Genomic DNA, 52,518 nt, shown 5'->3' on the forward strand with positions numbered 1-52,518 from the left:
GGTCGTGTTCCTCAACAAGGTTGACCAGGTCGACGACGCGGAACTGCTCGAACTCGTCGAGATGGAAGTTCGCGAACTTCTGTCGTCCTACGACTTCCCGGGCGACGACGTTCCTGTCGTCAAGGGTTCGGCTCTGGCTGCTCTCAACGATTCGGACAAGAAGATCGGCGAAGACGCCGTTCGCGAACTGATGGCCGCTGTCGACGCCTACATCCCGACGCCTGAGCGTCCGATCGACCAGCCGTTCCTGATGCCGATCGAAGACGTGTTCTCGATCTCGGGTCGTGGTACGGTTGTGACCGGTCGCGTCGAGCGCGGCATCGTCAAGGTTGGTGAAGAAGTCGAAATCGTCGGCATCCGCGCCACCTCGAAGACGACGGTTACCGGCGTTGAAATGTTCCGCAAGCTGCTCGATCAGGGCCAGGCTGGCGACAACATCGGCGCTCTGGTTCGCGGTGTTAACCGTGACGGCGTTGAGCGTGGTCAGATCCTGTGCAAGCCGGGCTCTGTCAAGCCGCACAAGAAGTTCATGGCCGAAGCCTACATCCTGACGAAGGAAGAAGGCGGCCGTCATACGCCGTTCTTCACGAACTATCGTCCGCAGTTCTACTTCCGCACGACCGACGTTACCGGCATCGTTTCTCTGCCGGAAGGCACGGAAATGGTTATGCCTGGCGACAACGTCACCGTTGCCGTTGAGCTGATCGTTCCGATCGCGATGGAAGAAAAGCTGCGCTTCGCTATCCGCGAAGGCGGCCGTACCGTCGGCGCTGGCATCGTTGCCTCGATCATCGAGTAATCATTGAGATCGGCGGTCTCGCAAGAGACGGCCGCTTCGATGACATTATTATGAAGCAAGTGGCTTTAGCCGCTTGCTTATTACAAAGAAATACGGCACATGGCGCGCAAGCGCTGTTTGCGCGCTGCTTCGTTGTTTCGAGGCGGCAGACTGAAGCTAACATAAAGGTGGCCGAAAGGCCTGAAGACTGGATAGGGATGCCGGTTTCCGACGTCCCTCTCGATCTTTGAAACCGGTGGTCCGCCTTTAGGGAAGAAAACAACCCGTGCCTTGAACAAGGGCGCGTAAGTAACAAACACAAGGATAACGTCGAATGAACGGCCAAAATATCCGCATTCGCCTGAAGGCGTTCGATCACCGCATTCTCGACGCTTCGACGCGCGAGATCGTGTCGACGGCGAAGCGCACCGGCGCAAGCGTCCGGGGCCCCGTTCCGCTTCCGACTCGCATCGAGAAGTTTACGGTAAACCGGTCCCCACACATCGACAAGAAGAGCCGCGAGCAGTTCGAGATGCGCACGCATAAGCGCCTCCTCGACATCGTTGACCCGACACCGCAGACGGTAGACGCGCTGATGAAGCTCGATCTCGCCGCTGGTGTCGATGTTGAGATCAAGCTCTGAGCCTAGCTCGAGCTGAGTTGGAAGGATTGAACCGATGCGTTCAGGTGTGATTGCACAGAAGGTCGGCATGACCCGCGTCTATAACGACGCCGGCGAACATGTTCCGGTAACAGTACTGCGTATGGAAGGCTGCCAGGTCGTAGCCCAGCGCACAGTAGAAAAGAACGGCTACGCCGCAGTTCAGCTTGGTGCTGGCACGGCGAAGGTCAAGAACACGTCCAAGGCGATGCGCGGCAATTTCGCTATTGCCAACGTCGAGCCGAAGGCCAAGCTCGCTGAATTCCGTGTTTCGGAAGACAACCTGCTTGACGTCGGCACCGAGCTCAAGGCTGGCCACTTCGCCACCGGTCAGCTCGTCGATGTAACCGGCACGACGATTGGTAAGGGCTTTGCCGGCGCCATGAAGCGTCACGGCTTCGGCGGTCTGCGCGCCACGCACGGTGTGTCGGTTTCGCACCGCTCGCACGGTTCGACCGGCTCGCGCCAGGACCCGGGCAAGGTTTTCAAGAACAAGAAGATGGCTGGTCACATGGGCCAGACGCGCGTAACGACTCAGAACCTTGAAGTGGTTTCGACCGACGAAGATCGTGGTCTGATCCTGATCAAGGGTGCAGTACCCGGTTCCAAGGGTGCCTGGATCATCGTGCGCGACGCCGTCAAGTCGGCCGCGAAGTAAGGGAGCCAGACCAATGGAATTCAACGTCAAGACCCTCGAGGGAAAAGACGCAGGGAAGGTTTCTCTTTCTGACGCGATTTTCGGTCTCGAGCCCCGCGAAGACATTCTCGCCCGCGTAATCCGCTGGCAGCTTGCCAAGAAGCAGCAGGGCACTCACCAGGCAAAGGGCCGCGCCGACGTATGGCGCACCGGCGCCAAGATGTACAAGCAGAAGGGTACGGGCCGCGCTCGTCACCATTCGGCTCGTGCTCCGCAGTTCCGCGGCGGTGGTAAGGCTCACGGCCCGGTTGCTCGCAGCCACGAACACGACCTTCCGAAGAAGGTTCGCGCTCTCGGCCTGCGTCTGGCTCTGTCGGCAAAGCTGAAGTCCGATGATGTCATCATCATCGACAACCTGGTTGCTGCTGAAGCAAAGACCAAGGCTCTGGCTTCGACCTTCGCAACGCTCGGCCTGACCAACGCTCTCTTCATCGGCGGCGCTGAACTTGATGGCAACTTCAAGCTCGCAGCCAAGAACATCCCGAACATCGATGTTCTGCCGATCCAGGGCATCAACGTTTATGACATCGTGCGCCGTGGCAAGCTCGTGCTTTCCAAGGCTGCCGTTGAAGCTCTAGAGGAGCGTTTCAAGTGACCGATCTTCGCCACTATGATGTGATCGTCTCGCCGTCGATCACCGAAAAGTCCACTCTGGTATCGGAAAACAACCAGGTTGTTTTCAACGTCGCTAAGACGGCGTCGAAGCCGGAAATCAAGGCTGCAGTCGAGGCGCTCTTCGGCGTCAAGGTCACGGCCGTCAACACTCTGCTCCGCAAGGGCAAGACCCGTCGTTTCCGCGGTTTTGTCGGCAAGCAGAAGGACGTGAAGAAGGCAATCGTGACTTTGGCTGAAGGCCAGACGATCGACGTCTCCACCGGTCTCTGAGGAATAAAAACATGGCATTGAAAACATTCAATCCTACGACCCCGAGCCAGCGTCAGCTGGTCATCGTCGACCGCTCTTCGCTCTACAAGGGCAAGCCGGTCAAGGCGCTGACGCAGGGTCTGACCAAGAGCGGCGGTCGTAACAACCTCGGTCGCATCACGGCTCGCTTCATCGGCGGCGGTCACAAGCGTACGTATCGTCTGATCGACTTCAAGCGTCGCAAGTTCGAAGTTGAAGGCACGGTCGAGCGTATCGAATACGACCCGAACCGTACCGCGTTCATCGCGCTCATCTCCTACGCCGACGGCGAACAGGCCTACATCATCGCTCCGCAGCGCCTTGCTGCCGGCGACAAGGTCATCGCCTCTGAAAAGGCTGTGGACGTAAAGCCGGGCAACACCATGCCCCTGCAGTACATCCCGGTTGGCTCCATCATCCACAACGTGGAAATGAAGCCGGGCAAGGGCGGTCAGATCGCTCGCTCCGCTGGTTCCTACGCACAGCTCGTAGGCCGCGATGCGGGTCTCGCGATCCTTCGTCTGAACTCTGGCGAACAGCGCCTCGTGCCGGGCTCCTGCCTTGCTTCGATCGGTGCGGTTTCGAACCCTGACCACGCCAACATCAACGACGGCAAGGCCGGTCGTACCGTATGGCGCGGCAAGCGTCCGCATAACCGCGGTGTTGTCATGAACCCTGTCGACCACCCGCACGGTGGTGGTGAAGGCCGCACTTCCGGTGGTCGTCACCCGGTTACCCCTTGGGGTAAGCCGACCAAGGGCAAGCGCACCCGGTCGAACAAGTCGACCGACAAGATGATCATGCGCTCGCGTCATCAGCGTAAGAAGTAAGAGAGGAAGTCTCCAATGGCTCGTTCAGTATGGAAAGGTCCGTTCGTTGACGGCTATCTTCTCAAGAAGGCTGAGAAGGTTCGTGAAGGCGGACGTGCAGAAGTAATCAAGATCTGGAGCCGTCGCTCCACGATCCTGCCCCAGTTCGTCGGTCTCACCTTCGGCGTCTACAACGGCAGCAAGCATATTCCGGTCAACGTCAATGAAGACATGGTCGGTCACAAATTCGGTGAATTCTCTCCGACCCGGACCTACTACGGTCACGGTGCGGACAAGAAGGCAAAGAGGAAGTAACGATGGGCAAGGCAAAAGCCGAACGCCGGCTGAAGGACAACGAGGCGCAAGCAGTCGCCCGCACGCTCCGCGTCAGCCCACAGAAGCTCAACCTGGTTGCCGCGGCTATCCGCGGCAAGAAGGTCGAGCGCGCACTCGCTGAGCTGGAATTCTCCCGCAAGCGCATCGCAGGCGCGGTCAAGAAGACGCTCGAATCTGCGATCGCAAACGCCGAGAACAACCATGATCTCGACGTTGACTCGCTGGTCGTAGCGGAAGCTTACGTCGGCAAGTCGATCGTCATGAAGCGTTTCCACGCTCGTGGCCGTGGTCGTGCATCGCGCATCGAAAAGCCCTTTGCGCACCTGACGATCGTTGTTCGCGAAGTTGAAGCCGCCACCGAGGAGGCCGCATAATGGGTCAGAAAATCAATCCAATTGGTTTCCGTCTTGGCATCAACCGTACCTGGGATAGCCGCTGGTTCGCGGACAATGCCGAATACGGTCAGCTGCTGCACGAAGACCTGAAAATGCGCAAGTTCGTCATGAACGAACTGAAGCAGGCTGGTATCTCCAAGGTGGTTATCGAGCGTCCGCACAAGAAGTGCCGCGTCACGATCCACTCGGCTCGTCCGGGCCTGATCATCGGCAAGAAGGGCGCAGACATCGACAAGCTCCGCAAGAAGCTGTCGGACATGACGAACTCCGAAACGCACCTCAACATCGTTGAAGTTCGCAAGCCGGAAGTCGACGCTGTTCTGGTCGCTCAGTCGATCGCTCAGCAGCTCGAGCGTCGTGTTGCTTTCCGTCGCGCCATGAAGCGCGCCGTTCAGTCCGCAATGCGTCTTGGCGCCGAAGGCATCAAGATCACCTGCGCGGGCCGTCTCGGCGGTGCTGAAATCGCTCGTACGGAATGGTACCGCGAAGGTCGCGTGCCGCTGCATACGCTGCGCGCTGACATCGACTACGGCACAGCCGAAGCGGAAACCGCTTTCGGTATCTGCGGCATCAAGGTTTGGATCTTCAAGGGCGAAATCCTTGAGCACGATCCGATGGCCTCCGAGCGCCGCGCACTCGAGGGTGATGCTCAGGGTCCGGCTAGCCGTGACCGCGATCGTCGCCGCGACAACGCTTAATAGCGTTGGTGGCAGATAAGTTCGGAGAATAAGAAAATGTTGCAGCCAAAGCGTACCAAGTACCGCAAGCAATTTAAGGGCCGCATCAAGGGCGTCGCCAAGGGTGGTTCCGACCTCGCCTTCGGTGAATTCGGCCTTAAGGCTCAGGAGCCAAACCGCGTAAATGCACGCGAGATCGAAGCGGCCCGCCGCGCGATCACGCGCTACATGAAGCGTGCTGGCCGTGTATGGATCCGCGTGTTCCCGGATGTTCCGGTAACCGCAAAGCCGACCGAAGTCCGTATGGGTAAGGGTAAGGGCTCTGTTGAATATTGGGCATGCAAGGTCAAGCCAGGCCGCATGATGTTCGAGATCGACGGCGTCAGCGAAGAAATCGCTCGCGAAGCGCTTCGCCTCGGCTCTGCCAAGCTCTCGGTCAAGACGCGCTTCGTACAGCGCATTGCAGAGTAAGGAGCAAGGCACATGAAAGCCGAAGAAGTTCGCGGCCTGACGGCCGATCAGCTCAAGGACAAGCTCGCCGACCTGAAGAAGGAGCAGTTCAACCTGCGCTTCCAGAAGGCCACCGGTCAGCTCGAAAAGTCCTCCCGCGTCAACGAAGTTCGCAAGGACATCGCCCGCGTGAAAACCATTGCCCGCCAGAAGGCGGCAGAAGCAAAGGCCTAAGAATATGCCGAAGCGCATCCTGCAGGGCGTCGTCGTTGGCGACAAGAACGAGAAGACTGTAGTTGTCCGCGTTGAGCGTCGTTTCGCTCATCCGCTGATGCAGAAGACCGTTCGTCGTTCCAAGAAGTACAAGGCCCACGACGAAAACAATCAGTACAAGATTGGCGATACCGTATCCATCGAGGAATGCGCGCCGATCTCCAAGGACAAGTGCTGGACGGTCATTTCCGGCCAGGCAAAGTAAGAATTTCTCGCGAGGCCTTGCGTCTCGCGGAAATTTCTGTATGAAGCAGCGTCAGAACGCTCGTTCGTCGAGCGTTCTTTTGCTTTGAGCGCACGGAAGGTCCCGTTTGGGAAACCACCCTGGCACGATCGATCCCGCGCTAGTCAAGCTAATGCCGTGTTTTCGCCTGCTCTCGTGGCAAGCGGCCGGCTGACAATTTTCATATGCCGGGGTAGGGGGCGACAGCCCAACCATTCCGGTAAACACAAGAAGGCGACCTGATATGATTCAGATGCAAACAAACCTCGACGTGGCGGATAATTCCGGCGCACGTCGTGTCATGTGCATCAAGGTGCTGGGCGGTTCTAAGCGCAAGTATGCCTCGATCGGCGACGTTATCGTCGTTTCGATCAAGGAAGCTATTCCGCGCGGCCGCGTGAAGAAGGGTGACGTGATGAAGGCGGTTGTCGTTCGCACCGCCAAGGAAATCCGTCGCGTAGATGGTTCCATCATCCGCTTCGACACCAATGCAGCAGTCCTCATCGACAACAAGAAAGAGCCGATCGGCACCCGTATCTTCGGACCGGTTCCGCGCGAACTTCGCGCCAAGAACCACATGAAGATCATCTCGCTCGCTCCAGAAGTTCTGTAAGGAGCACGAACGATGCAAAAGATTCGTAAGGGCGACACGGTCGTCATGCTCGCAGGCAAGGACAAGGGCCGCACTGGCGAAGTCCTTCAGGTTCTGCCCAAGGAAGATCGCGCCGTAGTCCGTGGCGTCAACGTCGTGAAGCGCCACCAGCGCCAGACGCAGACCCAGGAAGCCGGCATCATCAGCAAGGAAGCCTCGGTTCACTTGTCCAACGTCTCGATCATCGACAAGGACGGCAAGCCGACCCGCGTTGGTTTCAAGGTTGTTGACGGCAAGAAGGTCCGTGTGGCCAAGCGTTCCGGTGAGGTGATCTGATGGCTCAGGCAAAGTACGAGCCGCGGCTCAAGAAGGAATATGTCGAGCGCATCCGTGCGGCGATGCAGGAGAAGTTCTCCTACGCCAACGAGATGATGATTCCGAAGCTCGACAAGATCGTAATCAACATGGGTGTTGGTGAAGCAACGGCTGATTCGAAGAAGCCGACTGTTGCCGCAGCTGACCTGGCCGCTATCGCTGGTCAGAAGCCGGTGATCACCCGTGCACGCAACTCCATCGCTGGCTTCAAGGTCCGCGAAGATATGCCGATCGGCGCAAAGGTTACCCTGCGCGGCGCTCGCATGTACGAGTTCCTGGACCGTCTCGTGAACATCGCGCTTCCGCGCGTTCGCGACTTCCGCGGCCTGAACCCGAAGAGCTTTGACGGCCGTGGCAACTTCGCCATGGGCATCAAGGAGCACATTGTGTTCCCTGAGATCAACTACGATAAGGTTGATCAGATGTGGGGCATGGACATCATCGTTTGCACGACGGCCACCAAGGACGACGAAGCACGGGCTCTGCTCACAGAGTTCAACTTCCCGTTCCGTCAGTAACCGTAACGACGAGCGTAGAAAAGGAACCACACATGGCGAAGACCAGCGCAGTTGAAAAGAACAAGCGCCGCCGTATTACGGTCGCCAACCAGGCCGCTAAGCGCGCCGAGTTGAAGGCGATCATCATGAACCAGGCTCTTCCGATCGAAGACCGGTTCAAGGCCTCGATCAAGCTGGCATCCCTGCCGCGCGATGGATCGAAGACCCGTATTCGCAACCGTTGTGAAGTATCGGGCCGTCCGCGCGCATACTACCGCAAACTGCGCATGTCGCGTATCGCGCTGCGTGAACTCGGCAATCTCGGCAAGGTGCCGGGCATCGTCAAGTCCAGCTGGTAAGGAGCAGGTTAGATGACAATGACTGATCCGTTGGGCGATATGCTCACCCGCATCCGTAACGGCGCTTCCCGCCGCAAGTCGTCGGTCTCGACGCCTGCTTCGAAGCTCCGTGCACGTGTTCTCGATGTTCTCCAGGCTGAAGGCTACATCCGTGGCTACGCTCTTGTCGATTTCGGCAATGGCAAGTCTGAAATCAACATTGAGCTGAAATACTACGAAGGCGCATCGGTGATCCGTGAGATCGGCCGTGTGTCCAAGCCGGGCCGCCGGGTTTATGTCTCGGTCAAGTCCATTCCGCAGGTCGCGAACGGTCTCGGCATCACCATCCTTTCGACTCCGAAGGGTGTGATGGCTGATCACCAGGCTCGCGAACAGAACGTTGGTGGCGAGGTTCTTTGCTCGGTATTCTAATACCGAGCATCGATCTCCATAGCGAACAGACAGGATATAAAAATGTCTCGTATCGGTAAGAAGCCCGTTCAGATTCCTGCTGGGATTACGGCTACGGTCGAAGGCCAGAAGGTTACTGCAAAGGGCCCGAAGGGCGAGCTGTTCTTCGTCGCAAACGACGAAGTCGGCGTTAAGCTCGAAAACAATGCGGTTGTCGTGACGCCGCTCACGCAGTCGAAGGATGCTCGTTCGAAGTGGGGCATGTCCCGCACGATGATCGAAAACATCTTCACGGGTGTTAAGGACGGCTACGAGCGCAAGCTCGAAATCAACGGCGTTGGTTACCGCGCGTCGCTTCAGGGCAAGAACCTGCAGCTCGCTCTCGGTTTCAGCCACGACGTGGTTTATGAGCCGCCGGTCGGCATCACGATCGCTGTGCCGAAGCCTACTGAAATTGTTGTCACTGGCATCAATAAGCAGCAGGTCGGCCAGGTCGCCGCTGAAATCCGCGAATACCGCGGTCCTGAGCCTTACAAGGGCAAGGGCGTCAAGTATGCCGGCGAACGTATCGTTCGCAAAGAAGGCAAGAAGAAGTAAGGATCACGCGAAATGGCTAGCAGGAAAGAAGCACTTGCACGTCGTGCCAACCGCGTGCGCCGTCATCTCAAGTCGGTGGCCAATGGCCGTCCGCGCCTGTCGGTTCATCGCTCCTCGAAGAACATCTACGTTCAGGTTATCGACGATGTTGCCGGCAAGACCCTCGCGGCTGCCTCGACGCTCGATAAGGACCTGCGCGGTTCTCTGAAGACCGGTGCTGACACCGCGGCAGCTGCCGCCGTTGGCAAGCTCGTCGCCGAGCGCGCCTCCAAGGCTGGCGTCAAGGAAGTCGTATTCGACCGTGGCGCCTTCATCTATCACGGCCGTATCAAGGCTCTGGCAGATGCAGCCCGCGAAGGCGGTCTGACCTTCTAATGAATTTCCGGCCGGAGCCCTAAGCTCCGGCCGGATTTTAACCGGACCGCAAACGCTCCTCAATAGGGGAGGCTGATGCGGTCCTCGTGTTGTCTGCCGTTCCACCCGCAAAAGAAAAAGGAAAAGGACAATGGCACAGGAAAGAAAAGGTTCGCGCGACGATCGCCAGAACCGCGAAGAGCGCGATAGCGAATTCGTCGACAAGCTGGTCGCGATCAACCGCGTCGCCAAGGTCGTCAAGGGCGGCCGTCGTTTCGGTTTCGCAGCCCTCGTCGTCGTCGGTGACCAGAAGGGCCGCGTTGGCTTCGGTCACGGCAAGGCACGTGAAGTGCCGGAAGCAATCCGCAAGGCAACTGAAGCTGCCAAGCGCGAACTGATCTTCGTACCGCTGCGTGACGGCCGTACGCTGCATCACGACGTTCACGGCCGCCACGGCGCCGGCAAGGTTCTGCTTCGTTCGGCCAAGGTCGGTACCGGTATCATCGCTGGTGGTCCGATGCGCGCTGTTTTCGAAACGCTCGGCGTTCACGACGTCGTCGCCAAGTCGACCGGTTCCTCGAACCCATACAACATGGTTCGCGCTACCTTCGACGCTCTGAAGCACCAGGTTCACCCGAAGGACATCGCAGCACAGCGCGGCATCAAGTATGCAACGCTTCAGGCTCGCCGTGCCGCTTCTGGTAACGCTTCTGAAGAATAAGAGGAGCTGATCCATGGCCAAGGCTACAAAGAAGACCGAAGCAAAGACGGTTACCGTCGAGCAGATCGGTAGCCCGATTCGCCGTCCGGATGTCCAGCAGCGCACGCTGATCGGTCTCGGGCTGAACAAGATGCACCGTCGTCGCACGCTGGAAGATACCCCTTCCGTTCGTGGCATGATCCGTGCTGTCCAGCATCTCGTTCGCATCGTCGACGAGAAGTAAGCAGGGAGTATTCGCTATGAAACTCAATGAAATCAAAGACAACGAAGGTTCGACCCATAGCCGCAAGCGCCTCGGCCGCGGTATCGGTTCGGGCTCCGGCAAGACCGGTGGTCGCGGTGTCAAGGGTCAGAAGTCCCGTTCGGGCGTAGCCATCAACGGCTTCGAAGGCGGTCAGATGCCAATCTACCGTCGCCTGCCGAAGCGCGGCTTCAACAACATCTTCAAGGCCGACTTCGTTGTCGTGTCCCTGGAGCGTGTTCAGGCTGCTATCGACGCTGGCAAGCTCGACGCCAAGTCCACGGTTGATGCAGCAGCTCTCAAGGCTGCCGGCGTTATCCGTCGCGTCAAGGACGGCGTTCGCGTTCTCGCCGACGGCGAGCTGAAGGCAAAGGTCAAGTTCGAAGTTGCTGGCGCTTCCAAGCCGGCTGTCGAAAAGATCGAAAAGGCTGGCGGTTCCGTCACGCTTCTTTCTGCCGCAGCTGCAGAGTAATTTAATCTATGATAAACCGCCCGGGGTGCTTCACACCGGGCGGTTTTGCTCCCATATGTGAGCCTCACAAAAACCGGTCGGATGCACGTGCGTCAGGACAGGTTAGACGAACAACAGGGTGAGGCATAGGTTGCGCCCGCAATCCGTCCGAAGCCCGCTTTTGAATAATTCAGAAATGCCGATCCGGCGTTCTGCCTTTCGCTTGGTCAGAGCCCGAAACCGGTAGCGCGGAGATACGCATGGCGTCTGCAGCGGAACAGTTGGCTTCCAACCTCAATTTCTCGACCTTCGCCAAAGCCGAGGATCTCAAGAAGCGCCTGTGGTTTACACTGGCAGCTCTCCTCGTCTATCGGTTGGGAACGCACATTCCGCTTCCCGGCCTCAACCCGCAGGCCTACGCACAGGCCTTCCAGGGTCAGGCAGGCGGCATTCTCGGCCTCTTCAACATGTTTTCGGGCGGCGCTGTTCAGCGCATGGCGATCTTCGCGCTCGGCATCATGCCCTACATTTCCGCTTCGATTATCGTGCAGCTGATGACCTCGGTCGTGCCTGCGCTCGAGAACCTGAAGAAGGAAGGCGAGCAGGGTCGAAAGATCATCAACCAGTACACCCGCTACGGCACCGTGCTTCTCGGCACGCTGCAGGCTTATGGCATTGCCATTGGTCTGGAGAGCGGGCAGGGGCTCGTTGTCGATCCGGGCATCTTCTTCCGCGTCTCCACGGTCATCACGCTGCTCGGCGGCACGATGTTCCTGATGTGGCTCGGCGAGCAGATTACCTCGCGCGGTATCGGTAACGGCATCTCGCTCATCATCTTCGCCGGCATCGCCGCTGGCCTGCCTTCGGCTCTTGCCGGTACGCTCGAACTCGGCCGCACAGGCGCGCTGTCGACGAGCCTTATCCTGCTGGTCATCGTCGTTGCGATCGCCGTCATCGCGATTATCGTCTTCGTCGAGCGCGCCCAGCGCCGCCTTCTGATCCAGTATCCGAAGCGCCAGGTGGGTAACCGCATGTTCCAGGGCGATACCTCGCACCTGCCGCTGAAGCTCAATACCTCGGGTGTCATCCCGGCGATCTTCTCGTCCTCGTTGCTGCTCCTGCCGGCAACGATCGCGGGCTTCGCCAGCACGACGAACATGCCGACCTGGGTAACCTCGATTGTCGCGGCTCTGGGCCATGGCCAGCCGCTCTACATGCTCCTCTACGGTCTGCTGATCGCCTTCTTCGCCTTCTTCTACACGGCCATCGTCTTCAATCCGAAGGACACGGCCGACAATCTGAAGAAGCATGGCGGTTTCATCCCGGGCATCCGTCCCGGTGAGCGCACCGCCGAGTACATCGATTATGTGCTGACCCGCATTACGGTCATCGGCGCGATCTATCTGGTCTTCGTCTGCATTCTTCCGGAAATCCTCGTGTCGCAAACCGGGATCCCATTATCCCTTGGTGGCACTTCGCTTTTGATCGTCGTTAGCGTAACTCTTGATACGGTGGCACAGATCCAGGGTCATCTGATCGCGCAGCAGTACGAAGGCCTGATCAAGAAATCGAAGTTGCGTGGAGGAAAGAGGGGTCGATGAGACTTATACTTTTGGGGCCGCCGGGCGCGGGTAAGGGGACTCAAGCTCAGCGGATCGTGGAAAAGTACGGCATTCCGCAACTTTCCACGGGTGACATGCTTCGCGCCGCCGTTCAGGCCGGTACCGAAGTCGGCAAGCGCGCCAAGGCCGTCATGGATGCTGGCAAGCTGGTCTCAGACGACATCGTCATCGCAATCGTGTCGGAGCGTATCGACCAGCCCGATTGCGAGAATGGCTTCATCCTCGACGGTTTCCCGCGCACGCTGGTTCAGGCCGATGCGACGGAAGCCATGCTCAAGGGCAAGGGCATCGAACTGTCGAAGGTCGTCGAAATCCAGGTCGACGACGCTATCCTGGCGGACCGCGTTTCGGGCCGCTACACCTGTGCGAACTGTGGTGCCGGTTATCACGACACCAACGTCAAGCCGAAGGTGGAGGGCGTCTGTGACCGCTGTGGTTCGACTCACTTCAAGCGTCGTCCCGATGACAACCGCGAAACCGTGGTGACGCGTCTCGGCGCTTACTACAAGGAAACATCGCCGCTGATCGGCTACTACTATGCCAAGGGCAAGTTGCAGTCGGTGGATGGCATGGCAGACATCGATCACGTCACCGGCGAGATCGAGGGCATACTTTCGAAGCTGTAAGGCTTTGGAAATAAAACTTGGCGGGAGCGGTTGCTTTTCAGCACTGATTCCGTTAAACACCGCGCCAACTCGCGATATCTGATGCGATCGGCGCGGACTTCCGATAGGAATTCCGGGTTCGATCGTTTTGACTTGTTGAGAACCTGAATTGTAATTGCGGCCTTTCAAGGCCGTGTAACGAGACACCACTTGCCGGATGGCAACTGGAACGCAAGGAGAATAGGCGTGGCACGTATCGCTGGCGTCAACATCCCGACCGCAAAGCGCGTTGTAATCGCGCTGACGTACATTCACGGGATCGGTCCGAAATTCGCACAGGAAATCATCGAGAAGGTCGGTATTCCTGCTGATCGTCGCGTGAATCAGCTCACCGACGCTGAAGTCCTGCAGATCCGCGAAACCATCGACCGCGATTACCAGGTCGAAGGTGACCTGCGTCGCGAGACCTCGATGAACATCAAGCGTCTGATGGACCTCGGCTGCTATCGCGGCCTGCGTCATCGCCGTGGCCTTCCGGTCCGCGGTCAGCGCACGCACACCAATGCTCGTACCCGCAAGGGCCCGGCAAAGGCTATCGCTGGTAAGAAGAAGTAATTTCCGGGAAACCGGAGGTGAGGGGGCTGGCGGTCTGCGCCGGCCTCTTTTGAGTTTGGGGCAGGGCCGCAAGGTCTCGTTCCGGTGTAGCCGCTGGTATTACGGCGGTGCAGAGATCCAAGAAAGGGATTAAAATGGCCAAGGAAGCCGTACGCGTTCGCCGTCGCGAACGTAAAAACATTTCGTCGGGCGTCGCTCACGTCAACTCGACCTTCAACAACACGATGATCACGATCACCGACGCACAGGGCAACGCCATTGCCTGGTCGTCTGCTGGCGCCAAGGGCTTCAAGGGCTCGCGCAAGTCGACCCCGTTCGCTGCTCAGATCGCTGCTGAGGACTGCGCCAAGAAGGCTCAGGAGCACGGCATGAAGTCGCTGGAAGTTGAAGTTTGCGGTCCGGGTTCGGGTCGTGAATCCGCTCTGCGCGCCCTCCAGGCTGCTGGTTTCATGATCACGTCCATCCGCGACGTGACCCCGATCCCGCACAATGGTTGCCGCCCGCGCAAGAAGCGTCGCGTCTGATCATCGCCATTCACAACATCGGTGAGCGGATCCTCGCTCCCGATGCTTCTCAAGCTCGGTTGTCACGATTGGATGGTGGCAACGAACGGAAGGCAAAAATATGATTCAGAAAAACTGGCAGGAATTGATCAAGCCGAACAAGGTCGAGTTCTCTTCGAGCTCGCGCACCAAGGCGACGCTCGTAGCAGAGCCGCTGGAGCGCGGTTTCGGCCTCACCCTCGGCAACGCGCTTCGCCGCGTTCTGCTGTCCTCGCTGCGCGGTGCCGCAGTGACGGCCGTGCAGATCGATGGCGTGCTGCATGAATTCTCGTCGATCCCTGGCGTTCGTGAAGATGTCACCGACATCGTTCTGAACATCAAGGAAATCGCCATCAAGATGGATGGCGACGACGCAAAGCGCATGGTCGTGCGTAAGCAGGGTCCTGGCGTTGTAACGGCTGGCGACATCCAGACGGTCGGCGATATCGAAATCCTCAACCCCGAGCATGTGATCTGCACGCTCGACGAGGGCGCCGAAATCCGTATGGAATTCACCGTCAACAACGGCAAGGGCTATGTTCCGGCCGATCGCAATCGTGCGGAAGATGCTCCGATCGGTCTCATCCCGGTCGACAGCCTTTATTCGCCGGTCAAGAAGGTGTCCTACAAGGTTGAAAATACCCGCGAAGGACAGGTTCTCGACTACGACAAGCTGAACATGACCATCGAAACCGATGGTTCGATCTCCGGCGAAGATGCCGTCGCTTTCGCGGCTCGCATCCTGCAGGATCAGCTTGGCGTGTTCGTCAACTTCGACGAGCCGCAGAAGGAAACCGAAGAAGAAGCAGTCACCGAACTTGCTTTCAACCCGGCTCTCCTCAAGAAGGTGGACGAACTCGAACTGTCTGTTCGCTCGGCAAACTGCCTGAAGAACGACAACATCGTCTACATCGGCGACCTCATTCAGAAGACCGAAGCAGAAATGCTCCGCACGCCGAATTTTGGTCGCAAGTCGCTGAACGAAATCAAGGAAGTTCTCGCGTCCATGGGCCTGCACCTCGGCATGGAAGTGCCGGCATGGCCGCCTGAGAACATCGAAGATCTCGCCAAGCGTTACGAAGACCAATACTAACCATCAAACGGCGGGCGAGATGCCTGCATGTGAAGGAGAATAGCAATGCGCCACGGTAAAGCCGGCCGCAAGCTGAATAGAACCGCTAGCCACCGCAAGGCAATGTTTGCCAACATGGCGGCTTCGCTCATCACCCATGAGCAGATCGTGACCACCCTGCCGAAGGCAAAGGAAATCCGTCCGATCGTTGAAAAGCTCGTAACCCTCGGCAAGCGCGGCGACCTGCACGCTCGTCGTCAGGCGATCTCGCAGATCCGCGACGCCGCTGTCGTTTCGAAGCTCTTCGACACGATCGCTTCGCGCTACGCAACCCGCAACGGCGGCTACCTGCGTATCATGAAGGCTGGCTTCCGCCAGGGCGACAACGCCGCTCTCGCCGTCATCGAATTCGTTGACCGCGACACCTTCGCCAAGGGCGCAGCCGACAAGGCTCGCGTTGAAGCCGAAGCAGCAGCTGCTGAAGCCGCTTAATATTTTCCGGTTCGCCGGAAGCAAAACAGCCGGGCTGAAAAGCCCGGCTGTTTTCGTTTGAGACGTTGATTTGTCATCGCGTGCGCTTCGGCCGCTCGCCAGTCTTGCTGAAATGTTGAAGTCGCGCCGGTGGTGGGCCGTCGATGACCTCGACATCACCCTGCGCCTCCAGCGCGGCCTTGAAACGCACAGCATTGCGCTTTCCCCATACTCCAAGAAAGCAGGCCCCGGTGATGTCGTCCTTGAAGACGATCGCGCCGCCAAAGGCCGCGCTTAGGCCAGCCTCGCCAACGAGCCCGCCGCCGCCGTAGGCGTCGACGACGACGTCAAGCGGCGCTGCGGCAACGACTGTGTCCCCGGCCGGGGCGAAATGCGGGTCACGGTAGATGTATAGTGGCGACGCTGCTTCCATGCGGGCAGTCTGTCAGCCCTCACGGTTTCAAACAAGAGCTCAGCCGGCAGCCTGGGCTGGACGTGTTCTGCCGCCTTGTCCGTTTCGGTTACGCTTCCTGCTCCGCGCAATTGGCCGCCATGACCGGTAGAGGATCATCAGGATGATCAGCCCCACATAGACATACTGCTCGAAATCCAGAAGCTTCGTCGACAGCGCGAAGTGCACCGCGCCACAGGCGGCGATGATGTAGATCAGCTTGTGCAGCCAGATCCATTTCGAGCCGAGCTTCCGGATCGACAGGTTGTTGGATGTGACAGCCAGCGGCACGAGCAGCACGAGCCCGGCCATGCCGAACATGATGAAGGGACGCTTCATCACATCGTCGAGGACAGCGGAGACGTCAAGCGCCTGATCAAGGACCATGTAAACCGTGAAATGCATGGCCACGTAGTAAAAGGCGAGAAGACCCAGCGCGCGACGATAGCGCAGGTAGTTCCAGCCGAGGAGGTCGCGGGCAGGGGAGACGGCGAGCGTCAGCACTAGGAAGCGGATAGCCCAGAGGCCCAGGAACAGCTCGAAGGTTTTGACCGGATCGGCGCCCAGCTGGTCGGTGGCGCCGAGATAGAAGGTCCAGGCGGCAGGCGCCAGCCCGACGACATAGAGCAGCCAGACGGAGGCCGAGTGCCATCGCTTCGGCAGGCTGAACGAGAGCGTTGCCATCAGAAGTTCGCCTTCAGGTCCATGCCCGCATAGAGGCTCGCCACCTCATCGCCATAGCCGTTGAACGGCAGTGTAGGATGGCGGCTGGCGCCGAAGAAGCCGCTCTCGCCGATGCGCCGCTCGGTCGCCTGGCTCCAGCGCGGATGATCGACGGCTGGATTGACGTTGGCATAGAAGCCGTATTCCTGCGAATTGGTGACCTGCCAGGTGTTCTTCGGCTCCTTGTCCGTCAGCGTGATCCGCACGATCGATTTGATGCCCTTGAAGCCATATTTCCAGGGAACGACCAGCCGGATCGGCGCGCCGTTCTGGTTGGGCAGCGTCTCGCCATAAAGCCCGACCGCGAGCAGCGTCAGCGGATGGTTGGCTTCATCAAGCCGCAGACCTTCCACATAGGGCCAGTCAAGCGATTGGAAGATGCCCTTCTGTCCCGGCATCTCTTCCGGGCGCACGACGGTCTCGAAGGCGACATACTTGGCGCTCCCGAGCGGCTCGACCTTGCTCAAGAGGGCGGCCAGCGGAAAGCCGTCCCACGGGATCACCATCGACCAAGCCTCGACGCAGCGCATGCGATAGGTGCGGCTCTCGATCGGGAATTGCTTCATCAGCGCGTCGAGATCGAAGGTGCCTGGCTTGTTGACCATGCCGTCGACCTTGATCGTCCAGGGCGTGGGCTTGAAGTCGCCGGACAGCGCCGCCGGATCACCCTTGTCGAGCCCGAACTCGTAGAAGTTATTGTAAGTGGTCACATCCTTGATCGGCGTCAGCTTCTCGTCGACCTTGTACTTGCTGTCGACGGTCGTAAGCGCGGCTGCGCTGGCAGTGCCGGCACCCAATAGACCCAATGCGCCGATCGCGGCGGCGCCAAGGAACTGGCGGCGATCGAGATAGGTCTGGCGCGGCGTGATCTCAGACGAAGCAATCTTGGGTGGACGATAGACGGGCATGATATCCTCCTGAGCAGCCTGGCTCGGCATTGAACTTGAACGCATTCAAGCTCGTTTCGGATCACTGTTTACGCCTTGAAGCGGCCGGCCGGGAAGCCAACTTATCGTGTAGCGAAAACGTAGCGTCTGCCTGTAACAAACCACGTCCTGCCCACGTATATGATCGATCGACGCCTGAGGCGTACCGAGGAGTACCGCTTTTGCCTTTCCCGGTAGTGACAGCATATACTCTTTGGATTAGGACAATTCCAAAAAGCAGCGATAGTTGGAGCGTGTCGTCAAGATCCGCCCGGTATCGCGCAAGACTTCCGATGTTGTGAGGAAACACCAATGCCAGCTTATCGTTCGAGAACCACGACCCACGGCCGCAACATGGCGGGTGCGCGCGGCCTTTGGCGCGCCACGGGCATGAAGGATTCGGATTTCGGCAAGCCGATTATCGCGGTGGTCAACTCTTTCACCCAGTTCGTGCCGGGCCACGTCCACCTGAAGGACCTCGGCCAGCTCGTCGCCCGCGAAATCGAAGCGGCCGGCGGCGTCGCCAAGGAGTTCAACACGATCGCCGTCGACGACGGTATCGCCATGGGCCATGACGGCATGCTCTATTCGCTGCCTTCGCGCGAACTGATCGCCGACAGCGTCGAATACATGGTCAACGCTCACTGCGCCGACGCCATGGTCTGCATCTCCAACTGCGACAAGATCACCCCCGGCATGCTGATGGCCTCGCTGCGCCTCAACATCCCGACGGTCTTCGTCTCCGGCGGTCCTATGGAAGCCGGCAAGGTCGTGCTGAACGGCAAGAAGGTCGCGCTCGACCTCGTCGATGCCATGGTCGCAGCCGCCGACGACAAGATCAGCGATGAGGACGTCGCCGTCATCGAGCGTTCCGCTTGCCCGACCTGCGGTTCCTGCTCCGGCATGTTCACGGCAAACTCGATGAACTGTCTGACGGAAGCCCTGGGCCTGTCATTACCCGGAAACGGCTCGACACTCGCCACCCATTCCGACCGCAAGGAACTCTTCCTGGAAGCCGGTCGCCGCGTCGTCGAACTCGCCCGCCGTTATTACGAACAGGACGATCTCACCGCTCTGCCGCGCACGATCGCCAGCAAGGGCGCGTTCGAAAACGCCATGGCGCTCGATATTGCCATGGGCGGCTCGACCAACACCGTTCTGCACATTCTTGCGGCCGCGCATGAAGGCGAGATCGATTTCACGATGGACGATATCGATCGCCTGTCGCGCCGCGTTCCCTGCCTGTCGAAGGTCGCGCCCGCCAAGGCCGACGTTCACATGGAAGACGTTCACCGCGCCGGCGGCATCATGGCCATCCTCGGCGAACTCGACCGCGCTGGCCTGCTGAATGTCGATCTTCCGACGGTCCACGCACCGACCATGCGCGAAGCGCTGGCGCAGTGGGATGTCGCGGTCACCGACAACAAGGCCGCCTTCGATCTCTTCAGCGCCGCTCCCGGCGGTGTTCCGACGCAGGTCGCCTTCAGCCAGAGCTCGCGTTGGGAAGAACTCGACCTCGACCGCGAAACCGGCGTCATCCGCGATGCCCAGCACCCGTTCTCCAAGGATGGTGGTCTCGCGGTTCTGAAGGGCAACCTCGCGCTCGATGGCTGCATCGTGAAGACGGCGGGTGTCGATGAATCGATCCTGAAGTTCTCCGGCCCGGCCAAGGTCTACGAAAGCCAGGACGCGGCCGTAAAGGCGATCCTGTCCAACGAAGTCGTCGCCGGCGATGTCGTGGTCATCCGCTACGAAGGCCCGAAGGGCGGCCCGGGCATGCAGGAAATGCTCTATCCGACGAGCTACCTGAAGTCGAAGGGCCTCGGAAAGGCTTGCGCGTTGATCACCGACGGTCGCTTCTCCGGCGGCACCTCGGGTCTGTCGATCGGCCACGCCTCTCCGGAAGCGGCCAATGGCGGCACCATCGGTCTCGTGCGCGAAGGCGACATGATCGACATCGACATCCCGAACCGCACGATCAGCCTGCGCGTCGACGACCAGGAACTGGCAACCCGCCGCGCCGAGCAGGACGCCAAGGGCTGGCAGCCGGCCGAAAAGCGCAAGCGCAACGTCACGACCGCGCTGAAGGCCTACGCCGCCTTCGCAACCAGCGCCGACCGCGGCGCCGTTCGCGATCTCGGCGATCGCTGAACCTACTGATTAAAAGTCAGTTGCTCTATTAAGCCGGTCGCCTCAAAGCGGCCGGTTTATGTTTTTGTAGCTTTCCGCCAGCTGCTTCAGCCGCTCGTCATAGGCGGCCTGGATGCAGGCGACGTCGGCGGCGCACTCCTGGCGCTTTTTCAGCCACGCCGTCTGCTCGTCCTGCATCGTGCCGCGCGAGCCCATGGCAAGCAGGCCCGACAACAGGTCGAAGGTCGTCACCATCTTCACATCGGCGTCGTTGAGCGAGCGGTTGTCGCAGATCGCCTTTTCGTCCGGCTTCAGCTCCTTGGCCTCGCAATCGAAGCTTGCCGCATGGCTTGTCCCGGCGCAGCAAAGCAGCAGGGCGGCGGCGGTGAAGAGGAGGGGCTGGCGATATCGCGTCATGCAGTTGTTCCTGTCCGGTCTAGCTGGCTCTCAAGAATGCCATGCCGACGAAGATGATGCAGCAAAGCCAGATGGCAAGGATGACGATCAGCCCGGTGCGGCTGGACGGCCGCTCGAGCCGTGCTGCGGCGTCGACGCGCAACTCCGCCATGACATCTGAGGGGATGAGCCTGACGGCAAGCATGATACCCAAGGGCACGATGAGGAGATCGTCGAGATAGCCGAGCACAGGAATGAAATCGGGGATCAGGTCGATCGGCGATAGCGCGTAAGCGGCGATGCCGCCGGCCACCGCCTTCGCGTACCAGGGTACGCGCCTGTCGCGCGCGGCGAGCCAAAGCGCGACGATGTCACGCTTCAGTGATTTCGCCCACAGTTTGGCCTTTGATATCAGTTGCATGCCTGTCGTTCCTGACTCAGTTTGGCAAGTATGTTGCGCATCGGTTGACCCGCCTTGATCTTCCATGCTTCCGCCCTCTTTCCTTTCTAGCGTCCGGCACTACAACGTTCTCTCAAGACGATTTCAAGAAGGGATTCTTATGCACGACCTGTTGAAGCGCGCCTCTCTGCCGCTGCTTGCTCTGGTGCTTGCACTGCCGATCAACGCTCATGCCCAAACGGCAAATAGCGAGACGGGCAAGACCGTGCCGCAGAGCCAGATGGAAATGCAGCTGTCCTTCGCGCCGCTCGTCAAGCAGACGGCGGGTGCGGTGGTGAATGTTTATGCGGAAAAGACAGTGCGCCGTCAGTCGCCGTTTGCCGGCGATCCCTTCTTCGAGCAGTTCTTCGGCCAGCAGATGCCGAACCGTACGCAGAAGCAGTCCTCGCTCGGCTCCGGCGTCATCGTCGAGGCGAACGGCACGATCGTGACCAACAACCACGTCATCGAAGGCGCCGACGAAATCAAGATCGCGCTCTCGGATGGCCGCGAGTTTCCCTGCAAGGTCATTCTGAAGGACGATCGCCTGGATCTCGCCGTACTCAAGGTCGATACCAAGGCGACATTCCCGGCGCTTCCGATCGGCAATTCAGACGCCGTTGAAGTCGGCGATCTCGTGCTGGCCATCGGCAATCCGTTCGGTGTCGGCCAGACGGTCACGTCGGGCATCGTGTCGGCGCTGGCGCGTAACCAGGTCGTCAAGGATGAGTTCGGCTTCTTCATCCAGACCGACGCCTCGATCAACCCAGGCAATTCCGGCGGCGCGCTGATGAACATGAAGGGCGAGCTGATCGGCATCAACACCGCGATCTTCTCGCGCGGCGGCGGCTCCAATGGTATCGGCTTCGCCATCCCCGCCAATCTCGTGAAAGTCTTTATCGCTTCCGCCGATGCGGGCGTGAAGACCTTTGAGCGTCCCTATGTGGGCGCGACCTTCGATGCGGTCACCTCCGACGTTGCCGATGCGCTCGGCCTCGAGAAAGCGCGCGGCGCCATCGTCGTCAAGGTCACCGAAGGCGGCCCGGCCGCAAAGGCTGGCCTGAAGGCGGGCGAAGTCATCACCGCGGTCGACGGCATCGCTGTGGAGCATCCTGATGCGCTGTATTACCGCCTGACCACCGCCGGTCTCGGCAAGCCTGTTGATCTCGCCATTACCGACAATGGCAAGGAAGAGCATGTGAAGATGACGCTCGGCCAGGCGCCCGAGACGACGCCGCGCGACCAGCGCACGATCGGCGGCCGTTCGCCGTTCACAGGTACCGTCGTCGAGAACCTGTCGCCGCGCGTGGCCGATGAGCTGCGCATGGCAAGCGAGAGCACGGGTGTCGTCGTATCGGAAGTCAAGGATGGCTCCGTTGCCCAGCAGCTCGGCTTCGAGCCGAAGGACATCATCGTCTCCGTCAACAGCGCCGATGTGAAGACCACCAAGGATCTCGCCACGCTGGCTGCGCAGAACCCGAGCTTCTGGCGCGTCGAGATCGAGCGCAACGGCCAGCGCATCCGGCAGTTCTTCCGATGAGCAATGATCTCTTCGCGCCGCGCATTCCGCCGGAGGTCGCCAACAGGCGGCCGCTGGCGGATCGGCTTCGCCCGCAGACCATCGCCGACGTCACCGGTCAGGATCACCTGACCGGCGAGGACGGTGTTCTCAGGCGAATGATCGAAAGCGGCTCGTTGGGATCGATGATTTTCTGGGGACCACCCGGAACCGGCAAGACCACCGTCGCGCGTCTGCTCTCAGGCGAGGCGGGTCTTGCCTTCGAACAGATTTCGGCGATCTTCTCAGGCGTCGCCGATCTCAAGAAAGTCTTCGAGGCCGCCCGCCTGCGCCGCATGGACGGGCGCCAGACGCTTCTCTTCGTCGACGAGATTCATCGTTTCAACCGCGCCCAGCAGGATAGCTTTCTGCCTGTGATGGAAGACGGCACCGTCATCCTCGTCGGCGCCACCACCGAGAACCCGTCCTTCGAGCTCAACGCCGCTCTTTTGTCACGCGCCCGCGTACTGACTTTCAAGTCACACGACGATCAGAGCCTGGCCGAGCTTCTGAACCGTGCCGAGGCGATCGAGGGCCGGGGGCTGCCGCTGACGCCGGAAGCCCGCGTCAGCCTGTTGCGCATGGCCGATGGCGATGGCCGCGCCGTGCTGACGCTCGCTGAGGAAGTCTGGCGCGCTGCCCGCCGCGACGAAATCTTCGATACCGAGGGACTGACCAAGATCGTCCAGCGCCGCGCGCCGGTCTACGACAAGGCCCAGGACGGCCACTACAATCTGATCTCGGCCCTGCACAAGTCCGTGCGTGGCTCCGATCCCGATGCGGCGCTCTACTATCTCGCGCGCATGTTCGATGCCGGCGAGGACCCGCTCTATCTTGGCCGCCGGCTGGTGCGCATGGCGGTTGAGGATATCGGCCTTGCCGATCCGCAGGCGCTTGTCATCTGCAACGCCGCCAAGGATGCCTACGACTATCTCGGCTCGCCCGAGGGGGAGCTGGCGCTGGCGCAGGCCTGCGTCTATCTCGCCACCGCGCCGAAATCCAACGCCGTCTACACCGCCTTCAAGGCCGCCACCATGGCCGCCAAGCAGAATGGCTCACTGCTGCCGCCCAAGCACATCCTGAACGCGCCGACCAAGCTGATGAAGGATGAAGGCTATAACGAAGGCTATCGCTACGACCACGACGAGCCGGACGCCTTTTCGGGCCAGGATTACTTCCCGGAGAAGATGGGCCGCCAGACCTTCTACGATCCGCCCGAGCGCGGTTTCGAGCGCGATATCCGCAAGCGGCTTGAATGGTGGTCTAAACTCAGGAAAGAGCGCAATCCGCGCTGATCACGACGCCCGCTTCTGGCCCGTGGGAGCGGTGATGATCTTGACGGATGATTCCGCAAGGCCGTGATGGCCTTCCATGTCGACCACGAGATGCCAGTGGCCGCTGTCGGGGATCGGCACGCGGATCGGGGATTTGCGCGCAACGCCGCCGACATATTTGAAGTCTAGCACTTCGGTAAAGCGCTGGTAGTTCGGCGATGTCATCAGCCGAACATTGGCGACCGCGTTCAAGGTCACCTCGATCACCGTCCCGGCGCGCTGTTCCTTGAGGTCGTAATGAGTGAAGCGGAAATTCGGCTTGTTCGGCATCGGGTCTGCTCGGCGTGGGGTAGGCGCAGATGATACGAAACGGCGGTTAAGGAAGCGTTCGCCAACGCCTGCGGGAACGCCGTTGCACGCTCCCGCGGAGGTGGATCATGTCTCGTCAGTGCACATGTCCGCCCTTGTCGGGCCTATCGAAGGGCAGCAGTGTACGGGTGCGGGTGATCGCGATCTGCGCGGCATCGTGATCGCATTCGTCGGCGGCGAAATGCAATGCGGCGCTCTCGCTGATAAACAGACCACCGACGCGCCCCTCGCGATCCTGAACCACCCATCCGCCGCCCTTGCTCCGACCGATGGTAAACCGCGGCAGGGGGCTGGGCTGGATGGTCGCGGCGAGGGCACGCGCGTTGGAGGAGGGCATGATCTTTCCTTTCAAGTTGGATGATCGAGGCTGTGATTGGAATTGTCGGATTTAAACGGCCCGCGCTTGGCGACGGCTCTCGGCAAGCCCTGTCAGGGCGGCGAAAACGGCAGCTTTCTCGGCGGCATCGAGGCCGACCATCGGCAGCCGGACATCAGGGGACGTGCCAAGCAGCACATGCAGGGCGTATTTGACCGGAGCCGGCGAGCCATCTTCCACAAGCGCACGGATGAGCGGTTGCAGACGGTCATGCAGCGCCATGGCCGCCGCCACATTGCCCGCCTTCGCTGAGCGATGAAGCGAAGCAAACAGGCGCGGCTCGACATTCGCGCCCGACGACAGCATACAGTCGCCGCCCCAAGCGAGAAATGAGAGCGCGCTGCCGTCATCGGAGGAAAGGGAGACGAAGCGCTGTCGCAGACGTGGCGCAAGCCGGGCCCCTTCACCGCTCGAATGGACGACGCCGAGGATATTTCCGATGGGCGCCAGCGCCTCAAGGCTTTCAGGCGCCAGGCTGCTGGCACAGTGCGACGGGCAGTCGTCGATGATGACAGGCAGATCGCTCGCCGTCGCCACCTGCTCGAAATGGTGGACGATGCCCTTCTGCCCCGGTTTCGAATAATAGGGTACGGTAACCAGCGCGGCGTCAGCGCCGAGCTTCCGCGCCTCCAAAGTCAGCGCGATCGTGGTCGATGTGGCATTGGTGCCGGTGGCGGCGATGATGGGCACCCGCCCAGCCGCGACCCTGACGCAAGTGCGAATGATGGCCGCCCGCTCCGTCAGCGACAGTGTCGGCCCTTCGCCGGTGACGGTGCAGACAGCCAGTCCGTCGATGCCGGAGTTGATCTGCCGCTCCGCCAGCCGCTCGAGCATCGCAAGGTCGAGCCGGTCGTTCCTGAATGGCGTGACCAGCGCCGTGATCACCGTTCCCAGTCGTAGTCGCGTGTCCATCCGCATGGCCGTGTCAGATACTGCCCCAGATGACGTAGATCTCGACGGCGGCAAGCACGAGGCCGAAGATGATCAGTAAGTGCGCCGTGCGCTTCTCGCGCATCTGCCGCTTGGGCACGGGCGGTCGTGGACGGGCGGTCGGAGGTTGGGGAAATAGGAAGTCTCGCATGACGTCTACCTCTGAATTTCGACCACAGGCTAGCGCCGCGCCGCGTATGAAATCCATTCGCGGGTCTTCGACGGGAAATAGAAATCTCATAAAGGCGGGGTCGGCTCGTGGCGGATAGCGATCGCTAAATCGAATCCGAAATCATGGACTTGCGGCGCGTTTCGGACTCGACTTGCGAAGCACTTGAATCAGAATGACAAGGCGCGGGAAGAGATTGTGCAAGGGCATGTCGGGAGCGCGATATGCCGTTCGTCCTTGCATCATAAGGCGGCGCAATCGCGCTGCGGAGCGTTCACGTATCAGGCCGCTATCGGCACAGGGAGAGAGATATGGGCAGGACAATCGCAATTTTGATCGCAAGGCTGATCTTCGCCGGCGTGTTCATCATGGCGCTGAGCTTCAAGTTCATGGATATCACGGCCACGGCCGGCTACATCGCCAGCGCCAGCTTTCCGTTCCCGCTCTTTCTCGCCTGGATCGCGGCCTTCTTCGAACTGGGGTTGGCGCTCGCTTTCCTGACCGGCATATTCTTTTCGCCGGCAGCCCTGCTGGCGGGGATCTATGTGATCTTCCTCGCGGTGGCATTCCACGGGCCCGGGCGCTGGGCCGGCAATCAAGCCGAGTTCGGCTTCTTCATCGACCACTTCACCTTCCTGGCCGGCCTGCTCTTCGCGGCGGTCCACGGTCCCGGCGAGGCGCTGGTCGTCAGGACCGGCCAAGCCCGCCGGCCGTCCGCTCTAGCGCAGTAGGCCGTCGAGAGCCGGCATACCGAGGAAGGCCGAGGCGCCGATCAGCCCGTAGCAGATGATCCGGAAAGTGCTCTCCTTGGCGAAGCCGAAAAGCTTGGAGCCGAGAAACAGGCCGATCGTATAGCTCGGCAGGATGACCAGCGTCAGCGCGAAGACGGTATCGACGAACAGCCCGCCGGCATAATAGCTGGCGACGCTGAAGCAGGTGGAGATCGCGAAATAGATGATGATGTTGGAGCGGACCTTGGTGAACTCCGTCTTTCCACCCAGCCAATAGGCGACGACGGGCGGCCCGCCAAGTTGGGCGGCACCGCTGAACAATCCGGCCACCAGCCCGACCGCAGCACTCAGATAGGAATGCGGTTCCCCGTGATAGCGCCAGCCTGAGACCAGCAGCGCAAGCAGCAGCAGCGCGATGACCGTGATCGACCAGCGCAACAGCAGCGGGTCCATCAGCGTCAGCACGGCGGTTCCGGCTGGAACGCCGAGCATCGCGCCGGCGGCCATGGTGAAGACCTCGCGCCGGTTCGCCCGCTTCCACGCCGGCGGGATCATTCCCAGCGTCGCCAGCCCGTCGATGACGAGCAGTACCGGCGAAATCAGCTTCGGGCCGATGATTGCGCCGCCAAGCGGGATGAAGATCAGCGCCGCGCCGAAGCCGGAAAAGCCACGGGCGAGCCCGGCAATGCAGGCGATGGCGATCAGCGTGTAAAGCCCATGATCCGGCAGCGCGGCGGAAAGCCACGCACCGATATCGGCCATGCTACCGGAAAACGACATGAAGGCCCGGCCTCGCTCACGAGGCCAGCATCAGGTCCATGTTCTGCACGGCAGCGCCCGAGGCACCCTTGCCGAGATTGTCGAGCAAAGCGACGAGATTGACCTGCGAACCACCCGGCGTGCCGAAGACGAAGAGCTTCATCGTGTCCTTGCCAGCAAGCTCGACGGCATCGACGCGTGCCATTTTGCTGCTGTCTGCGAGCGGCACGACCGTGACGATATCCTGGCCGGCATAATGGGCGGTCAGCGCCGCGTGAATGCTTTCCAGCGTCGTGCCTGCGGCCAGCATGTCGAGATGCAGCGGAACCTGCACGATCATGCCCTGCGCGAACTTGCCGACCGATGGGGCAAAGATCGGCGCGCGGTCGAGCAGGCCGTGGATCTTCATCTCAGGCACATGCTTGTGTGCCAGCGTCAGACCGTAGAGGAAGTGCGGCGCGCTGATTGCGTCGTCGCGGCTCTGGTCTTCCATCTGCGCGATCATCTGCTTGCCGCCACCGGTATAGCCGGACACTGCGTTGACGGTGACAGGATAACCGTCCGAAAGAATGCCGGCGGCCCGCAGCGGCCGCATCAGGCCGATGGCGCCGGTCGGATAGCAACCGGGATTGGCGACGAAGCGGGCCGAACTGATCTTGCCGGCCTGCTCCTTGTCCATCTCGGCGAAGCCATAGGCCCAGGAAGGGTCGACGCGGTAGGCGGTCGAGGTGTCGATGATGCGGACATTGTTGTTGGCCGAGACCATCTGCACGGCTTCCTTCGACGCGTCGTCGGGAAGGCAGAGAATGGCGATATCGGCGCTATTGAGCATATCCTCGCGGATCGCGGCATTGCGGCGCTCCGCTTCCGGAATGGACAGAAGCTCGACATCGCGGCGGCCGGCCATGCGCGTGCGGATCTGCAGGCCCGTCGTGCCGTGTTCGCCATCGATGAAGATCTTCGGTGCCATTGTCTTGCTCACACTTTCAATAGGTTAGAAAGAAGTCCGGAATCATTTTGGAAGATGGATGAGTCAGCCGTGTGACGCTGTCGCGCGTCGTTCGGCATGCAGCCCCAGCATATACATCGCGACCGTCGCCCCCGCAATGGCGGTGATGTCGGCATGGTCGTAGGCGGGAGACACCTCGACGACGTCGGCGCCGCGGATATCGAGCTGATGCAAGCGCTGCAGCACCGAGAGGATCTTGGCACTGGACGGGCCACCAGAAACCGGCGTGCCGGTGCCGGGCGCAAAGGCCGGATCCAGGCAGTCGATATCGAAGGTCAGATAACTGGGCGCACCTTTGGTGTGCGAGATGATCGTAGAGGCGATCTCGGCCGCACTCATCTCCTCGACCTGATGGCCGTAGAGAATATTGATGCCGAAATCGTCGGGCGCATGCGTGCGGATGCCGATCTGGATCGAACGATCGGGATCGATGATGCCATCGCGGACCGCGCGCGCCACGAAGGAGCCATGGTCGATCCGCTTGTTGTCGTCGAACCATGTATCCTGATGCGCGTCGAACTGCACGAGTGCCAGCGGGCCATGCTTGGCCGCATGAGCCTTGAGGATCGGCCATGTCACGTAATGGTCGCCGCCCAGCGTCAGCATGAAGGCGCCGGCATCGACGATCGTCTTCGCCTGCCGTTCGATCGCCTCAGGCGTCTCCTGGTGATTGCCGTAATCCAGCAGGCAATCGCCATAGTCGATGACGGCCATCTCGGCGAAGAGATCGCGGTTGAAGGGATATTGCGGATCATTGTCGAAGATCGCCGAAGCCCGCCGGATCGCCTGCGGCCCGAAACGCGTGCCCGGCCGGTTGGAGGTCGCGGCATCGAAGGGGACACCCCATACCACGACGTCGGCGCCGGTCAGATCTTTGGTGAAGCGCCGGCGCATGAAGGACAGCGCACCGGCGAACGTCGGGTCCATTGCCGCCGAGGTGAGGCTCGTTGCCGTGAAAGCATGATCGATTGTCTTATTCGCCAAGGTCTTTTTCTCCATCAGGCTCGACTGCGCTAAAACCATAGGCGCGCTGCACCAGGCCGACGCGGATTTCATAGTGTGAATACCAGTCAACGCGGCCACGTCGCTGCGCTTCCATGTGGTCGATCTGCGCCTTCCAGGCGAGGATGCTTGCTTCGTCCTTCCAGTAGGAATTGGTAATGCCGAAGCCGTTTGCAGCGCGCACGCTTTCGAAACCCAGATAGCCTGGTTGTTGCTTCGCGAGTTCCACCATGGCGTCACCCGTTTCCCAATAGGCTTCGTTTTGTCCTTCGGTCCGCTGCGAGGAGAAGGTCACCACGTAGTAGGGTGGCTGTGGCGTTTTGGCGAAGGGCGAGGGCTTATGATCCGACATCGTCAAACTGGGTGTTTATTGGAAACAACGGAAATCTTCAGCCGTGGATCACCCGTCTCGTCCCGCGCCTCGTAGAGCGTTTCCCGCGTAACGCCGGCGTCCCTGGCAATGGAGGTCATGCCGACTGTGCGGGCGACATCGCCTAGCGCATGCGCGATAAGGGCAGGGTCGCCATCGTCGAATGCCGCCTCGAGATAAAGAAGTCGGTCTTCCGGCGTTTTCAGGTGATCTTGAATGTCAAAGCGTGAGGTTTCGAGAGGCATGTTCAGATCTCTTTCGCCTGGGGCGATATCCATCATGCGTGAATCATAATTCACGGCACCGGATTGTCAAAGCGCATGACAAAACGAAAAAAGGCCGGGTTTGCACCCGACCTTTCCACATTCCGAAGTCCGAAGCGATTAACGCTTGGAGAACTGGAACGAACGGCGGGCCTTGGCCTTACCGTACTTCTTACGCTCAACGACGCGGCTGTCGCGGGTCAGGAAGCCACCCTTCTTCAGGACCGAGCGCAGGCCCGGTTCGAAGTAGGTGAGTGCCTTGGAGACGCCGTGACGAACGGCACCGGCCTGGCCGGAAAGACCGCCGCCGGCAACCGTTGCGATGATGTCGAACTGGCCGTCACGGGCAGCAGCGACGATCGGCTGACGCAGAATCATCTGCAGAACCGGACGTGCGAAGTATTCCGTGAATTCCTTGCCGTTGATGACGATCTTGCCGGAGCCCGGCTTGACCCATACACGAGCAACAGCGTTCTTGCGCTTGCCGGTCGCGTAGGAGCGGCCAAGCGAATCGACCTTACGGACGTGTGCCGGAGCCGAAGCTTCGGTAGCCGTGCCGAGATCCTTCAGGGAGGAGAGGTCAGCCATTCTTAGGCGCTCCTTACGTTCTTCTTGTTCAGCGAGGCGACGTCGAGAGCGACAGGCTGCTGAGCTTCATGAGGATGGTTGGAACCAGCGTAGACGCGCAGGTTCTTCATCTGGCGACGACCGAGCGGGCCACGCGGAACCATGCGCTCGACTGCCTTTTCAAGAACGCGCTCCGGGAAGCGGCCTTCCATGATCTGGCGAGCGGTACGCTCCTTGATGCCGCCGGCGAAACCCGTGTGCCAGTAGTAAACCTTGTCGGAATACTTCTTGCCGGTGAATACGACCTTGTCGGCATTGATGACGATGACATTGTCGCCGTCGTCAACGTGAGGAGTGAAGGTAGCCTTGTGCTTGCCGCGCAGACGCATGGCGATAACAGAAGCGAGACGACCAACGACAAGCCCTTCGGCGTCGATGATGACCCACTTCTTCTCTACCTCTGCAGGCTTCTGGGAGAAGGTTGCCATAGTAGTTACTCTCTTTTGATCCCTTGGCCCGAAGGCGAAAGGGCGTTTCTTGTTGCTTGATTTGGGAGCCCGAGGGCGCACCAAAAAGAAAGCAGCCGGGAAAGGCTGCGTTCTGGCGGTGTGTATAGAGGTTGCGGCCGACAGCGTCAATATTGCCGCGGGCTACGGTCGCAAAAACAATTAAATGAAATCAATGCGTTAAGTATGTGGTATTTTGATACCTCAATTTTCAGCGCCTCGATGGCAGCGCCTTGACGCCAACGGCATCGCTTCTCCTCGAAAAGACTGGCCTTTTGTGGCAGGACTGATAGCACGAAATCGACATGCAGGGAGTTTCATCATGGCCGAAGTTCTATCGTTCCGCACCGATGCCAGCAAAGCCAGCGGTTCGCTCGTGCTGCGCCAGCTTTCCGATGGCGTGCTGCGGCTGACCCTGAACAATCCTCCCGCCAATCACCTGTCGCTCGCCATGATGGAGACGCTGATGGGCGAGCTGCAGAATGCGGCCGAGGACGACGGCGTGCGCATCGTGATCATCGCATCGACGGGCGATGTCTTCTCGGCCGGCCATGATCTCAAGGAGTTGACCGAGCATCGCGCCGATGCCGATGACGGTGAGGCCTTCTTCGAGGAGACCTTCGCGCTCGCGGCCGATCTGATGCTGGAGATCACCAAGCTGCCGAAGCCCGTTATCGCCGAGATCGACGGACTTGCGACCGCCGCCGGATGCCAGCTCGTCGCGTCCTGCGATCTCGCGATCTGCACCGATACTGCGACATTCTGCACGCTGGGCGTCAATATCGGCCTCTTCTGCGCGACGCCGATGGTGGCGCTGACGCGCTCCGCTCATCGCAAGCAGGCGATGGAGATGCTTTTGACCGGCGAGACGATCGACGCCTCGACCGCCAAGGATTTCGGCCTGGTCAACCGCATCGTGCCAAAACAATATCTGCAACAGGTCGTCACCAAATACGCGTCGGTGATTGCAAGCAAATCGCCCATGGCGCTCCAGATCGGCAAGGAAGCATTCTATCGCCAGGTCGAAATGCCCATCGAGGAAGCCTATGGCTATGCCGCCGAAGTCATGGTGGACAGCATGATGACCGAGGATGCGGAAGAGGGGATCGGGGCATTCCTTGAAAACCGGATGCCGGATTGGACGCGGGATTGAGAAAATGGCAAGAATTACGCAGTTTGAGTTAGCTTCAATGCAGCGGTTTCAGCTGCACGATCCGATCGACGCCAAGATATTCGTGCATGAGTATGATGGCCGACGTCTTATGCAGATATCAACTTATGGCAGAGACAGTCGCCAAGAGCCTGGAAAGTTAAGCCAGACGATCCAACTCGACGAGAATGCTGCGAAGCAACTGTTCGATCTGCTCGGCAAAGAGTTTGGTTTCAGATGATGCCACTACGCCAGCTTCAGCAATAGCCCGCCGAGCGCGATGATCGCGCCGGCGAGATAGCGCCACGGGCTGGCTTTTTCCTTCAGGAACACGACGGAGATGATGAGCGCGAAGAGGATCGACGTTTCGCGCAGCGCGGCGACGGTGGCGACGGGCGCCTTGGTCATGGCCCAGAGCGCCAGCCCGTAGGATGCGATAGATCCGGTGCCGCCGATCAATCCACGCCACCAATTCACCTTCACATGCATCGCAACCGCATAGGCGCCGCGCCGCGAGATGGCCCAGCTAAGCAGCAACACCGGCGGCAACAGCGACATCCACAGCGTATAGGAGATCGCATTGCCGGATATCCGCGCCCCGATGCCGTCGACATAGGTGTAGGTGGCGATGACCACCGCATTGGCGAGCGCCAGACGAATGGCGTGGCCGCTGCCGCGCTTGGCCTCGAAGGCGAGCGTCAGGATGCCGGCGCAGATCGTGATCGTGCCGATCAGCGCGCCGCCGGACAGGCTCTCGCCGAGAACAAAGCCGCTCGTTGCCGCCACCAAGAGCGGCGCGCACCCGCGCATCAGCGGATAGACGAGGCCGATATCGCCGGCTCGATAGGCGCCCGCGACCAGCTGGAAATAGGCGAACTGCAAAATCGCCGAGGCGCCGATATAGGGCAGGGCCTCGATAGCGGGAAACGGCAGGAACGGGAGGAACGGCAGGGCCGCGATTGCGCCGCCCGCCGAGATCAGGCTGGCGTCCAGCGCCTTGTCAGTCCCGGCCTTGATCAAGGCGTTCCAGGTCGCGTGAAGAAGCGCGCCAAACAGGACCAGCAGGATGACGGTGAGGGACAAAAGAACTACCTGATGGTGTGGCGAAAAGACGGGACAAAGCTTGTTACGCCGTCATCAGGAAAAAGCAACAGCGGCCATTGAGGCGAAGCTATGCATTGGCGTTTCTGCTTAAACGATTATGCAACCTTCGGATGATCATACCGTCAAACAGCCGTTGCGATACGTACGCCAGAAGTTTCAAACATTTTTTCCTCATTCAACCATGAGGTGTTTCTAAAATGACAGCGAACAAATGAGGACATAAACAGGATATACAGTGAACATTGGCTGAGGTGAGTGCATTAACCCGGATGGGTGATGCAAATAGATCACAAAATGCCACGCGGAGGCGAGTCCGGCCCGTCAAAATTGGTGGGTTTTATGCCCGTCTGATGGGCAGCCGCTCAACCGAAATTTCCTGCCTCAGAGCGAATAGTCAGGAATGAACAGCATCCCGTCCAGGTTGTCGATATTCTGACAGTTCAGAACCCGGCATTTCGCGTTGTCCTTGGTCGGAACGGTCGTCCATTCGGCATATTGGTTGCCGTCGCACATCCGGCTGTTGCGCACATATCTGTCGTAGAGCGTCATGCCGCGAACGCGGGTGGAAGGGTAGCGCAAGATGACCGCTCCCTCGTTATGGATGGCGGCGCGTGCCCGGTCGCAGCTGATCGTCTGCGAATTGTAGCGCGATATCGCGAGCGCCGGCGTGGCGGCGAGCAGCGCGGCGGTAAACACAAGCACTTTTCTCACATCAATCTCCTCCTTCGGCATCCGGCGTACCTATTATATATAGGAAACGCTTTAGCGCTGTCATTGAGTTGGAGACAAGGAAAGATGGATCACGATCACTATAGCGACGAGTATATCCTCGATATCCTCCGGTCGGTGAAGACGATAGCGCTCACCGGCGCGTCGCCCAATCCCGCAAGGCCGAGCAATGGCGTGATGGGCTATCTTCTGTCGCGCGGCTATGAGGTCGTACCCGTCAATCCCGGCCAGGTCGGCAAGCGCATCCAGGGGCAGGAGGTCTTCGGCCACCTCACTGACGTGCCCGTGCCGGTCGACATGGTCGATGTCTTCCGGGCCTCAAACTATCTGTCGGAGGTGGTTGACGAGGCGCTGGCGATGAACCCGCGACCCAAGGTGATCTGGGCGCAGCTCGGCGTGCGTGACGATGCCGCCGCCGCCAAGGCCGAGGCGGCCGGCATCAAGGTTGTCATGGACCGGTGCCCGGCAATCGAGTACCCGCGTCTCATCGGCTGAGAAGGGAAAATTTTTCGCCAAACGCGTTTCGGTTGAAACGGATGGCGATTAACTTTTGCCGATCGTCCGCTATGCTCCGCCCAGCGAAGTTAAAGCAGCAAAGTCAAATCAAAACGGGAGGACTTCATGACCGCGAATGATCCGGGTTTCAATACGTTGGCCGTGCATGCGGGCGCAAAGCCCGATCCGGCGACCGGTGCCCGCGCCACGCCGATCTACCAGACGACGGCATACGTCTTCAACGATGCCGATCACGCCGCAGCACTCTTCGGCCTGCAGGAATTCGGCAATATCTACACCCGCATCATGAACCCCACCCAGGCGGTGCTCGAGGAGCGTGTCGCAGCACTCGAGGGCGGCACGGCAGCGCTCGCTGTCGCTTCAGGCCATGCCGCGCAGGTTATCGTCTTCCACACGCTGCTGCGCCCAGGCGAAAACTTCGTCGCCGCCAAGCGGCTCTATGGCGGCTCCATCAACCAGTTCGGCCATGCCTTCGATAATTTCGGCTGGCAGGTGCGCTGGGGTGATTCGGCCGATCCGGCGAGCTTCGAAAGCCAGATCGACGAAAACACGCGCGCCATCTTCATCGAAAGCCTCGCCAATCCCGGCGGCACTTTTGTCGATATCGCGGCAATCGCCGATGTCGCCCACAAGCACGGCCTGCCGCTGATCGTCGACAATACCATGGCGAGCCCCTATCTCATCCGCCCGATCGAACACGGTGCCGATATCGTCGTGCATTCGCTGACCAAGTTCCTCGGCGGCCACGGCAATTCCATGGGCGGCATCATCGTCGATGGCGGCACCTTCGACTGGTCGAAGTCGGGCAACTACCCGATGCTTTCGAGCCCGCGGCCGGAATATAACGGCGTCGTCCTCCACTCGACCTTCGGCAACTTCGCCTTCGCCATCGCCTGCCGCGTTCTCGGCCTGCGCGACCTCGGCCCGGCCATCTCGCCCTTCAATGCCTTCCTGATCCTCACAGGCATCGAGACGCTGCCGCTGCGCATGCAGCGCCACAGCGAAAATGCCGCGACGGTCGCCAAGTGGCTGAAGGCGCACAGCAAGATCGCCTGGGTCAACTACGCCGGCCTTGAGGACGATCCGAACCACGCCTTGCAGCAGCGCTATTCGCCAAAGGGGGCGGGCTCCGTCTTCACCTTCGGCGTCAAGGGCGGCTACGAAGCCGGCAAGTCGCTGGTCGAAGGCCTGCAGCTCTTCTCCCACCTCGCCAATATCGGCGACACCCGCTCGCTGGTCATCCACCCGGCCTCGACGACCCACCGCCAGCTGACCGACGAGCAAAAGACCGCCGCCGGCGCAGGCCCGGATGTCGTTCGCCTGTCAATCGGCATCGAGGACGTCAAGGACATCATCGCCGATCTCGAACAGTCGCTGGCGAAGGTATGAGGCCGCAGCATGGTGCACAGCTGCGATGGTACCGCTGTGAAGGGATGATCGGGGATTGGCTCTAGAAAATCGTCTGGCACGTCTCGCCGTTCTGATCGACGCGGACAATACGTCCGCCAAGATCGCGGACGGCTTGTTTGAAGAAATCGCCAAGATTGGCGAGGCGAGCGCAAGGCGCATCTACGGCGATTTTTCGAAATCGCACCTGAAGCCGTGGGCAGATGTGCTCGCCAAACATGCGATCATCCCGCAGCAGCAGTTCGCCTATACGGTGGGCAAGAATTCCACCGATATCGCCTTGGTGATCGACGCCATGGATCTCCTGCACAACGGTCGATTTGACGGCTTCTGCCTGGTGTCATCGGACAGTGACTTCACGAGGCTAGCTGCCCGAATTCGAGAGCACGGCACTGACGTCTACGGCTTTGGCGAGGAGAAAACACATGAGAGTTTTCGCCAGGCCTGCAGACGCTTCATCTACACGGAAAATCTCATCTCTGTGCCAAAGGGCGAGGTGGGCAAAGACCTTGCCAAGCCTCTCCGGCAGCCAAGTGCCGTCGTACCGTTGATCAAAAAGGTTCTGTCGCAGAATGCCGGGGAAGATGGTTGGGTTGGACTATCTGCGGTGGGCACGCAGCTCTCCAACCTTTCATCGGATTTTGATCCTCGGACTTACGGATATCGAAAGCTGAGTGATCTGGTGAAAAAGACCGGACAGTTCGAGGTCGAAGCAGCAGGCGGTGTACTGCGGATCCGGCGGAAGATCGCCAATCAGATGGCGGCTAACGCGCAAAAGAAGTGATGCTGTTGATGGGCGAATGAGTGCTCAGCGGCCAAAGGGAAGTGACAAGGCTTATGGCAAAGCAGCTCAAGCTCGATATCTCGGGCGTCGAACCCGAGGTCGGCGCCCCGGCGGAGGATCGGTTGATCGCGGGCGATCCGCAGTTCCGGACATGGAACCTGGAGGAGGCCGAAAGCGGTCTCTATGCGGGCATCTGGGAGGCGACGCCGGGCAAGTGGCGCATCGTCTATGACGAATGGGAGTATTTCAACGTTCTCTCTGGCTATTCGGTCGTCACCGAAGACGATGGCGAGCCCGTCCACCTGCGTGCCGGCGACCGGATGATCCTGAGACCCGGCTTCAAGGGAACGTGGGAAGTCATTGAAACGACTCGCAAGGACTACGTCATCAGGCTCTGATGTCGCTGTCCCCGTGCAGGGACATCCTTGCTGCGATCGTCAATCCTGATCCTGTCGGGCGCCGGAAAATGCCGCGGCAAAGCCGGGTGATGCGATAAGATCCATGGTCCGCCGCAGATTTTCCGACGCTTCCTTTCCGAAGGCAGCATCGAAACGCGCCTGTGCCTCGCGCCACAGGCCGTTCGTCTCATTCCACAGCTGGTCGCCCTTTTGGGTCAGCCGCACGCGCTTGACGCGCCGGTCATGCTCGTCGGCAACCAGTTCGACGAGACCGTCGCGCTGCAGCGGCTTCAGCGTGTGGCCGAGCGCCGAGAGATCCATCACCATCGCCTCGGCAAGCAGCTTCAGCGGCGTTTCGCGGCCAAGCTTGATCTGCGTCAGCAGCGTGTACTGCGTGATCTTCAAGCCGCTCGGCGCCAACACGTCTTCATAAAGCTGGCCCAATTGCCGTGAGGCACGCTTGAGCGCGCTGTTGCTGCAATAATTCCATGCCCCGTCAGGGGCGTTGCTCTCTGCCATCGCATGTTCTCCATCGGTGATGTCTTCCGATTGGTGGCGATCCGTCAACCGCTAAACGACACATCTTTTGCAGCGCCTCTTGCGCACGCCGTTCAGTCGCCTAAATATAGTGGCATATACCAGTAAATTTCAACGCGCCCGCCAAATCAGTCAGGGCGAGTTCAAACAAGGAAGGAATGCCGCAATGTCCAACGCTTCTCTCGGAACCGCACTCGTCACCGGCGCCTCGTCCGGCATCGGCGCCACCTATGCCGATCGTCTCGCCAAGCGCGGCTATGATCTCGTTCTCGTCGCCCGCGATGCCGCGCGTCTGCAAGCGCTGGCCGACAGGTTGGCCAAAGAGACGGGCGTGAAGGTCAGCGTCCTTCCGGCCGACCTTACTGATCGCGCCGACGTCAGGATTGTCGAGAAGCGCCTGCGCGAGGACGCGGATATCAGCCTGCTCGTCAACAATGCCGGCATCGGCCCCAAGGGTACTCTGGTGGAGGATGACATCGATTATCTCGAGACGATGATCGAGCTGAACGTCGTCGCCGCCAATCGGCTGGCCGTTGCCGCCGCGCAGGCCTTCGCCGAGCGGGGCAGGGGCGCCATCGTCAATATCGCGTCGGTGGTCGCCTATATTCCGGAGCGTTTCAACGGCACCTACAGCGCCACCAAGGCTTTCGTTCTCAACCTCACCCAGGCCATACATTCGGAAGTCGCGGAAAAGGGCGTCAAGGTTCAGGCGGTCATGCCCGGCCTGACCCGCACGGAAATCTTCGAGCGCGTCGGCCGCTCCTTCGACCAGATGCCGCCCTCGATGGTCATGGACGTGAACGACATGGTGGACGCGGCCCTTGCTGGCTTCGATCAGGGCGAACTGGTCACCATCCCGTCCTTGCCTGATAGCGCCGATCTCGATGCCGCAACGGCAGCACGGTTTGCGCTTGGCCCCAACCTCTCGCACAACAAGCCCGCCGCCCGCTATGGTGTGGCAAACGCGGGCTAGTTCCGCTCATCGCTCGGCGCGAAGTCAGCGCGCACGATGCCGTGGCGCTGCAGCTTGTCGTAGAAGGTCTTTCGCGGAATGCCGAGTTCTGCGATCGTCCTGCGCACATCGCCATCATTGGCGTCGAGCACATCTCGGATGATGCTGGCCTCGTAGCGGTCCAGCCGATCGGGCAGGGGCAGGCCCTCGCCGAGATCGGCGGGCTTCGGCTCTGACACGCTGCCGGCGAACTGCTCGACCCCAAGCACGAAGCGTTCGGCGAAATGCGAGAGTTCACGCACGTTGCCGGGCCAGTCATGGTCCTGCAGATGGCGGTGCACGGCGGACGACGCGACCGGCATGTCGCGCTTGAAGCGCTTCGCCGCCCGTTCTGCAAAATAGCCGAAGAGCAGCGGAATGTCGTCGCGACGTTCCCTGAGCGGCGGGATCGAGATCGTCACCACGTTCAGCCGGTAATAGAGATCCTCGCGAAAATCGCCGCGCTGTCTGGGATCGCCGAGATCGACCTTGGCGGCCGCGACCACGCGCAGGTCGACCGGCCGCACCTCGTTGGTCCCGAGCGGCGTCACCTCGCGCATTTCAAGCACGCGCAGCATCTGCACCTGTGTCGACGGTGCCATGCTCTCGATTTCGTCGAGAAACAGCGTACCGCCGCTGGCATGTTCGATACGCCCGACACGCTTCTTCTGCGCGCCGGTAAAGGCGCCGGGCTCGTGGCCGAATAGCTCGCTCTCGATCACGGTCTCCGGCAGGGCGCCGCAATTGAGCGCCACGAAGTTCCCGGCCTTGCGCCGCCCCCACTGGTGCAACAGGCTGGCCACGACTTCCTTGCCGCTGCCGGTCTCCCCTGTCACCAGCACGTCGACATCGGTATCGGCGATCTGCCGCAGCGTATGGCGCAGCCGCTCCATCGCAGGGGTCTGGCCGATCAGCGGCAGGTCGTCGCGCACCTGCTCGCTTGCCTTGCGCAACGTCCGGTTCTCCAGCACCAGACGCCGCTTCTCCACAGCACGGCGCACGCTCTGCACCAGCCGGTCGGCGGGGAAAGGCTTGCTGATGAAATCATACACGCCCTGCTGGATCGCCTTCACCGCCATCGGAATATCGCCGTGACCGGTCACCAGGATCATGGGAAGATCTTGGTCCTGCCGCTGCACGCGGTCGAACAGTTGCAGGCCGTCCATCTGCGGCATACGGATATCGGAGACGATGATGCCAGGAAAATCCGGCGTCAGCGCCGCCAGCGCATCGACCGCCGAGGAGAAGGCGGAAACGGAAAAGCCCGCCAGTTCCAGCGTCTGCTTGGTGGCGCGCAGAAGGTCCTTGTCGTCATCGACGAGGAAGATGGATGCGGCGTCTGTCATGGCTTTGCTCTCACGAGATGCACGATGAAGCTTGTTCCCTGGTCGCTGCTGGAGACCTCGATGCGTCCGCCGTAATCGGCGACGATGTCCTTCGAGATCACAAGGCCAAGGCCGAGACCCTTCTCCTTGGAGGTGTTGAAGGGCGTAAACAGCGAGGCGAGGATAGGAGCGGGTATCCCAGGACCGTTGTCGGCGACGATCACCTCGACGTCCTCATCCGTCGCGACGGCGGAGATTTCCACCCGCGCATCGCTACGGCCCTCCAGCGCTTCCAGCGCGTTCTGAAACAGGTTGATCAGGATCTGCTCGAGCCGCACGCGATTGCCGAGAACCTGCAATCCTGCTGGCGGCAGCTTGATGCTGAGCGCCTGCAGCTGTCCGGCAAAGCGGCTCTTGAGCAGCACCACGGCGCCCTCGATCACATCGCGCAGTTCCACCGGTTCCGGCGCCGTCCGTCCCTTGCGCGCGAAGGCCTTCAGCTCCTCGGTGATCGAACCGATCCGCTCGGTCAGCGCAGCGATGGCGCCGAGGTTCTCCTTCACCGGCTCGGCCTGTTCGCGGTCGAGGAAGACGCGCGCATTATCAGCATAGGCGCGGATGGTCGCGACCGGCTGGTTGATCTCATGCGCGACGCCGGCCGCCACCTGGCCGAGAATGGCAAGCCGGTTCGCCTGGACAAGCTCTTGCTGCACGACCTGCAGTCTGGATTCGGTATTCCTGTGATCGGCGATCTCTTCCTGCAGGAGGTCGCGCGCGCGGCTGAGATCCTCGGTGCGGGCGGCGACCCGCCGCTCGAGCTCCTCGCGCATCGACAATTCAACCGCGATGCGCATCGCCGCACTCTGCCTGCGCCGGAGCAAGAACGCCGCGACCGCGAGGATCGGCACCAGCACGGCGAGCGACAGCAACCGCATTTCCCGCACGGACGAGGCGACGGCCGCTTCCGTTGGCACCAGATACTCCAGCCGCCAGGGCGTCGTCGGCACGGCGGCATAGAGGCGCAGATATTCCGCGGCACTGCTGCCGGGAAGGATCGCGGAAACAAGCGATGTCCTGGGGTCGATGATATCGGGCCTGACGACCGGCAGCGGCGTCAGCGGCGCATCGCCGAATTGCAGGCTCTCGCGGATGGTGGCGAGCTCCTGCTGCGGCACCGGCACCGCCGTCATGAAACGCCATGAGGGGATGCTGGTGATCAGCACGACGCCGTGCTCGTCGGTCACGTAGACCGGCCGGCGCGTGTCGCGCCAGTCGGTCTCTAGCTGGTCGAATTCCAGCTTCACGACTACGACGCCAAGCGGCGCATCGGCGCTGCCGACCCTGCGCGAGATGTAAAGCCCCGGGCGCTTGCTGACGCTGCCGAGCGCGAAATGCTCTGCCGTTCCCTGCTGCATTGCCCGCTTGAAATAGTCGCGGAACGTATAGTCGTTGCCGACGAAGCTGATCGGCTCGCGCCAGTTGCTGGATGCGATGGCAAGACCGTCGGTGCCGATGACATAGAGGACCGCGGCCTGCGTGCCCGTCACCAGCCGCTCGAGCTTGCGGTTCAATATGTCGATATCGTTGACGCTGGTGGAGGAAAGTGCATTCAGGACCTGCTGGTCCTCGGCAAGCAACAATGGCAGCGCGCGGGGACGCTCGAGCACAGCCGTCAGCAGCGCCACCTTCAGGCTGGCATCGGTCTGGCTCTGGGTCGCGAGCGCGTTGATCGACGAACTGCGCCCGTAGAGCGCCGCACCGATCAGCGCGGCGACAAGCAAGGCGGCGGAGAAGGCGACGAAGAGGATCCAGCCGCGTCGCGTCCTGCGATCGACGTCGTCGATGGTCTCAAAACCCGGAATGCTCGGCGTATCTGGCATGGCATTTAATGTGCGGATTTTCGCACATTCGTCAAATGAAATTGTGCGGTAATTCGCGCAATAGGGCTCCGGCGACGTTTCAGTCCAGAAAAAAGCCGTTTTGAATCACGGCGATATTGCGGCGCGCGGAAACTGGCACGGTCATTGCAAAGTAGCTGCGAATAGCCGGAAGGCTGTTGATTGAAACGCAGTTGCCCCGGGAGGCCGGTCAGGTTTGGGGGCTTTATGGAGGACACTATGGGTGTTGCAATTCCAGCCGCTGAGCCGCGGATCAAGATGCCGTTCTACCGGCATCTCTATTTCCAGGTCGTCGTCGCCATCATCGCCGGCATGCTGATCGGCCATTTCTGGCCTGATTTCGGCGCCAGCCTGAAGCCGCTCGGCGATGCCTTTATCCGCCTCGTCAAGATGATCATCGCGCCGGTCATCTTCCTTACGGTCGCCACCGGCATCGCCGGCATGTCGGACCTGAAAAAGGTCGGCCGCGTCGCCGGCAAGGCGATGCTCTATTTCATCGTCTTCTCGACGCTGGCGCTGATCGTTGGCCTCATCGTCGGCAACCTGCTGCATCCGGGCTCCGGCATGAACATCGATCCGGCCACGCTCGATGGCAAGGCGGTTTCGACCTACGCCACCAAGGCGCATGAAACCACGATCACCGGCTTCCTGATGAACATCATACCGGAAACCATCGTCGGCGCATTCGCCCAGGGCGACATCCTGCAGGTTCTGTTCTTCTCGGTCCTGTTCGGCATCGCGCTCGGCATGGTCGGCGAGAAGGGCAAGCCGGTCACGGATTTCCTGACTGCGCTTACCGCCCCGGTCTTCCGCCTCGTCGCCATCCTGATGAAGGCTGCTCCGATCGGAGCGTTCGGCGCCATGGCGTTCACCATCGGTAAGTACGGTATCGGCTCGGTCGCCAATCTCGCCTACCTCATCCTCACCTTCTACATCACGGCGCTTCTCTTCGTTCTGGTCGTGCTGGGTGCGGTTGCGAAGTACAACGGCTTCTCGATCCTGTCGCTGATCCGCTACATCAAGGAAGAGCTGCTGCTCGTCCTCGGCACGTCCTCGTCGGAAGCAGCCCTGCCGGGTCTGATGCAGAAGATGGAACGTGCCGGCTGCAAGCGCTCGGTCGTCGGCCTAGTCATCCCGACCGGCTATTCGTTCAACCTCGACGGCACCAACATCTACATGACGTTGGCGGCACTCTTCATCGCCCAGGCAACCGGCATCGATCTGTCGCTCGGCGACCAGATCCTGCTGCTCCTCGTCGCGATGCTGTCGTCCAAGGGTGCCGCCGGCATCACCGGCGCCGGCTTCATCACGCTCGCGGCAACCCTGTCGGTCGTGCCTTCGGTGCCGGTCGCCGGCATGGCGCTGATCCTCGGTATCGACCGCTTCATGTCGGAATGCCGCGCTCTGACCAACCTGGTCGGCAACGCTGTCGCCACCGTCGTGGTCGCCCGCTGGGAAAATGAACTCGACCAGGAAAAGTTCGCCGCCGCCATGGCCGGCCAGCTGCCGGAAGAGCTCGATCAGCCGGTTCCGACGCTGCAAGCAGCCGAGTAAGGCAAGCAGACCAAAGAACAGCCTGCCGTCACCGGCAGCTGTGCCTCCCAAGGCGGATGGCCGCGCTCCCGAAAGGGAGCGCGGTCGTTTTATTTGGCCGTTTCTCAGCGAGAGGGCCAGCTGAGGTCGAGCCGGTCGAGACCATGGAAATGGTAGACGTCCTTCACCTCAGGCGTCTTGGCAAGCTTCAGGCCGGGCAGGCGCTCGAACAGGATCGGCAGCACCACGTTGAGCTCCAGTCGCGCCAACGGCGCGCCGATGCAGAAGTGAATGCCGGCGCCGAAGGAGAGATTGGCCGCCTCGCGGCGATCCGGCTTGAAAGTCAGCGGATCGGTGAACTTCAGCGGATCGAGATTGGCGGCAGCCAGGATCAGGCTCACCTTGTCGCCGCGCTTGAACGATATGCCGTCGATCTCGGCCGGCTCCAGCGCCCAGCGCTGGAAGATGTGAACCGGCGCGCAGATGCGTAGCGATTCCTCGACGGTCCGCTCCGTCGTTTCCTCGTCCTTGAACAGTTCTGAAGGCGCAAAGCCGCTGTCGAGGATCATCCGCACCGAGTTGCCGATCTGATGCACGGTCGCCTCGTGCCCGGCATTCAAAAGCACGATCGTCGTCGAGACGAGTTCGTCCTCGGTCAAATACTGGCCCTTGTGTTCGGTGTGGATCATGTGCGTCAAAAGATCGTCGCGCGGATTCGCGCGGCGCTCTGCGATCACGGTCTTCACGTAGTCGGCGAATTCCGTCGCGGCCTTTTCAGCGCCATCCTCGTCGGCGCGGGTGCGGCCGAAAAGGTACATGCGGATATAGGCGTGCGACCACTTGAGGAGCTGCGGCCCCATCTCCTCGGGGATGCCGATCATCCGCGCGATCATCGTGACCGGGATGATGTCGGCGAAGGCCGAGAGCAGCTCAACCTCGCCCTTGTGCTGGAACTGGTCGATGAGCCGGTTTGCAAGTTCCTCAAGCTCTGGCTTCATCTTCTCGACGTGGCGCGAAACGAAGGCGCGGTTGACGAGCGTCCGCAAACGCGTGTGTTCCGGCGGCTCGAGCTCTAGCAGGGAATAGCGTTCGGCGAGATCGAAATTGACGACGTGCTGGTCGGGCTCGGGAAGTCCCAGCTCCTCGCGGCTGGCGATATGCAGGATCTGCCGGCCGAAGCGGCGGTCGCGCAACAGCGCGTTCACATGGTCATATGAAGTGAAAAACCACTGCTTCTGCTCTTCCCAGTAAAATGTGGGACAGTGGGTATGCAATGCCGCGTATGCGGCATTGGGATTACTGTAGAACAAGGGGCTGCGCGCATCGATGGAGACGCGGAGCGTAGCGGGGTCAATGGACATGTAAGGCAATGTGATCATGCCCGAGGCTTAGCGGATTTGCTCAACCTCGGAAAGAGAGCACAACCTATTGTCAGCGTCCAAGTGATCCCACACGACGCAGCGCATGGATCTGGTCGTCCAGCGTCGGCACGAGTTCGCCCGTCGTGTGATCCGGCTTTTCTTCCGGCGGTGGCGGCGCTGCCGCCTCGGCCTCGCCGAAGGTGACGGTGCAGTTTCGGCCTGCGGCCTTGGCGGCATAGAGCGCGCGGTCGGCTGCCGATACCAGCTTATCCATATTGGCCTCGATGGGCGAAGCAAGGGCGACGCCGATGCTGACGGTGGCCGGAATGATGGCGTCGCCGGTGCTGACGGGAACGCGGCAGAACTCGGTGCGGATCGTCTCTGCCAGCGCCTCGGCCTCCGTCTGGTCCGCGACGCTTGCGAACGCTCCGAACTCCTCGCCGCCCATGCGGCCGAACACGCCTGCAGGCGTGAACTGCTGTGCCATGCGGGCAAAAACCGTCAGCACAGCATCGCCGCCCTGATGGCCGAAGCGATCGTTGATGCGCTTGAAATTGTCGAGATCGAACAGAAGAACGGCGACCTGGCGGTTCTCGTCGAATGCCTTCGTCTGGATGCGCGTGAACTGTGCAAACAGGCCACGGCGATTGAGAACGCCCGTCAGCGTGTCGGTCAGGCTGAGAATACGCAATTTCTGCTCCGAGCGCTCCATGATGAGACGAACCGTCAGCGCGCAGGCGAGCGTCAGCATCAGCGCCGTACCCATGGCCGCAAGCCCAGCGATGTTGGCTGCTTCCATATCACCCGGCGACAGCACGGCGATCGCGCCGGCGGCGATAAAACAGACGCAGGCCTGCAGAATGAACATGACCGCGAGCTTGGCGCGTGCCGATTCCCGGTTGAGGCCGGGCGAGCTGACCGCCATGGTCAGGGCCGTCGCGCCCGTTGCCGAGGCGAGGTTGTAGAGGGCGACCCGGTTCGGATAGTCGTCGTGCACCCAGGGCAGGAACACGCCGGCCAGCCAGACGACCGGCGGCAAAAGCACCCACCATTCGATCTTGCGCCGGTCAAGCGCCAGATATCCCGCCACCCAGGCGCTCTGGCCCACAAGCGCGATGGTATTGCCCACCTCGATCGACAGATAGCTTGGAACGTGGCCGCGCAACGCGACCAGTGCGAATCCAATGCCGCTGAGTGCAAAGCCCCAGCCCCAATAGAAATAAGTTTTATCTCGGACATTATGGCGCCAGGCAATGAACGCGACCAGCGCGAGCGTCATAGCCTCGGAGCACCAAATGGCCAGTCCTGTCGTAACGTTGAACACGGCAATACCCCTTGTATGGCCGCATCCTCGCTAAATAAGCTGGCGACTTTGTTAATCGCGGAGCGGCAGCCCGCGGGCCTTGTCCGTTATCTGGCGATAGGCTTTCCACGAGGTAAATGACCGGCGTCCCATACTGGGCGAATTCAGCATTTCTTCATCTTGCTGAAGAGAAAAGCTGTGAGCCGGGAGTATGGCCCTCCGCCGTTAATGACGGTTTTGAAGAATCTCCCTACAGAGGGCCCATGAAAACAGGCATGGTTTCCCACCGTCTTAACGTTATCCCAAGGCGCGTCTTGAAGAGAAGGGTAGGGAAGTTCTATGTAGGGATAAGGCATTTTCTTTGATTCCCGGCGTCGGGCCGGAAAGACGTTGACAAAGGACGCACATGAGAAACCCAGTCGATACCGCTATGGCCCTCGTGCCGATGGTTGTGGAACAGACCAATCGCGGTGAACGCTCCTACGACATTTATTCGCGCCTGCTCAAGGAACGCATCATTTTCCTGACGGGTCCGGTCGAGGATCACATGGCGACGCTCGTCTGCGCCCAGCTGCTTTTCCTCGAGGCCGAGAACCCCAAGAAGGAAATCGCGCTCTACATCAATTCGCCGGGTGGCGTCGTCACCGCCGGCATGGCGATCTACGACACGATGCAGTTCATCAAGCCTGCCGTGTCGACGCTGTGCATCGGTCAGGCCGCGTCCATGGGCTCGCTGCTTCTCGCGGCCGGCGACAAGGACATGCGCTTCGCCACGCCGAACTCGCGGATCATGGTTCACCAGCCGTCGGGCGGCTTCTCGGGCCAGGCTTCGGACATCGAACGTCACGCACGCGACATTCTCAAGATGAAGCGCCGCCTGAACGAAGTGTACGTCAAGCACACGGGCCGGACCTACGAGGAAGTTGAAAAGACGCTCGACCGTGACCATTTCATGGATGCGGCGGAAGCCAAGGACTGGGGCGTGATCGACAAGGTCCTGACGTCTCGTGTCGAGATCGAAGGCGCTGCGCCTAGTCAGAACTAGGGATGGTGTTTTCCCCGCCACAGTTCTATCTCATTTGTGATCGAACTAGGGAATAAACCGAGTGGCGGGTGAACCATTCTCAAGTATTAATGCTATGTTGAATTTTTATGACATAGCATTTGGCTTCGAAGGGGAGTTCGTTGCCGCCGGGGCCAAGACGGCCTAGTCTGGACCCGGTTCGTACCCCTTGACGGCCTTGGCCGGCTGTAGCTCCAAGTGGGGCAGGCCAATGAGTTGACCGCACTTTCACCTTGAAATGCGGCGTGCTGGAAGGAAAGTGATATGAGCAAAGTCAGCGGCAGCAACGGCGGCGACTCTAAGAACACCCTGTACTGCTCCTTCTGCGGAAAGAGCCAGCACGAAGTCCGCAAGTTGATTGCCGGACCGACAGTTTTCATCTGCGATGAATGCGTCGAATTGTGCATGGACATCATCCGCGAGGAAAACAAGTCCTCGATGGTCAAGTCCCGTGATGGCGTTCCCACGCCCCAGGACATCATCAAGGTCCTCGACGAATACGTCATCGGCCAGCGTCAGGCGAAGAAGATCCTGTCCGTTGCCGTTCACAACCATTACAAGCGTCTCGCGCACGCCACCAAGAACGGCGAAATCGAGCTTGCGAAGTCGAACATCATGCTGGTCGGCCCGACCGGTTGCGGCAAGACCTATCTTGCCCAGACGCTCGCCCGCATCATCGACGTTCCCTTCACGATGGCCGATGCCACGACGCTGACCGAAGCCGGCTATGTCGGCGAAGACGTCGAAAACATCATCCTGAAGCTTCTGCAGGCTGCCGACTACAACGTCGAGCGCGCGCAGCGCGGCATCGTCTACATCGACGAAGTCGACAAGATCTCGCGCAAGTCCGACAACCCGTCGATTACTCGCGACGTGTCGGGCGAGGGCGTGCAGCAGGCGCTTCTGAAGATCATGGAAGGCACGGTCGCTTCCGTACCGCCGCAGGGCGGCCGCAAGCATCCGCAGCAGGAATTCCTGCAGGTCGACACCACGAACATCCTGTTCATCTGCGGTGGCGCCTTTGCCGGTCTCGACAAGATCATCTCGGCCCGTGGCGAAAAGACCTCGATCGGCTTCGGCGCAAGCGTTGCCGCTCCGGATGACCGTCGCGTCGGCGAAGTGCTGCGCGAACTGGAGCCGGAAGATCTCGTCAAGTTCGGCCTGATCCCCGAGTTCATCGGTCGTCTGCCGGTTCTGGCGACGCTCGAGGACCTGGATGAGGACGCACTGATCCAGATCCTGTCGGAACCGAAGAACGCGCTCGTCAAGCAGTACCAGCGCCTGTTCGAGATGGAAGACGTCGAGCTGACCTTCCACGAGGACGCCCTTCGCGAAATCGCCCGCAAGGCGATCACCCGCAAGACCGGCGCCCGCGGCCTTCGTTCGATCATGGAAAAGATCCTGCTCGACACGATGTTCGAACTGCCGACGCTCGAAGGCGTGCGCGAAGTCGTCATCTCCGACGAAGTCGTCCGCGGCTCCTCGCGTCCGCTCTACATCTACGCGGATCGCCAGGAAGAAAAGGCCAACGCCTCGGCCTAAGTATCAGCGCGATACGAACCGTGAATTTAAGGGGCTTGCCGTTGGCAGGCCCCTTTCTATTTGAAAAACCGTTCGCGGCACCTCCAAATGCCGATAAAACTTGCTGATGACGCCTGAAACCACGTTCGTTGCCGTTGCGAATTCATCCGCCCTTGGCAATTATGCAATGATTCCGTTGGTGTGTTTCGGCGTTGTATTTTAGCCGGTTCGGAAATGGTCAGCGCCGGTCCAGCTAGGCGCGACATAGTGAGGTGTTCCGTTGTAGCATAGCTGTCATGTCCAAGCGGACACGGGCCATGTGGCAGCTTGAAAAGCATAGTCAGAACCTCCACTTGTTAATCCAAGTGAGAGTGCGGCCGGTCCCAAACGGTCGCGCCAGAAGAGCCCGGCAACGGGACGATGGAAAGGAAATAAAATGACGAAGAAAACGTCAGTTGCGAGCACCGCTTATCCAGTATTGCCCCTGCGCGACATCGTGGTCTTTCCGCACATGATCGTACCTCTCTTCGTAGGCCGCGAGAAATCGATCCGCGCGCTCGAAGAGGTCATGGGCTCGGACAAGCAGATCATGCTCGTCACGCAGATCAATGCCAGCGACGATGATCCCGAACCATCCGCCATCCACAATGTCGGCACCGTCGCCAATGTTCTGCAGCTGCTGAAGCTTCCAGACGGAACCGTCAAGGTTCTCGTCGAAGGCCGCGCGCGCGCTGAAATCGACGCCTACACCGACCGCGAGGATTTCTACGAAGCGCTCGGTCACGTGCTCGAAGAGCCGCATGACGATCCGGTCGAACTGGAAGCGCTGAGCCGCTCGGTCGTGTCCGAATTCGAGAGCTACGTGAAGCTCAACAAGAAGATCTCGCCAGAGGTCGTTGGCGCCGCCAGCCAGATCGACGACTACTCGAAGCTGGCCGATACGGTTGCCTCGCACCTGTCGATCAAGATCACCGAGAAGCAGGAGATGCTGGAAACCACCAGCGTCAAGGCACGCCTCGAAAAGGCGCTCGGCTTCATGGAAGGTGAGATCTCGGTCCTTCAGGTCGAGAAGCGCATCCGCTCGCGCGTCAAGCGCCAGATGGAGAAGACCCAGCGCGAATACTACCTGAATGAGCAGATGAAGGCGATCCAGAAGGAGCTCGGCGACGGCGAGGAAGGCCGCGACGAGATGGCCGAACTGGAAGAGCGCATCTCAAAGACCAAGCTCTCCAAGGAAGGTCGCGAGAAGGCCGATGCCGAGCTGAAGAAGCTGCGTCAGATGAGCCCGATGTCGGCGGAAGCAACCGTCGTGCGCAACTATCTCGATTGGCTGCTCGGTATTCCGTGGTCGAAGAAGTCGAAGATCAAGACGGATCTCAACAACGCCGAAAAGATCCTCGAAGCCGATCACTTCGGTCTCGACAAGGTCAAGGAGCGCATCGTCGAGTATCTGGCTGTCCAGGCTCGTGCGACCAAGATCAAGGGTCCGATCCTGTGCCTCGTCGGCCCTCCGGGTGTCGGCAAGACCTCGCTCGCTCAGTCGATCGCCAAGGCGACCGGCCGTGAGTATGTCCGCATGGCGCTCGGTGGCGTTCGTGACGAAGCTGAAATCCGCGGTCACCGCCGCACCTACATCGGTTCGATGCCCGGCAAGGTCATCCAGTCGATGAAGAAGGCGAAGAAGTCCAACCCGCTCTTCCTGCTCGATGAAATCGACAAGATGGGCCAGGACTTCCGCGGCGATCCGTCGTCGGCTCTGCTCGAAGTGCTCGATCCGGCCCAGAACTCGACCTTCATGGACCACTACCTTGAGGTCGAATACGATCTGTCGGACGTGATGTTCATCACGACGGCGAACACGCTGAACATTCCTGCGCCCTTGATGGACCGTATGGAAGTCATCCGTATCGCCGGCTACACCGAAGACGAAAAGCGCGAGATCGCCAAGCGGCACCTGCTGCCGAAGGCCATCAAGGAACACGCCCTGCAGCCGAACGAATTCTCGGTTTCGGATGATGCCCTGATGGCGATCAGCCAGCAGTACACACGCGAAGCCGGTGTCCGTTCGTTCGAGCGCGAACTGATGAAGCTCGCCCGCAAGGCGGTCACCGAGATCATCAAAGGTAAGACGAAATCTGTCGCGGTTACCGCCGAGAACATTTCGGACTATCTGGGCGTTCCGCGCTTCCGCCACGGCGAAGCCGAGGGCGAGGATCAGGTCGGTGTCGTCACCGGTCTGGCCTGGACCGAGGTTGGTGGTGAATTGCTCACGATCGAAGGCGTCATGATGCCGGGCAAGGGTCGCATGACCGTCACCGGCAACCTGAAGGACGTCATGAAGGAATCGATTTCTGCGGCGGCGTCCTACGTCCGTTCGCGTGCTGTCGATTTCGGCATCGAGCCGCCGCGCTTCGACAAGTCGGACATCCACGTCCACGTGCCGGAAGGTGCGACGCCGAAGGACGGCCCATCGGCCGGCGTCGGCATGGCAACCGCGATCGTCTCGATCATGACCGGCATCCCTGTTCGCAAGGACGTGGCGATGACGGGCGAAATCACGCTTCGTGGTCGCGTCCTGCCGATCGGCGGATTGAAGGAAAAGCTGCTCGCCGCACTGCGCGGCGGCATCAAGACTGTTCTGATCCCGGAAGAAAACGCCAAGGACTTGGCGGAGATCCCGGATAACGTGAAGAACAACATGGAGATCATCCCTGTGTCCCGCATGGGCGAGGTGATCAAGCACGCTCTGGTCCGCAGACCGGAGGCGATCGAGTGGGATGGCACGGTGGAAACGCCTGTTATCGCAACGGTCGAAGGGCACGACGAAAGCGGCACTTCCATCGCTCATTGAGCCTTGTTTGCCACATTCGTGCCCTATTGCTTAAAAACCCTGAAAAGGCTGGCATTTTTGCCAGCCTTTTTTTGTGAAAACCGTACGGAGACGCTTGCTTTTCCTTTATTTGCAGGCTCTTTGGGGTGCGGCGGGCCTGATGCACCATATTCCGTGCCCGGCTATAGATTTGAGTCGTTTCGAACCATTTGAAAGGGGTGGAAACATGAACAAGAATGAACTCGTGTCCGCAGTTGCCGAAAAGGCAGGACTCTCGAAGACCGATGCCGCTTCGGCCGTCGACGCTGTTTTCGAAGTTGTCCAGGCTGAGCTCAAGGGCAAGGGCGACGTTCGCCTCGCTGGTTTCGGTAGCTTCACCGTTTCCCATCGCGCTGCCACCAAGGGCCGCAATCCGTCGACCGGCGCTGAAGTCGACATTCCGGCACGTAACGTGCCGAAGTTCACGCCCGGCAAGGGCCTGAAGGAAGCCGTCAACGGCTGATTGGATTTGCTTGGCAGCCGGACAACGAGACCGGCAGCACAAGTATTCGAAGGGTTCGGCGAAAGCCGGACCCTTTTCGCATTTGCGAGCCTTGCCGTGATCGCGGCTTTCAACTACGCATGGATCATTCTCAGGGCGGGGTGCAATTCCCCACCGGCGGTAAGAGCGCAAGCTTGAGCCCGCGAGCGCCTTTTCACCTCAGGTGGGAAGGGTCAGCAGATCCGGTTGAATTCCGGAGCCGACGGTCATAGTCCGGATGAAAGAGAATGAGCAGGGTATCGCGGGGCGGGTCGTCCGCCGCGTCGGCACCCGCGTTCATGCGTCCTGATTTATGTTGGTCCTTTTGTTCGGATGAATGACATGAATCAGACTACCCCGATTTCCATATCCGCATCGCGTGCACTCGTCGGCGCAAGCTGGATGGTGCTTGCCGGCATCGCCTTTGCCGTTTTGAACGTCGTCACGCAATGGCTGACGATGACATTGGCCTTTCCGTCGGCCTCGGTCGCCTTCTGGCAATATGCCTTCGCGCTCGTCTTCTCGCTACCCTTCCTGTGGAAGACCGGCCTTGGCGCGATGCGCACCCAATACCCCTGGCGCCACGTCATCCGCGTCGTGCTGGCCGCCCTCGGTGTCCAGACCTGGGTCGCTGGTCTTGCGAGCGTGCCGATCTGGCAGGCGATCGCGCTGGTCATGACCTCGCCCTTCTTCATCATCCTCGGCGCCCGCCTGTTCCTCGGCGAGCGGGTAGGGGCAGTGCGCTGGGGCGCCACGGCCTGTGGCTTCGCCGGAGCAATGATCATCCTGCAGCCCTGGTCGGACAGTTTCAGCTGGGCGGCACTGTTGCCGATCCTGTCGGCGCTGCTCTGGGGCGCCTCGTCTCTGATCACCAAGAGCCTGACGGGGATCGAG

The 52,518-nt window shown here is 60.4% G+C and carries 67 protein-coding genes and 1 riboswitch (1 of these 68 only partly in view); of the genes, 45 read left to right on the forward strand and 22 right to left on the reverse strand.

From position 1 onward, the window contains the following. The 28 genes from QTL96_RS06765 to rplQ form a co-directional block, all read left to right on the forward strand. Nucleotides 1–799, forward strand: a 799-nt coding sequence (locus tag QTL96_RS06765; RefSeq protein WP_289727189.1) for an elongation factor Tu, incomplete at its 5' end; no start/stop codon positions are given. A gap of 313 nt (nt 800–1,112) precedes the next feature. Then, a complete protein-coding gene (gene rpsJ, locus QTL96_RS06770; RefSeq protein WP_003547547.1) occupies nt 1,113–1,421 on the forward strand; it encodes a 30S ribosomal protein S10 in 309 nt (102 codons plus the stop codon). 34 nt (nt 1,422–1,455) lie between these two features. Continuing rightward, the gene (gene rplC, locus QTL96_RS06775; RefSeq protein ID WP_018900276.1) at nt 1,456–2,097 is read left to right on the forward strand and encodes a 50S ribosomal protein L3; all 642 of its coding nucleotides are present in this window, start codon (nt 1,456–1,458) and stop codon (nt 2,095–2,097) included. A gap of 13 nt (nt 2,098–2,110) precedes the next feature. Then, nucleotides 2,111–2,731, forward strand: coding sequence for a 50S ribosomal protein L4 (gene rplD, locus QTL96_RS06780; protein WP_018900275.1), 621 nt, complete (start codon nt 2,111–2,113; stop codon nt 2,729–2,731). Next, nucleotides 2,728–3,021, forward strand: a complete 294-nt coding sequence (locus tag QTL96_RS06785; RefSeq protein WP_018900274.1) for a 50S ribosomal protein L23 — start codon at nt 2,728–2,730, stop codon at nt 3,019–3,021. The genes rplD and QTL96_RS06785 overlap by 4 nt, the downstream gene beginning before the upstream one ends. An 11-nt stretch (nt 3,022–3,032) precedes the next feature. Then, on the forward strand, nt 3,033–3,869 hold the full coding sequence (gene rplB, locus QTL96_RS06790) for a 50S ribosomal protein L2 (protein WP_018900273.1): 837 nt from the start codon (nt 3,033–3,035) through the stop codon (nt 3,867–3,869). Between the two features lie 15 nt (nt 3,870–3,884). Continuing rightward, the gene (gene rpsS / locus QTL96_RS06795) at nt 3,885–4,163 is read left to right on the forward strand and encodes a 30S ribosomal protein S19 (protein WP_018900272.1); all 279 of its coding nucleotides are present in this window, start codon (nt 3,885–3,887) and stop codon (nt 4,161–4,163) included. Between the two features lie 2 nt (nt 4,164–4,165). Then, entirely contained in the window at nt 4,166–4,558 is a 393-nt protein-coding gene (gene rplV, locus QTL96_RS06800; protein WP_018900271.1) for a 50S ribosomal protein L22, read from the forward strand. Continuing rightward, the gene (gene rpsC, locus QTL96_RS06805; protein WP_113010801.1) at nt 4,558–5,277 is read left to right on the forward strand and encodes a 30S ribosomal protein S3; all 720 of its coding nucleotides are present in this window, start codon (nt 4,558–4,560) and stop codon (nt 5,275–5,277) included. Before rplV ends, rpsC begins: the two co-directional genes overlap by 1 nt. Before the next feature lie 36 nt (nt 5,278–5,313). Then, nucleotides 5,314–5,727 carry a 50S ribosomal protein L16 gene (rplP, locus tag QTL96_RS06810; protein ID WP_003573792.1) on the forward strand — a complete coding sequence of 138 codons (414 nt, stop codon included), beginning with the start codon at nt 5,314–5,316 and terminating at the stop codon, nt 5,725–5,727. A gap of 12 nt (nt 5,728–5,739) precedes the next feature. After that, nucleotides 5,740–5,940: a 50S ribosomal protein L29 gene (rpmC, locus tag QTL96_RS06815; RefSeq protein ID WP_016553554.1), complete on the forward strand. Its 201-nt coding sequence runs from the start codon at nt 5,740–5,742 to the stop codon at nt 5,938–5,940. Between the two features lie 4 nt (nt 5,941–5,944). Further along, nucleotides 5,945–6,184, forward strand: a complete 240-nt coding sequence (gene rpsQ / locus QTL96_RS06820) for a 30S ribosomal protein S17 (RefSeq protein WP_018900269.1) — start codon at nt 5,945–5,947, stop codon at nt 6,182–6,184. 262 nt (nt 6,185–6,446) lie between these two features. Then, nucleotides 6,447–6,815 carry a 50S ribosomal protein L14 gene (rplN, locus tag QTL96_RS06825; RefSeq protein WP_018900268.1) on the forward strand — a complete coding sequence of 123 codons (369 nt, stop codon included), beginning with the start codon at nt 6,447–6,449 and terminating at the stop codon, nt 6,813–6,815. Between the two features lie 12 nt (nt 6,816–6,827). Further along, nucleotides 6,828–7,130 (forward strand): 50S ribosomal protein L24, encoded by a 303-nt coding sequence (rplX, locus tag QTL96_RS06830; RefSeq protein ID WP_018900267.1) that lies wholly within the window; start codon nt 6,828–6,830, stop codon nt 7,128–7,130. Continuing rightward, nucleotides 7,130–7,687, forward strand: a complete 558-nt coding sequence (gene rplE / locus QTL96_RS06835) for a 50S ribosomal protein L5 (RefSeq protein ID WP_018900266.1) — start codon at nt 7,130–7,132, stop codon at nt 7,685–7,687. Before rplX ends, rplE begins: the two co-directional genes overlap by 1 nt. Nucleotides 7,688–7,719: 32 nt before the next feature. Then, complete coding sequence (gene rpsN, locus QTL96_RS06840; RefSeq protein ID WP_018900265.1) at nt 7,720–8,025, forward strand: 30S ribosomal protein S14; 306 nt, start codon at nt 7,720–7,722, stop codon at nt 8,023–8,025. Nucleotides 8,026–8,037: 12 nt separating this feature from the next. Further along, the gene (rpsH, locus tag QTL96_RS06845; protein ID WP_018900264.1) at nt 8,038–8,436 is read left to right on the forward strand and encodes a 30S ribosomal protein S8; all 399 of its coding nucleotides are present in this window, start codon (nt 8,038–8,040) and stop codon (nt 8,434–8,436) included. Between the two features lie 42 nt (nt 8,437–8,478). Continuing rightward, complete coding sequence (gene rplF, locus QTL96_RS06850; RefSeq protein ID WP_018900263.1) at nt 8,479–9,012, forward strand: 50S ribosomal protein L6; 534 nt, start codon at nt 8,479–8,481, stop codon at nt 9,010–9,012. Between the two features lie 12 nt (nt 9,013–9,024). Next, entirely contained in the window at nt 9,025–9,387 is a 363-nt protein-coding gene (gene rplR, locus QTL96_RS06855) for a 50S ribosomal protein L18 (protein WP_018900262.1), read from the forward strand. A 130-nt stretch (nt 9,388–9,517) separates the two neighbouring features. Then, a complete protein-coding gene (rpsE, locus tag QTL96_RS06860) occupies nt 9,518–10,087 on the forward strand; it encodes a 30S ribosomal protein S5 (RefSeq protein WP_018900261.1) in 570 nt (189 codons plus the stop codon). 13 nt (nt 10,088–10,100) lie between these two features. Then, entirely contained in the window at nt 10,101–10,310 is a 210-nt protein-coding gene (rpmD, locus tag QTL96_RS06865; RefSeq protein ID WP_016553562.1) for a 50S ribosomal protein L30, read from the forward strand. Nucleotides 10,311–10,326: 16 nt separating this feature from the next. Beyond that, on the forward strand, nt 10,327–10,800 hold the full coding sequence (gene rplO, locus QTL96_RS06870; RefSeq protein WP_016553563.1) for a 50S ribosomal protein L15: 474 nt from the start codon (nt 10,327–10,329) through the stop codon (nt 10,798–10,800). A gap of 239 nt (nt 10,801–11,039) precedes the next feature. Further along, nucleotides 11,040–12,380 carry a preprotein translocase subunit SecY gene (gene secY / locus QTL96_RS06875; RefSeq protein WP_018900260.1) on the forward strand — a complete coding sequence of 447 codons (1,341 nt, stop codon included), beginning with the start codon at nt 11,040–11,042 and terminating at the stop codon, nt 12,378–12,380. Then, the gene (locus QTL96_RS06880; RefSeq protein ID WP_026283317.1) at nt 12,377–13,027 is read left to right on the forward strand and encodes an adenylate kinase; all 651 of its coding nucleotides are present in this window, start codon (nt 12,377–12,379) and stop codon (nt 13,025–13,027) included. Before secY ends, QTL96_RS06880 begins: the two co-directional genes overlap by 4 nt. A 225-nt stretch (nt 13,028–13,252) precedes the next feature. Next, complete coding sequence (gene rpsM, locus QTL96_RS06885) at nt 13,253–13,621, forward strand: 30S ribosomal protein S13 (protein WP_018900258.1); 369 nt, start codon at nt 13,253–13,255, stop codon at nt 13,619–13,621. Nucleotides 13,622–13,755: 134 nt separating this feature from the next. After that, a complete protein-coding gene (rpsK, locus tag QTL96_RS06890) occupies nt 13,756–14,145 on the forward strand; it encodes a 30S ribosomal protein S11 (RefSeq protein ID WP_003547577.1) in 390 nt (129 codons plus the stop codon). Nucleotides 14,146–14,245: 100 nt separating this feature from the next. Further along, on the forward strand, nt 14,246–15,256 hold the full coding sequence (locus QTL96_RS06895; protein WP_007787729.1) for a DNA-directed RNA polymerase subunit alpha: 1,011 nt from the start codon (nt 14,246–14,248) through the stop codon (nt 15,254–15,256). A gap of 45 nt (nt 15,257–15,301) precedes the next feature. Then, nucleotides 15,302–15,727: a 50S ribosomal protein L17 gene (gene rplQ, locus QTL96_RS06900; protein ID WP_018900257.1), complete on the forward strand. Its 426-nt coding sequence runs from the start codon at nt 15,302–15,304 to the stop codon at nt 15,725–15,727. Between the two features lie 73 nt (nt 15,728–15,800). Here the strand turns inward: rplQ and QTL96_RS06905 are convergent, their stop codons facing one another. From QTL96_RS06905 to msrP, 3 genes are read right to left on the reverse strand one after another with little or no spacing between them, the layout of a single operon-like run. After that, nucleotides 15,801–16,139, reverse strand: coding sequence for a hypothetical protein (locus tag QTL96_RS06905; protein WP_289727195.1), 339 nt, complete (start codon nt 16,137–16,139; stop codon nt 15,801–15,803). Between the two features lie 39 nt (nt 16,140–16,178). Then, entirely contained in the window at nt 16,179–16,841 is a 663-nt protein-coding gene (msrQ, locus tag QTL96_RS06910; protein ID WP_289727196.1) for a protein-methionine-sulfoxide reductase heme-binding subunit MsrQ, read from the reverse strand. Then, entirely contained in the window at nt 16,841–17,788 is a 948-nt protein-coding gene (msrP, locus tag QTL96_RS06915; protein ID WP_289727197.1) for a protein-methionine-sulfoxide reductase catalytic subunit MsrP, read from the reverse strand. Before msrP ends, msrQ begins: the two co-directional genes overlap by 1 nt. Before the next feature lie 330 nt (nt 17,789–18,118). Between msrP and ilvD the strand changes: the two genes are divergently transcribed. Beyond that, a complete protein-coding gene (gene ilvD / locus QTL96_RS06920) occupies nt 18,119–19,957 on the forward strand; it encodes a dihydroxy-acid dehydratase (RefSeq protein ID WP_018900253.1) in 1,839 nt (612 codons plus the stop codon). A gap of 42 nt (nt 19,958–19,999) precedes the next feature. On the opposite strand, the gene QTL96_RS06925 is transcribed toward ilvD, so the two are convergent. Further along, on the reverse strand, nt 20,000–20,353 hold the full coding sequence (locus tag QTL96_RS06925; RefSeq protein ID WP_289727198.1) for a hypothetical protein: 354 nt from the start codon (nt 20,351–20,353) through the stop codon (nt 20,000–20,002). Nucleotides 20,354–20,372: 19 nt separating this feature from the next. Then, on the reverse strand, nt 20,373–20,753 hold the full coding sequence (locus tag QTL96_RS06930; RefSeq protein ID WP_289727199.1) for a YkvA family protein: 381 nt from the start codon (nt 20,751–20,753) through the stop codon (nt 20,373–20,375). Nucleotides 20,754–20,892: 139 nt separating this feature from the next. Here QTL96_RS06930 and QTL96_RS06935 point away from each other — a divergent pair, with 139 nt between their 5' ends. Together QTL96_RS06935 and QTL96_RS06940 are read left to right on the forward strand one after the other, a co-directional pair. Continuing rightward, nucleotides 20,893–22,311 (forward strand): DegQ family serine endoprotease, encoded by a 1,419-nt coding sequence (locus QTL96_RS06935; RefSeq protein ID WP_289727200.1) that lies wholly within the window; start codon nt 20,893–20,895, stop codon nt 22,309–22,311. Then, on the forward strand, nt 22,308–23,624 hold the full coding sequence (locus QTL96_RS06940; protein WP_289727201.1) for a replication-associated recombination protein A: 1,317 nt from the start codon (nt 22,308–22,310) through the stop codon (nt 23,622–23,624). The genes QTL96_RS06935 and QTL96_RS06940 overlap by 4 nt, the downstream gene beginning before the upstream one ends. Here the strand turns inward: QTL96_RS06940 and QTL96_RS06945 are convergent, their stop codons facing one another. The 3 genes from QTL96_RS06945 to dapA all read right to left on the reverse strand — a co-directional run bounded on the left by QTL96_RS06945 (nt 23,625) and on the right by dapA (nt 25,266). Further along, nucleotides 23,625–23,933 (reverse strand): DUF1883 domain-containing protein, encoded by a 309-nt coding sequence (locus QTL96_RS06945; protein WP_289727202.1) that lies wholly within the window; start codon nt 23,931–23,933, stop codon nt 23,625–23,627. It abuts the gene before it with no gap. Nucleotides 23,934–24,048: 115 nt separating this feature from the next. Beyond that, complete coding sequence (locus QTL96_RS06950) at nt 24,049–24,309, reverse strand: hypothetical protein (protein WP_289727203.1); 261 nt, start codon at nt 24,307–24,309, stop codon at nt 24,049–24,051. 51 nt (nt 24,310–24,360) lie between these two features. Beyond that, complete coding sequence (gene dapA, locus QTL96_RS06955; protein WP_289727204.1) at nt 24,361–25,266, reverse strand: 4-hydroxy-tetrahydrodipicolinate synthase; 906 nt, start codon at nt 25,264–25,266, stop codon at nt 24,361–24,363. 492 nt (nt 25,267–25,758) lie between these two features. Here dapA and QTL96_RS06960 point away from each other — a divergent pair, with 492 nt between their 5' ends. Then, a complete protein-coding gene (locus QTL96_RS06960) occupies nt 25,759–26,178 on the forward strand; it encodes a DoxX family protein (protein ID WP_289727205.1) in 420 nt (139 codons plus the stop codon). Here the strand turns inward: QTL96_RS06960 and QTL96_RS06965 are convergent. The 7 genes from QTL96_RS06965 to rplM form a co-directional block, all read right to left on the reverse strand. After that, nucleotides 26,167–26,958, reverse strand: a complete 792-nt coding sequence (locus tag QTL96_RS06965; RefSeq protein WP_111561270.1) for a sulfite exporter TauE/SafE family protein — start codon at nt 26,956–26,958, stop codon at nt 26,167–26,169. The genes QTL96_RS06960 and QTL96_RS06965 overlap by 12 nt on opposite strands. A gap of 16 nt (nt 26,959–26,974) precedes the next feature. Further along, the gene (gene argC, locus QTL96_RS06970) at nt 26,975–27,907 is read right to left on the reverse strand and encodes an N-acetyl-gamma-glutamyl-phosphate reductase (RefSeq protein ID WP_289727206.1); all 933 of its coding nucleotides are present in this window, start codon (nt 27,905–27,907) and stop codon (nt 26,975–26,977) included. A gap of 63 nt (nt 27,908–27,970) precedes the next feature. Then, a complete protein-coding gene (gene speB / locus QTL96_RS06975; RefSeq protein WP_289727207.1) occupies nt 27,971–28,930 on the reverse strand; it encodes an agmatinase in 960 nt (319 codons plus the stop codon). Continuing rightward, nucleotides 28,920–29,300, reverse strand: a complete 381-nt coding sequence (locus QTL96_RS06980; RefSeq protein ID WP_018900240.1) for an antibiotic biosynthesis monooxygenase — start codon at nt 29,298–29,300, stop codon at nt 28,920–28,922. Before QTL96_RS06980 ends, speB begins: the two co-directional genes overlap by 11 nt. Before the next feature lie 2 nt (nt 29,301–29,302). Further along, on the reverse strand, nt 29,303–29,599 hold the full coding sequence (locus QTL96_RS06985; RefSeq protein WP_289727208.1) for an addiction module antidote protein: 297 nt from the start codon (nt 29,597–29,599) through the stop codon (nt 29,303–29,305). Between the two features lie 102 nt (nt 29,600–29,701). Then, nucleotides 29,702–30,169 carry a 30S ribosomal protein S9 gene (rpsI, locus tag QTL96_RS06990; RefSeq protein WP_037177440.1) on the reverse strand — a complete coding sequence of 156 codons (468 nt, stop codon included), beginning with the start codon at nt 30,167–30,169 and terminating at the stop codon, nt 29,702–29,704. A gap of 2 nt (nt 30,170–30,171) precedes the next feature. Then, nucleotides 30,172–30,636 (reverse strand): 50S ribosomal protein L13, encoded by a 465-nt coding sequence (gene rplM / locus QTL96_RS06995; RefSeq protein ID WP_018900238.1) that lies wholly within the window; start codon nt 30,634–30,636, stop codon nt 30,172–30,174. A gap of 340 nt (nt 30,637–30,976) precedes the next feature. On the opposite strand from rplM, the gene QTL96_RS07000 reads away from it, so the two are divergent. Together QTL96_RS07000 and QTL96_RS07005 are read left to right on the forward strand one after the other, a co-directional pair. Continuing rightward, entirely contained in the window at nt 30,977–31,807 is an 831-nt protein-coding gene (locus tag QTL96_RS07000) for an enoyl-CoA hydratase (RefSeq protein ID WP_289727209.1), read from the forward strand. 4 nt (nt 31,808–31,811) lie between these two features. Beyond that, complete coding sequence (locus tag QTL96_RS07005) at nt 31,812–32,045, forward strand: methionyl-tRNA formyltransferase (protein WP_289727210.1); 234 nt, start codon at nt 31,812–31,814, stop codon at nt 32,043–32,045. 5 nt (nt 32,046–32,050) lie between these two features. Here QTL96_RS07005 and QTL96_RS07010 read toward each other — a convergent pair whose 3' ends face one another. Next, a complete protein-coding gene (locus QTL96_RS07010) occupies nt 32,051–32,887 on the reverse strand; it encodes a DMT family transporter (RefSeq protein WP_047509956.1) in 837 nt (278 codons plus the stop codon). Between the two features lie 402 nt (nt 32,888–33,289). Beyond that, complete coding sequence (locus QTL96_RS07015) at nt 33,290–33,619, reverse strand: hypothetical protein (protein WP_289727211.1); 330 nt, start codon at nt 33,617–33,619, stop codon at nt 33,290–33,292. 84 nt (nt 33,620–33,703) lie between these two features. Here QTL96_RS07015 and QTL96_RS07020 point away from each other — a divergent pair, with 84 nt between their 5' ends. From QTL96_RS07020 to QTL96_RS07035, 4 genes are all read left to right on the forward strand, one after another. Beyond that, nucleotides 33,704–34,132 carry a CoA-binding protein gene (locus QTL96_RS07020; RefSeq protein ID WP_289727212.1) on the forward strand — a complete coding sequence of 143 codons (429 nt, stop codon included), beginning with the start codon at nt 33,704–33,706 and terminating at the stop codon, nt 34,130–34,132. 126 nt (nt 34,133–34,258) lie between these two features. Next, nucleotides 34,259–35,542 carry an O-acetylhomoserine aminocarboxypropyltransferase gene (locus QTL96_RS07025; RefSeq protein ID WP_289727213.1) on the forward strand — a complete coding sequence of 428 codons (1,284 nt, stop codon included), beginning with the start codon at nt 34,259–34,261 and terminating at the stop codon, nt 35,540–35,542. 55 nt (nt 35,543–35,597) lie between these two features. Then, complete coding sequence (locus QTL96_RS07030) at nt 35,598–36,344, forward strand: NYN domain-containing protein (protein ID WP_289727214.1); 747 nt, start codon at nt 35,598–35,600, stop codon at nt 36,342–36,344. A gap of 53 nt (nt 36,345–36,397) precedes the next feature. Continuing rightward, nucleotides 36,398–36,742, forward strand: coding sequence for a cupin domain-containing protein (locus tag QTL96_RS07035; protein WP_289727215.1), 345 nt, complete (start codon nt 36,398–36,400; stop codon nt 36,740–36,742). Nucleotides 36,743–36,781: 39 nt separating this feature from the next. Here QTL96_RS07035 and QTL96_RS07040 read toward each other — a convergent pair whose 3' ends face one another. Next, entirely contained in the window at nt 36,782–37,261 is a 480-nt protein-coding gene (locus tag QTL96_RS07040) for a MarR family winged helix-turn-helix transcriptional regulator (RefSeq protein WP_289727216.1), read from the reverse strand. A gap of 184 nt (nt 37,262–37,445) precedes the next feature. Between QTL96_RS07040 and QTL96_RS07045 the strand changes: the two genes are divergently transcribed. Next, nucleotides 37,446–38,252, forward strand: a complete 807-nt coding sequence (locus QTL96_RS07045; protein ID WP_289727217.1) for an SDR family oxidoreductase — start codon at nt 37,446–37,448, stop codon at nt 38,250–38,252. On the opposite strand, the gene QTL96_RS07050 is transcribed toward QTL96_RS07045, so the two are convergent. Beyond that, a complete protein-coding gene (locus QTL96_RS07050; RefSeq protein WP_289727218.1) occupies nt 38,249–39,616 on the reverse strand; it encodes a sigma-54 dependent transcriptional regulator in 1,368 nt (455 codons plus the stop codon). The two genes, QTL96_RS07045 and QTL96_RS07050, sit on opposite strands and share 4 nt — an antisense overlap. Then, nucleotides 39,613–41,475, reverse strand: a complete 1,863-nt coding sequence (locus QTL96_RS07055; protein ID WP_289727219.1) for a sensor histidine kinase — start codon at nt 41,473–41,475, stop codon at nt 39,613–39,615. Before QTL96_RS07055 ends, QTL96_RS07050 begins: the two co-directional genes overlap by 4 nt. A 237-nt stretch (nt 41,476–41,712) precedes the next feature. Here QTL96_RS07055 and QTL96_RS07060 point away from each other — a divergent pair, with 237 nt between their 5' ends. Then, nucleotides 41,713–43,047 carry a dicarboxylate/amino acid:cation symporter gene (locus QTL96_RS07060; protein WP_280638450.1) on the forward strand — a complete coding sequence of 445 codons (1,335 nt, stop codon included), beginning with the start codon at nt 41,713–41,715 and terminating at the stop codon, nt 43,045–43,047. Between the two features lie 104 nt (nt 43,048–43,151). Here QTL96_RS07060 and QTL96_RS07065 read toward each other — a convergent pair whose 3' ends face one another. After that, complete coding sequence (locus tag QTL96_RS07065) at nt 43,152–44,405, reverse strand: cytochrome P450 (RefSeq protein WP_289727220.1); 1,254 nt, start codon at nt 44,403–44,405, stop codon at nt 43,152–43,154. Nucleotides 44,406–44,457: 52 nt separating this feature from the next. After that, on the reverse strand, nt 44,458–45,711 hold the full coding sequence (locus QTL96_RS07070) for a GGDEF domain-containing protein (protein WP_289727221.1): 1,254 nt from the start codon (nt 45,709–45,711) through the stop codon (nt 44,458–44,460). Between the two features lie 385 nt (nt 45,712–46,096). Here QTL96_RS07070 and clpP point away from each other — a divergent pair, with 385 nt between their 5' ends. The 5 genes from clpP to QTL96_RS07095 all read left to right on the forward strand — a co-directional run. Continuing rightward, nucleotides 46,097–46,735: an ATP-dependent Clp endopeptidase proteolytic subunit ClpP gene (clpP, locus tag QTL96_RS07075; protein ID WP_026283311.1), complete on the forward strand. Its 639-nt coding sequence runs from the start codon at nt 46,097–46,099 to the stop codon at nt 46,733–46,735. Between the two features lie 282 nt (nt 46,736–47,017). Next, a complete protein-coding gene (gene clpX, locus QTL96_RS07080; RefSeq protein WP_018900222.1) occupies nt 47,018–48,295 on the forward strand; it encodes an ATP-dependent Clp protease ATP-binding subunit ClpX in 1,278 nt (425 codons plus the stop codon). Between the two features lie 415 nt (nt 48,296–48,710). Beyond that, a complete protein-coding gene (gene lon / locus QTL96_RS07085) occupies nt 48,711–51,125 on the forward strand; it encodes an endopeptidase La (RefSeq protein ID WP_018900221.1) in 2,415 nt (804 codons plus the stop codon). 205 nt (nt 51,126–51,330) lie between these two features. Further along, the gene (gene hupB, locus QTL96_RS07090; RefSeq protein ID WP_018900220.1) at nt 51,331–51,606 is read left to right on the forward strand and encodes a DNA-binding protein HupB; all 276 of its coding nucleotides are present in this window, start codon (nt 51,331–51,333) and stop codon (nt 51,604–51,606) included. A 122-nt stretch (nt 51,607–51,728) separates the two neighbouring features. After that, a riboswitch (FMN riboswitch) is annotated at nt 51,729–51,878 on the forward strand. 88 nt (nt 51,879–51,966) lie between these two features. Then, nucleotides 51,967–52,518, forward strand: partial view of a DMT family transporter gene (locus QTL96_RS07095; RefSeq protein WP_289727222.1) — the 5' portion only. It continues 351 nt past the right edge of the window; the window shows 552 of its 903 coding nt (coding positions 1–552); it begins with the start codon at nt 51,967–51,969; its stop codon lies off the right edge, out of view.

Origin of the sequence: Rhizobium sp. S163 (assembly GCF_030380805.1) — a bacterium.
Lineage (GTDB): Bacteria > Pseudomonadota > Alphaproteobacteria > Rhizobiales > Rhizobiaceae > Rhizobium.

What these genes read in the sequence shown, in the direction of transcription:
- rpsJ (WP_003547547.1), top strand. Translation starts at nt 1,113, where the DNA reads ATGAACGGCCAAAATATCCGCATTCGCCTGAAGGCGTTCGATCACCGC.
- rplC (WP_018900276.1), top strand. Translation starts at nt 1,456, where the DNA reads ATGCGTTCAGGTGTGATTGCACAGAAGGTCGGCATGACCCGCGTCTAT.
- rplD (WP_018900275.1), top strand. Translation starts at nt 2,111, where the DNA reads ATGGAATTCAACGTCAAGACCCTCGAGGGAAAAGACGCAGGGAAGGTT.
- rplB (WP_018900273.1), top strand. Translation starts at nt 3,033, where the DNA reads ATGGCATTGAAAACATTCAATCCTACGACCCCGAGCCAGCGTCAGCTG.
- rpsS (WP_018900272.1), top strand. Translation starts at nt 3,885, where the DNA reads ATGGCTCGTTCAGTATGGAAAGGTCCGTTCGTTGACGGCTATCTTCTC.
- rplV (WP_018900271.1), top strand. Translation starts at nt 4,166, where the DNA reads ATGGGCAAGGCAAAAGCCGAACGCCGGCTGAAGGACAACGAGGCGCAA.
- rpsC (WP_113010801.1), top strand. Translation starts at nt 4,558, where the DNA reads ATGGGTCAGAAAATCAATCCAATTGGTTTCCGTCTTGGCATCAACCGT.
- rplP (WP_003573792.1), top strand. Translation starts at nt 5,314, where the DNA reads ATGTTGCAGCCAAAGCGTACCAAGTACCGCAAGCAATTTAAGGGCCGC.
- rpmC (WP_016553554.1), top strand. Translation starts at nt 5,740, where the DNA reads ATGAAAGCCGAAGAAGTTCGCGGCCTGACGGCCGATCAGCTCAAGGAC.
- rpsQ (WP_018900269.1), top strand. Translation starts at nt 5,945, where the DNA reads ATGCCGAAGCGCATCCTGCAGGGCGTCGTCGTTGGCGACAAGAACGAG.
- rplN (WP_018900268.1), top strand. Translation starts at nt 6,447, where the DNA reads ATGATTCAGATGCAAACAAACCTCGACGTGGCGGATAATTCCGGCGCA.
- rplX (WP_018900267.1), top strand. Translation starts at nt 6,828, where the DNA reads ATGCAAAAGATTCGTAAGGGCGACACGGTCGTCATGCTCGCAGGCAAG.
- rplE (WP_018900266.1), top strand. Translation starts at nt 7,130, where the DNA reads ATGGCTCAGGCAAAGTACGAGCCGCGGCTCAAGAAGGAATATGTCGAG.
- rpsN (WP_018900265.1), top strand. Translation starts at nt 7,720, where the DNA reads ATGGCGAAGACCAGCGCAGTTGAAAAGAACAAGCGCCGCCGTATTACG.
- rpsH (WP_018900264.1), top strand. Translation starts at nt 8,038, where the DNA reads ATGACAATGACTGATCCGTTGGGCGATATGCTCACCCGCATCCGTAAC.
- rplF (WP_018900263.1), top strand. Translation starts at nt 8,479, where the DNA reads ATGTCTCGTATCGGTAAGAAGCCCGTTCAGATTCCTGCTGGGATTACG.
- rplR (WP_018900262.1), top strand. Translation starts at nt 9,025, where the DNA reads ATGGCTAGCAGGAAAGAAGCACTTGCACGTCGTGCCAACCGCGTGCGC.
- rpsE (WP_018900261.1), top strand. Translation starts at nt 9,518, where the DNA reads ATGGCACAGGAAAGAAAAGGTTCGCGCGACGATCGCCAGAACCGCGAA.
- rpmD (WP_016553562.1), top strand. Translation starts at nt 10,101, where the DNA reads ATGGCCAAGGCTACAAAGAAGACCGAAGCAAAGACGGTTACCGTCGAG.
- rplO (WP_016553563.1), top strand. Translation starts at nt 10,327, where the DNA reads ATGAAACTCAATGAAATCAAAGACAACGAAGGTTCGACCCATAGCCGC.
- secY (WP_018900260.1), top strand. Translation starts at nt 11,040, where the DNA reads ATGGCGTCTGCAGCGGAACAGTTGGCTTCCAACCTCAATTTCTCGACC.
- QTL96_RS06880 (WP_026283317.1), top strand. Translation starts at nt 12,377, where the DNA reads ATGAGACTTATACTTTTGGGGCCGCCGGGCGCGGGTAAGGGGACTCAA.
- rpsK (WP_003547577.1), top strand. Translation starts at nt 13,756, where the DNA reads ATGGCCAAGGAAGCCGTACGCGTTCGCCGTCGCGAACGTAAAAACATT.
- QTL96_RS06895 (WP_007787729.1), top strand. Translation starts at nt 14,246, where the DNA reads ATGATTCAGAAAAACTGGCAGGAATTGATCAAGCCGAACAAGGTCGAG.
- rplQ (WP_018900257.1), top strand. Translation starts at nt 15,302, where the DNA reads ATGCGCCACGGTAAAGCCGGCCGCAAGCTGAATAGAACCGCTAGCCAC.
- QTL96_RS06905 (WP_289727195.1), bottom strand. Translation starts at nt 16,139, where the DNA reads ATGGAAGCAGCGTCGCCACTATACATCTACCGTGACCCGCATTTCGCC.
- msrQ (WP_289727196.1), bottom strand. Translation starts at nt 16,841, where the DNA reads ATGGCAACGCTCTCGTTCAGCCTGCCGAAGCGATGGCACTCGGCCTCC.
- msrP (WP_289727197.1), bottom strand. Translation starts at nt 17,788, where the DNA reads ATGCCCGTCTATCGTCCACCCAAGATTGCTTCGTCTGAGATCACGCCG.
- ilvD (WP_018900253.1), top strand. Translation starts at nt 18,119, where the DNA reads ATGCCAGCTTATCGTTCGAGAACCACGACCCACGGCCGCAACATGGCG.
- QTL96_RS06925 (WP_289727198.1), bottom strand. Translation starts at nt 20,353, where the DNA reads ATGACGCGATATCGCCAGCCCCTCCTCTTCACCGCCGCCGCCCTGCTG.
- QTL96_RS06930 (WP_289727199.1), bottom strand. Translation starts at nt 20,753, where the DNA reads ATGCAACTGATATCAAAGGCCAAACTGTGGGCGAAATCACTGAAGCGT.
- QTL96_RS06935 (WP_289727200.1), top strand. Translation starts at nt 20,893, where the DNA reads ATGCACGACCTGTTGAAGCGCGCCTCTCTGCCGCTGCTTGCTCTGGTG.
- QTL96_RS06940 (WP_289727201.1), top strand. Translation starts at nt 22,308, where the DNA reads ATGAGCAATGATCTCTTCGCGCCGCGCATTCCGCCGGAGGTCGCCAAC.
- QTL96_RS06945 (WP_289727202.1), bottom strand. Translation starts at nt 23,933, where the DNA reads ATGCCGAACAAGCCGAATTTCCGCTTCACTCATTACGACCTCAAGGAA.
- QTL96_RS06950 (WP_289727203.1), bottom strand. Translation starts at nt 24,309, where the DNA reads ATGCCCTCCTCCAACGCGCGTGCCCTCGCCGCGACCATCCAGCCCAGC.
- dapA (WP_289727204.1), bottom strand. Translation starts at nt 25,266, where the DNA reads ATGCGGATGGACACGCGACTACGACTGGGAACGGTGATCACGGCGCTG.
- QTL96_RS06960 (WP_289727205.1), top strand. Translation starts at nt 25,759, where the DNA reads ATGGGCAGGACAATCGCAATTTTGATCGCAAGGCTGATCTTCGCCGGC.
- QTL96_RS06965 (WP_111561270.1), bottom strand. Translation starts at nt 26,958, where the DNA reads ATGTCGTTTTCCGGTAGCATGGCCGATATCGGTGCGTGGCTTTCCGCC.
- argC (WP_289727206.1), bottom strand. Translation starts at nt 27,907, where the DNA reads ATGGCACCGAAGATCTTCATCGATGGCGAACACGGCACGACGGGCCTG.
- QTL96_RS06980 (WP_018900240.1), bottom strand. Translation starts at nt 29,300, where the DNA reads ATGTCGGATCATAAGCCCTCGCCCTTCGCCAAAACGCCACAGCCACCC.
- QTL96_RS06985 (WP_289727208.1), bottom strand. Translation starts at nt 29,599, where the DNA reads ATGATGGATATCGCCCCAGGCGAAAGAGATCTGAACATGCCTCTCGAA.
- rpsI (WP_037177440.1), bottom strand. Translation starts at nt 30,169, where the DNA reads ATGGCTGACCTCTCCTCCCTGAAGGATCTCGGCACGGCTACCGAAGCT.
- rplM (WP_018900238.1), bottom strand. Translation starts at nt 30,636, where the DNA reads ATGGCAACCTTCTCCCAGAAGCCTGCAGAGGTAGAGAAGAAGTGGGTC.
- QTL96_RS07000 (WP_289727209.1), top strand. Translation starts at nt 30,977, where the DNA reads ATGGCCGAAGTTCTATCGTTCCGCACCGATGCCAGCAAAGCCAGCGGT.
- QTL96_RS07005 (WP_289727210.1), top strand. Translation starts at nt 31,812, where the DNA reads ATGGCAAGAATTACGCAGTTTGAGTTAGCTTCAATGCAGCGGTTTCAG.
- QTL96_RS07020 (WP_289727212.1), top strand. Translation starts at nt 33,704, where the DNA reads ATGGATCACGATCACTATAGCGACGAGTATATCCTCGATATCCTCCGG.
- QTL96_RS07025 (WP_289727213.1), top strand. Translation starts at nt 34,259, where the DNA reads ATGACCGCGAATGATCCGGGTTTCAATACGTTGGCCGTGCATGCGGGC.
- QTL96_RS07035 (WP_289727215.1), top strand. Translation starts at nt 36,398, where the DNA reads ATGGCAAAGCAGCTCAAGCTCGATATCTCGGGCGTCGAACCCGAGGTC.
- QTL96_RS07040 (WP_289727216.1), bottom strand. Translation starts at nt 37,261, where the DNA reads ATGGCAGAGAGCAACGCCCCTGACGGGGCATGGAATTATTGCAGCAAC.
- QTL96_RS07045 (WP_289727217.1), top strand. Translation starts at nt 37,446, where the DNA reads ATGTCCAACGCTTCTCTCGGAACCGCACTCGTCACCGGCGCCTCGTCC.
- QTL96_RS07050 (WP_289727218.1), bottom strand. Translation starts at nt 39,616, where the DNA reads ATGACAGACGCCGCATCCATCTTCCTCGTCGATGACGACAAGGACCTT.
- QTL96_RS07055 (WP_289727219.1), bottom strand. Translation starts at nt 41,475, where the DNA reads ATGCCAGATACGCCGAGCATTCCGGGTTTTGAGACCATCGACGACGTC.
- QTL96_RS07060 (WP_280638450.1), top strand. Translation starts at nt 41,713, where the DNA reads ATGGGTGTTGCAATTCCAGCCGCTGAGCCGCGGATCAAGATGCCGTTC.
- QTL96_RS07065 (WP_289727220.1), bottom strand. Translation starts at nt 44,405, where the DNA reads ATGATCACATTGCCTTACATGTCCATTGACCCCGCTACGCTCCGCGTC.
- clpP (WP_026283311.1), top strand. Translation starts at nt 46,097, where the DNA reads ATGAGAAACCCAGTCGATACCGCTATGGCCCTCGTGCCGATGGTTGTG.
- clpX (WP_018900222.1), top strand. Translation starts at nt 47,018, where the DNA reads ATGAGCAAAGTCAGCGGCAGCAACGGCGGCGACTCTAAGAACACCCTG.
- lon (WP_018900221.1), top strand. Translation starts at nt 48,711, where the DNA reads ATGACGAAGAAAACGTCAGTTGCGAGCACCGCTTATCCAGTATTGCCC.
- hupB (WP_018900220.1), top strand. Translation starts at nt 51,331, where the DNA reads ATGAACAAGAATGAACTCGTGTCCGCAGTTGCCGAAAAGGCAGGACTC.